Origin of the sequence: Moraxella caviae, from assembly GCF_002014985.1 — a bacterium.
In the GTDB taxonomy this organism is placed as follows: domain Bacteria; phylum Pseudomonadota; class Gammaproteobacteria; order Pseudomonadales; family Moraxellaceae; genus Moraxella; species Moraxella caviae.
The window spans coordinates 1-54,385 of the sequence record NZ_MUXU01000063.1 but is presented as its reverse complement, the minus strand read 5'-3'; the positions used below and the strand labels follow the sequence as shown (position 1 = coordinate 54,385).

54 protein-coding genes, 1 tRNA gene and 1 pseudogene are annotated in these 54,385 nt (G+C 47.4%); 29 read left to right on the top strand and 27 right to left on the bottom strand.

Annotated elements, in window-relative coordinates; genetic code table 11:
• The first annotated feature begins 292 nt into the window (after positions 1 to 292).
• From B0181_RS09870 to fdx, 8 genes are all read left to right on the top strand, one after another.
• Positions 293 to 1,030, top strand: a complete 738-nt coding sequence (locus tag B0181_RS09870; protein ID WP_242620153.1) for a hypothetical protein — start codon at positions 293 to 295, stop codon at positions 1,028 to 1,030.
• A gap of 344 nt (positions 1,031 to 1,374) precedes the next feature.
• Positions 1,375 to 1,911: an Rrf2 family transcriptional regulator gene (locus B0181_RS09865; protein WP_078277333.1), complete on the top strand. Its 537-nt coding sequence runs from the start codon at positions 1,375 to 1,377 to the stop codon at positions 1,909 to 1,911.
• Positions 1,908 to 3,131 carry an IscS subfamily cysteine desulfurase gene (locus B0181_RS09860; protein ID WP_078277332.1) on the top strand — a complete coding sequence of 408 codons (1,224 nt, stop codon included), beginning with the start codon at positions 1,908 to 1,910 and terminating at the stop codon, positions 3,129 to 3,131. The genes B0181_RS09865 and B0181_RS09860 overlap by 4 nt, the downstream gene beginning before the upstream one ends.
• A 184-nt stretch (positions 3,132 to 3,315) precedes the next feature.
• Positions 3,316 to 3,699, top strand: a complete 384-nt coding sequence (iscU, locus tag B0181_RS09855; protein WP_078277331.1) for a Fe-S cluster assembly scaffold IscU — start codon at positions 3,316 to 3,318, stop codon at positions 3,697 to 3,699.
• Positions 3,700 to 3,737: 38 nt separating this feature from the next.
• On the top strand, positions 3,738 to 4,058 hold the full coding sequence (gene iscA / locus B0181_RS09850; RefSeq protein ID WP_078277330.1) for an iron-sulfur cluster assembly protein IscA: 321 nt from the start codon (positions 3,738 to 3,740) through the stop codon (positions 4,056 to 4,058).
• 10 nt (positions 4,059 to 4,068) lie between these two features.
• Entirely contained in the window at positions 4,069 to 4,578 is a 510-nt protein-coding gene (gene hscB, locus B0181_RS09845; protein ID WP_158078965.1) for a Fe-S protein assembly co-chaperone HscB, read from the top strand.
• 255 nt (positions 4,579 to 4,833) lie between these two features.
• Complete coding sequence (hscA, locus tag B0181_RS09840) at positions 4,834 to 6,690, top strand: Fe-S protein assembly chaperone HscA (RefSeq protein WP_078277328.1); 1,857 nt, start codon at positions 4,834 to 4,836, stop codon at positions 6,688 to 6,690.
• A gap of 64 nt (positions 6,691 to 6,754) precedes the next feature.
• A complete protein-coding gene (fdx, locus tag B0181_RS09835) occupies positions 6,755 to 7,093 on the top strand; it encodes an ISC system 2Fe-2S type ferredoxin (protein ID WP_078277327.1) in 339 nt (112 codons plus the stop codon).
• Between the two features lie 178 nt (positions 7,094 to 7,271).
• On the opposite strand, the gene purN is transcribed toward fdx, so the two are convergent.
• On the bottom strand, positions 7,272 to 7,928 hold the full coding sequence (gene purN, locus B0181_RS09830; protein WP_165474554.1) for a phosphoribosylglycinamide formyltransferase: 657 nt from the start codon (positions 7,926 to 7,928) through the stop codon (positions 7,272 to 7,274).
• A 242-nt stretch (positions 7,929 to 8,170) separates the two neighbouring features.
• A complete protein-coding gene (gene purM, locus B0181_RS09825; RefSeq protein ID WP_078277325.1) occupies positions 8,171 to 9,226 on the bottom strand; it encodes a phosphoribosylformylglycinamidine cyclo-ligase in 1,056 nt (351 codons plus the stop codon).
• A gap of 380 nt (positions 9,227 to 9,606) precedes the next feature.
• On the opposite strand from purM, the gene B0181_RS09815 reads away from it, so the two are divergent.
• From B0181_RS09815 to B0181_RS09800, 4 genes are all read left to right on the top strand, one after another.
• Entirely contained in the window at positions 9,607 to 10,707 is a 1,101-nt protein-coding gene (locus tag B0181_RS09815) for an AI-2E family transporter (protein ID WP_078277323.1), read from the top strand.
• A gap of 200 nt (positions 10,708 to 10,907) precedes the next feature.
• Positions 10,908 to 11,657 carry a DnaA ATPase domain-containing protein gene (locus B0181_RS09810; protein ID WP_078277322.1) on the top strand — a complete coding sequence of 250 codons (750 nt, stop codon included), beginning with the start codon at positions 10,908 to 10,910 and terminating at the stop codon, positions 11,655 to 11,657.
• Positions 11,658 to 11,717: 60 nt separating this feature from the next.
• Complete coding sequence (locus tag B0181_RS09805; protein WP_078277321.1) at positions 11,718 to 12,368, top strand: DUF2057 family protein; 651 nt, start codon at positions 11,718 to 11,720, stop codon at positions 12,366 to 12,368.
• A 102-nt stretch (positions 12,369 to 12,470) separates the two neighbouring features.
• The gene (locus B0181_RS09800; RefSeq protein ID WP_078277320.1) at positions 12,471 to 13,058 is read left to right on the top strand and encodes a GNAT family N-acetyltransferase; all 588 of its coding nucleotides are present in this window, start codon (positions 12,471 to 12,473) and stop codon (positions 13,056 to 13,058) included.
• Between the two features lie 173 nt (positions 13,059 to 13,231).
• On the opposite strand, the gene zupT is transcribed toward B0181_RS09800, so the two are convergent.
• From zupT to B0181_RS09765, 7 genes are all read right to left on the bottom strand, one after another.
• Entirely contained in the window at positions 13,232 to 14,038 is an 807-nt protein-coding gene (gene zupT / locus B0181_RS09795; protein WP_078277319.1) for a zinc transporter ZupT, read from the bottom strand.
• 264 nt (positions 14,039 to 14,302) lie between these two features.
• A complete protein-coding gene (gene rpmA, locus B0181_RS09790; protein ID WP_003659274.1) occupies positions 14,303 to 14,560 on the bottom strand; it encodes a 50S ribosomal protein L27 in 258 nt (85 codons plus the stop codon).
• A 49-nt stretch (positions 14,561 to 14,609) separates the two neighbouring features.
• A complete protein-coding gene (gene rplU / locus B0181_RS09785) occupies positions 14,610 to 14,921 on the bottom strand; it encodes a 50S ribosomal protein L21 (RefSeq protein WP_078277318.1) in 312 nt (103 codons plus the stop codon).
• Positions 14,922 to 15,073: 152 nt separating this feature from the next.
• Positions 15,074 to 15,520, bottom strand: coding sequence for a hypothetical protein (locus B0181_RS09780; RefSeq protein ID WP_078277317.1), 447 nt, complete (start codon positions 15,518 to 15,520; stop codon positions 15,074 to 15,076).
• Between the two features lie 42 nt (positions 15,521 to 15,562).
• Positions 15,563 to 16,081, bottom strand: a complete 519-nt coding sequence (locus B0181_RS09775) for a TPM domain-containing protein (protein ID WP_078277316.1) — start codon at positions 16,079 to 16,081, stop codon at positions 15,563 to 15,565.
• Positions 16,082 to 16,324: 243 nt separating this feature from the next.
• Positions 16,325 to 17,518, bottom strand: coding sequence for a TPM domain-containing protein (locus tag B0181_RS09770; RefSeq protein WP_169835765.1), 1,194 nt, complete (start codon positions 17,516 to 17,518; stop codon positions 16,325 to 16,327).
• On the bottom strand, positions 17,518 to 18,135 hold the full coding sequence (locus B0181_RS09765) for a LemA family protein (protein WP_245953272.1): 618 nt from the start codon (positions 18,133 to 18,135) through the stop codon (positions 17,518 to 17,520). Before B0181_RS09765 ends, B0181_RS09770 begins: the two co-directional genes overlap by 1 nt.
• A gap of 654 nt (positions 18,136 to 18,789) precedes the next feature.
• Between B0181_RS09765 and B0181_RS09755 the strand changes: the two genes are divergently transcribed.
• Positions 18,790 to 20,307 (top strand): alanine/glycine:cation symporter family protein, encoded by a 1,518-nt coding sequence (locus B0181_RS09755; RefSeq protein ID WP_078277313.1) that lies wholly within the window; start codon positions 18,790 to 18,792, stop codon positions 20,305 to 20,307.
• Positions 20,308 to 20,663: 356 nt separating this feature from the next.
• Here B0181_RS09755 and dsbD read toward each other — a convergent pair whose 3' ends face one another.
• The 11 genes and pseudogenes from dsbD to B0181_RS09695 form a co-directional block, all read right to left on the bottom strand.
• The gene (gene dsbD / locus B0181_RS09750) at positions 20,664 to 22,865 is read right to left on the bottom strand and encodes a protein-disulfide reductase DsbD (RefSeq protein WP_078277312.1); all 2,202 of its coding nucleotides are present in this window, start codon (positions 22,863 to 22,865) and stop codon (positions 20,664 to 20,666) included.
• Between the two features lie 489 nt (positions 22,866 to 23,354).
• Positions 23,355 to 23,471, bottom strand: a complete 117-nt coding sequence (cydX, locus tag B0181_RS09745; RefSeq protein ID WP_078277311.1) for a cytochrome bd-I oxidase subunit CydX — start codon at positions 23,469 to 23,471, stop codon at positions 23,355 to 23,357.
• A 32-nt stretch (positions 23,472 to 23,503) separates the two neighbouring features.
• Positions 23,504 to 24,643: a cytochrome d ubiquinol oxidase subunit II gene (cydB, locus tag B0181_RS09740; protein ID WP_078277310.1), complete on the bottom strand. Its 1,140-nt coding sequence runs from the start codon at positions 24,641 to 24,643 to the stop codon at positions 23,504 to 23,506.
• A gap of 1 nt (position 24,644) precedes the next feature.
• Positions 24,645 to 26,291, bottom strand: coding sequence for a cytochrome ubiquinol oxidase subunit I (locus B0181_RS09735; RefSeq protein WP_078277309.1), 1,647 nt, complete (start codon positions 26,289 to 26,291; stop codon positions 24,645 to 24,647).
• Between the two features lie 363 nt (positions 26,292 to 26,654).
• On the bottom strand, positions 26,655 to 27,173 hold the full coding sequence (locus B0181_RS09730; protein ID WP_078277308.1) for a hypothetical protein: 519 nt from the start codon (positions 27,171 to 27,173) through the stop codon (positions 26,655 to 26,657).
• 135 nt (positions 27,174 to 27,308) lie between these two features.
• Positions 27,309 to 27,983 carry an HAD family hydrolase gene (locus B0181_RS09725; RefSeq protein WP_078277307.1) on the bottom strand — a complete coding sequence of 225 codons (675 nt, stop codon included), beginning with the start codon at positions 27,981 to 27,983 and terminating at the stop codon, positions 27,309 to 27,311.
• A 347-nt stretch (positions 27,984 to 28,330) separates the two neighbouring features.
• Positions 28,331 to 29,788, bottom strand: a complete 1,458-nt coding sequence (locus B0181_RS09720) for a DASS family sodium-coupled anion symporter (RefSeq protein ID WP_078277306.1) — start codon at positions 29,786 to 29,788, stop codon at positions 28,331 to 28,333.
• A 635-nt stretch (positions 29,789 to 30,423) separates the two neighbouring features.
• A complete protein-coding gene (locus B0181_RS09710) occupies positions 30,424 to 31,176 on the bottom strand; it encodes a YidB family protein (RefSeq protein WP_078277304.1) in 753 nt (250 codons plus the stop codon).
• Between the two features lie 187 nt (positions 31,177 to 31,363).
• The gene (locus tag B0181_RS09705) at positions 31,364 to 31,861 is read right to left on the bottom strand and encodes a hypothetical protein (RefSeq protein WP_078277303.1); all 498 of its coding nucleotides are present in this window, start codon (positions 31,859 to 31,861) and stop codon (positions 31,364 to 31,366) included.
• 55 nt (positions 31,862 to 31,916) lie between these two features.
• Positions 31,917 to 32,183 (bottom strand): FAD assembly factor SdhE, encoded by a 267-nt coding sequence (locus B0181_RS09700; protein ID WP_078277302.1) that lies wholly within the window; start codon positions 32,181 to 32,183, stop codon positions 31,917 to 31,919.
• Positions 32,184 to 32,446: 263 nt separating this feature from the next.
• A pseudogene (locus B0181_RS09695) lies at positions 32,447 to 34,033 on the bottom strand (inorganic phosphate transporter).
• A gap of 297 nt (positions 34,034 to 34,330) precedes the next feature.
• Between B0181_RS09695 and B0181_RS09690 the strand changes: the two are divergent.
• The 10 genes from B0181_RS09690 to B0181_RS09645 all read left to right on the top strand — a co-directional run bounded on the left by B0181_RS09690 (position 34,331) and on the right by B0181_RS09645 (position 44,601).
• Positions 34,331 to 35,056: an FFLEELY motif protein gene (locus tag B0181_RS09690; protein WP_078277301.1), complete on the top strand. Its 726-nt coding sequence runs from the start codon at positions 34,331 to 34,333 to the stop codon at positions 35,054 to 35,056.
• A 338-nt stretch (positions 35,057 to 35,394) separates the two neighbouring features.
• On the top strand, positions 35,395 to 35,883 hold the full coding sequence (accB, locus tag B0181_RS09685) for an acetyl-CoA carboxylase biotin carboxyl carrier protein (RefSeq protein WP_207384339.1): 489 nt from the start codon (positions 35,395 to 35,397) through the stop codon (positions 35,881 to 35,883).
• A 110-nt stretch (positions 35,884 to 35,993) separates the two neighbouring features.
• On the top strand, positions 35,994 to 37,388 hold the full coding sequence (accC, locus tag B0181_RS09680; RefSeq protein ID WP_078277300.1) for an acetyl-CoA carboxylase biotin carboxylase subunit: 1,395 nt from the start codon (positions 35,994 to 35,996) through the stop codon (positions 37,386 to 37,388).
• A 121-nt stretch (positions 37,389 to 37,509) separates the two neighbouring features.
• On the top strand, positions 37,510 to 38,184 hold the full coding sequence (gene pxpB, locus B0181_RS09675; RefSeq protein ID WP_078277299.1) for a 5-oxoprolinase subunit PxpB: 675 nt from the start codon (positions 37,510 to 37,512) through the stop codon (positions 38,182 to 38,184).
• Between the two features lie 38 nt (positions 38,185 to 38,222).
• A complete protein-coding gene (locus tag B0181_RS09670; protein ID WP_078277298.1) occupies positions 38,223 to 39,164 on the top strand; it encodes a 5-oxoprolinase subunit C family protein in 942 nt (313 codons plus the stop codon).
• A 47-nt stretch (positions 39,165 to 39,211) separates the two neighbouring features.
• Positions 39,212 to 39,955: a 5-oxoprolinase subunit PxpA gene (gene pxpA / locus B0181_RS09665; RefSeq protein WP_078277297.1), complete on the top strand. Its 744-nt coding sequence runs from the start codon at positions 39,212 to 39,214 to the stop codon at positions 39,953 to 39,955.
• A gap of 52 nt (positions 39,956 to 40,007) precedes the next feature.
• Entirely contained in the window at positions 40,008 to 41,189 is a 1,182-nt protein-coding gene (locus B0181_RS09660) for an NRAMP family divalent metal transporter (protein ID WP_078277296.1), read from the top strand.
• Positions 41,190 to 41,199: 10 nt separating this feature from the next.
• Positions 41,200 to 41,640, top strand: a complete 441-nt coding sequence (locus B0181_RS09655) for an acetyl-CoA carboxylase biotin carboxyl carrier protein (protein WP_158078964.1) — start codon at positions 41,200 to 41,202, stop codon at positions 41,638 to 41,640.
• A gap of 702 nt (positions 41,641 to 42,342) precedes the next feature.
• Complete coding sequence (gene ccoG, locus B0181_RS09650; protein WP_371829196.1) at positions 42,343 to 43,707, top strand: cytochrome c oxidase accessory protein CcoG; 1,365 nt, start codon at positions 42,343 to 42,345, stop codon at positions 43,705 to 43,707.
• A gap of 282 nt (positions 43,708 to 43,989) precedes the next feature.
• The gene (locus B0181_RS09645) at positions 43,990 to 44,601 is read left to right on the top strand and encodes a FixH family protein (protein ID WP_078277294.1); all 612 of its coding nucleotides are present in this window, start codon (positions 43,990 to 43,992) and stop codon (positions 44,599 to 44,601) included.
• Between the two features lie 88 nt (positions 44,602 to 44,689).
• Here B0181_RS09645 and B0181_RS09640 read toward each other — a convergent pair whose 3' ends face one another.
• The 5 genes from B0181_RS09640 to B0181_RS12145 form a co-directional block, all read right to left on the bottom strand.
• Positions 44,690 to 44,908 carry a BrnA antitoxin family protein gene (locus tag B0181_RS09640; RefSeq protein WP_078277293.1) on the bottom strand — a complete coding sequence of 73 codons (219 nt, stop codon included), beginning with the start codon at positions 44,906 to 44,908 and terminating at the stop codon, positions 44,690 to 44,692.
• A gap of 9 nt (positions 44,909 to 44,917) precedes the next feature.
• Entirely contained in the window at positions 44,918 to 45,193 is a 276-nt protein-coding gene (locus B0181_RS09635) for a BrnT family toxin (RefSeq protein WP_078277292.1), read from the bottom strand.
• A 127-nt stretch (positions 45,194 to 45,320) separates the two neighbouring features.
• The gene (locus B0181_RS09630) at positions 45,321 to 46,286 is read right to left on the bottom strand and encodes a LysR family transcriptional regulator (protein WP_078277291.1); all 966 of its coding nucleotides are present in this window, start codon (positions 46,284 to 46,286) and stop codon (positions 45,321 to 45,323) included.
• Positions 46,287 to 46,399: 113 nt separating this feature from the next.
• Positions 46,400 to 46,966, bottom strand: a complete 567-nt coding sequence (locus tag B0181_RS09625) for a L,D-transpeptidase (protein ID WP_078277290.1) — start codon at positions 46,964 to 46,966, stop codon at positions 46,400 to 46,402.
• Between the two features lie 124 nt (positions 46,967 to 47,090).
• Positions 47,091 to 47,249, bottom strand: a complete 159-nt coding sequence (locus tag B0181_RS12145; protein WP_158078963.1) for a hypothetical protein — start codon at positions 47,247 to 47,249, stop codon at positions 47,091 to 47,093.
• A 204-nt stretch (positions 47,250 to 47,453) separates the two neighbouring features.
• Between B0181_RS12145 and argG the strand changes: the two genes are divergently transcribed.
• The 5 genes from argG to B0181_RS09600 all read left to right on the top strand — a co-directional run bounded on the left by argG (position 47,454) and on the right by B0181_RS09600 (position 51,720).
• A complete protein-coding gene (gene argG, locus B0181_RS09620) occupies positions 47,454 to 48,794 on the top strand; it encodes an argininosuccinate synthase (RefSeq protein ID WP_078277289.1) in 1,341 nt (446 codons plus the stop codon).
• 244 nt (positions 48,795 to 49,038) lie between these two features.
• Positions 49,039 to 50,097, top strand: a complete 1,059-nt coding sequence (gene pyrC / locus B0181_RS09615) for a dihydroorotase (protein WP_078277288.1) — start codon at positions 49,039 to 49,041, stop codon at positions 50,095 to 50,097.
• Position 50,098: 1 nt separating this feature from the next.
• Positions 50,099 to 50,791, top strand: a complete 693-nt coding sequence (gene rnt, locus B0181_RS09610) for a ribonuclease T (RefSeq protein ID WP_078277287.1) — start codon at positions 50,099 to 50,101, stop codon at positions 50,789 to 50,791.
• A 53-nt stretch (positions 50,792 to 50,844) separates the two neighbouring features.
• Entirely contained in the window at positions 50,845 to 51,333 is a 489-nt protein-coding gene (locus B0181_RS09605) for a YajQ family cyclic di-GMP-binding protein (RefSeq protein WP_078277286.1), read from the top strand.
• Between the two features lie 311 nt (positions 51,334 to 51,644).
• A tRNA-Glu gene (locus tag B0181_RS09600) sits at positions 51,645 to 51,720 on the top strand.
• Between the two features lie 332 nt (positions 51,721 to 52,052).
• Here B0181_RS09600 and queF read toward each other — a convergent pair.
• Together queF and B0181_RS09590 are read right to left on the bottom strand one after the other, a co-directional pair.
• A complete protein-coding gene (gene queF, locus B0181_RS09595; RefSeq protein WP_078277285.1) occupies positions 52,053 to 52,895 on the bottom strand; it encodes an NADPH-dependent 7-cyano-7-deazaguanine reductase QueF in 843 nt (280 codons plus the stop codon).
• Between the two features lie 9 nt (positions 52,896 to 52,904).
• Complete coding sequence (locus B0181_RS09590; RefSeq protein ID WP_078277284.1) at positions 52,905 to 53,804, bottom strand: Dyp-type peroxidase; 900 nt, start codon at positions 53,802 to 53,804, stop codon at positions 52,905 to 52,907.
• 186 nt (positions 53,805 to 53,990) lie between these two features.
• Here B0181_RS09590 and B0181_RS09585 point away from each other — a divergent pair.
• A partial coding sequence (locus B0181_RS09585; RefSeq protein WP_143821564.1) for an IS1595 family transposase occupies positions 53,991 to 54,385 on the top strand: 395 nt, incomplete at its 3' end.

The following is a 54,385-nucleotide window of genomic DNA, read 5'->3' as shown; positions in this document are numbered from 1 at the left end:
AATCTAGTACAGCCCCAAACAAAATCCACCAACGCACACAGTCCTTTTATCGTACAAAACACCCAAATACTACAAAAAGCACACAAAAGAATGCTCATTTTCACCGTCTGAAATTTTGTCTTTTTTGTGATTTTAAGCTACAATTTAGGCAAAATTACATAAAAATCTGGCAAATCTTGGATTTGTGCAGATTTTTCTTGGCTTTGCACAAATTATTATGCAGATTTTAAATATCAATTTGCAACGCCAAACCACGCAAACAAAACACAAAACGCTTAGGAATACAGCAGCAATGTCAAACCCAAACCCTTATACGGACACAACCACGACAGCCACAACGCCAAACGACAGCGCTCATTCGTACGACAGCCCAAAACCACAAAGTGGCGGACTGTCGCGCGGGCTTTTAAACGTGCTTTTGGTGTTTGTGGAATCTGCGATTACACTGGTGCTGCGCTTTGACCCTGAGCTGCGCCGCCTTGCCTATCCGCTTGCCGAAAAAAGCAAAGTGGTGTGTATCCGCACTTATCTGCCGCACACGCAGCTTTATGCCACCTTTTCGCATCGTGGCGTGCTTTTGGACAATGAGCTTGCCGCTGGACACAATGCTGACATCACCATCAACGCCTACAGCTTTCAGCTTGTCAATGCCTTGATGGGGCATAATCCAGACCACATTGACGTACTGCAAATGCGTGGCGACACCCAAGACGTGCAGCACTTAAAGGCATTTATGACAAGGCTTGGCGTGGGCGGTGTGATTCAAAATGTGCTTAATAAAGTGCGTGGCAATCCAAAAGATAAGCCAACGCCTGAACAAAAAGCGCAAAAATTGTCTGATTATCGTGAGCAAATCAACGAACAAGCCCAACAAATCAACGCCTTAGATAAAGACAATCGCCGCCTAAAAACTCAGCTTGCCGAGCTTGAAAACAAACAAAAAGCCACGTTTAAAGGCATGGTGATTGCGTGCGTGCTGGCGCTGATTTTTGCCATCGCCACCATCGTGCTGGGTGTGCAGCTTTATTGATTTTAGTGATGTAAACTTGGTTTTAAGTTTAGCAATCAAAGCATAAATTACAATTAAAAAGCGCAAATCTTATCATTTGCGCTTTTTTCATGCCTGTCAAGATTGATTGGCACAAATTTACCGCCATTTGCCGCCATTTGCCGCCATTCACTCAATCAATCGCAACGTTTGAAAAAGACAATCGTTTTATGCCGCTTTTTATGTAAAATAATCTTGACCTATTTACTAGGAATTACTATAATAAGCACAACTTATTTACTGATGAATGGCACAATCTTTGGCTTGGTATTTATAAATACTTGCCAGCAAACGCCGCCATTCTAGGCAATTTTGGAAATTTTACTATGCGCTTAACCACCCGTGGACGCTATGCCGTAACCGCCCTGCTTGATCTTGCGGTGCAAGAGAATCGCCACCAAGGTGCGGTATCGCTCTCCGACATCGCCAAACGCCAGTCCATTTCAATTTCTTATCTTGAGCAACTTTTCTCCAAGCTGCGCAAAAAAGGCTTGGTGAACAGCACACGCGGCGCATCTGGCGGTTATCATCTTGCCAAGCCACTCAATGAAATTGACGTAATGAGCATCATCACTGCCGTTGATGAAAGCGTGAACGCCATGCAATGCGGCGGCAAAGGCGACTGCCACGATGGCGCAATGTGCCTAACGCATGATTTGTGGCATAATCTGTCGGCACACATTGAAGCTTACTTGAAAAATGTAACGCTTGCCCAATTATTAGAATCACGCCACACGCAAAACATCGCCCAAGCCCAAGACAACCGCCTAAGCGAGCGTGCCAGCTACAAAACCAATTACGACAAAAAAGAAACCATCAATACTATCAACACAATCAACCTATTTGGGGTAAATCCAGCATGAGCCAGAATTCTTTAATCTACCTAGACTACGCAGCCACCACACCCATCGCCCAAGAAGTTGCCGATGAAATGGTCAAATACATGACTTTTGACGGCATTTTTGGCAACCCAGCTTCACGCTCACACGGCTTTGGTTGGCAAGCTGAAGAAGCGGTGGAAAATGCACGCATTCAAATCGCTGAAACCGTTGGCGCAGACCCACGCGAAATCGTATTCACCAGCGGCGCAACCGAATCTGACAACCTTGCCCTAAAAGGCGTGGCGCATTTTTACCACACCAAAGGCAAGCACATCATCACCAGCCAAATCGAGCATAAAGCGATTTTGGATACTTGCCGTCAGCTAGAGCAAGAAGGCTTTGAAATCACATATCTTGAGCCAGAACACGGCACAGGTAAAATCACACCAGAACAAGTGGCAAACGCTTTGCGTGATGACACCATTTTGGTAAGCCTAATGGCGGTGAACAACGAACTTGGCACGGTAACAGACATCGCTGCCATCGGTGAAATCACTCGCGAAAAAGGCGTGCTTTTCCATGTGGACGCCGCTCAAGCTGTGGGTAAAATCAAAATCAACCTTGGCGAACTAAAAGTAGACTTGATGAGCTTTAGCGGTCATAAAATCTATGGCCCTAAAGGCATTGGCGCGCTGTATGTGGGTCGTAAGCCACGCGTACGCATTAAAGCTGAGCAGCATGGTGGCGGTCATGAGCGTGGTATGCGTTCTGGCACACTTGCCACGCACCAAATCGTGGGCATGGGCGCAGCGTTTGAGCTGTCTGTGAAACGTTTTGATGAAGATCGCGCACACATCAAAGCCTTGCGTGATAAGCTGTGGAACGGTCTACAAGACATCGAAGAAGTATACCTAAACGGCTCGCTAGAAGACGGCATTCCAAACATCATCAACGTCAGCTTCAACTTCGTAGAAGGCGAAAGCTTGATGATGAGCCTAAAAGATTTGGCAGTATCATCAGGTTCTGCGTGTACTTCTGCGACACTTGAGCCATCATATGTGCTGCGTGCGATTGGCCGTCCTGACGAGCTTGCACATTCATCAATCCGCTTTAGTATCGGTCGCTACACCACCGAAGCGGACATTGACCGCGTACTTGCCCAAATTCATGACGCCGTGAATAAATTGCGTGAACTTTCACCGCTGTGGGATATGTTCAAAGAAGGCATTGATCTCAATAGCGTAGAGTGGCAAGAACACTAATCCAAACGCCAAGCGATGACTGAAATTTATCGCTTGGCAAGCATAAAACCATTTTAAATTTATAACTTGATTTAAAAATCAATTTTAAAAAATCAGCTCAAAATTGGCTTTTAAATTCATAAAATACAATTAGGCAAGGGCTGGATTAACAACAAAATCCGCCCTACCCAAATAGGAAATACTCATGGCATATTCAGATAAAGTTATTGACCATTACGAAAATCCACGCAACGTGGGTAACCTTGACAAAAACGCCAAAAATGTCGGCACTGGCATGGTCGGCGCACCTGCGTGTGGCGATGTGATGCGCCTACAAATCCAAGTGGGCGATGATGGCGTGATTGAAGACGCGAAATTTAAAACCTACGGCTGCGGCTCAGCGATTGCATCAAGCTCGCTGGTTACTGAGTGGCTAAAAGGCAAAACCCTAGATGAAGCAGCCGCCATCAAAAACAAAGACATCGCAGAAGAGCTGGCTTTGCCGCCTGTAAAAGTACACTGCTCAGTACTTGCCGAAGACGCAATCAAAGCCGCCATCAGCGATTATCAAGCCAAAGCAAACGCCTAACTTTGCTTGAAAGAACAACAACGCCAGTAGGAGATGTGATGATTACCCTAACCCAAAGAGCTGCCCAGCACGTCAAAGACTTTCTTGCCAATCGTGGTACAGGTGTCGGCATTCGTGTCGGAGTGCGTACGGCTGGCTGCTCGGGGCTGGCGTATGTGTTGGAATTTGTGGACGAGCCAAATGACGAAGACGAAAAATTCACCAGCGATGGCGTGAACGTATTTGTCGATCCAAAAAGTTTGGTCTACCTAAACGGCTTGCAGATGGATTTTGTAACCGAAGGACTAAATTCTGGCTTTAAATTCACCAACCCAAACCAAACTGGCGAGTGCGGTTGCGGTGAATCTTTCACGGTATAAGGCATAAATGATGAACAACTTTTTTGCCCTATTTGAGCTGCCTGTGGCGTTTGATGTGGATAAAACCGCCCTAAAAAATCGCTATTTGGCACTACAAAAACAGCACCACCCAGACAATCACGGTGGCGATGACAGCCAGTCTACGCTCATCAATCACGCCTTTGAAACCATCAATCGTGATGATAAGCGTGCCTTGTATTTACTGGATTTGCAAGGGCATGACATCAATTTGACCGAATCCATCAGCGACTTAGAATTTTTGGGCGAAATGATGGAAATCCGCATTGATTTAGACGATTGCACCAGTAAAGCAGAACTGGCGCCGCTTGAGCAAAGCGTACAAACGCTCATCAGTGCGCACAGCGATGATTTTCGCCAAGAATTTATTGCGCAAAACTGGACAAATGCCAAACTTGCCGCACAAAAGCTACACTTTTTAGGCAAACTTTATGATGACGTATTGTCAAAGGCGAGCGAATTTGTCAGCCATAATGATGGCGATGACGACTTGTACGTTTAGTCATATTTTGACGGCTGTTACCAAGCAAGCTATTTAAAATCGCAAGATTATCTTTGGTAAAATAAGTCATTGATAATATTGCAAATATTGACAATACACAAACGAATTTATTATAAAATAAGCCAAAAATCCGACAGCGCTGCTGTGTGCGATTTTAGCCAATCAAATGCGCCAAGTTTGCGCAAATGGCGCGCTTAAATTTAAACTTAAAAAACCACAAACACAAACCACACCCAATTTAAAACATCAAACGCCATGTCCCTACTACAAATCAGCGAACCCAATCAATCCAAAAACCCCCATCAGCACCGTTTTGCGCTGGGCATTGACCTTGGCACAACGCACTCTTTGGTGGGCGTGGTGCGCTCTGGGCGTGCCGATGTGCTTGCCTTTGGCGACTCGCCACTCTTGCCATCGGTGGTGTATTATGGCGAACAAGCAGACAAACCCATCGTAGGCAAGGCGGCGCTTGCCTTTGATGACCCTGCCAATACCATCATTTCCACCAAGCGTTTTATGGGGCGTGCCAAAAGCGACATCAAATTTAGCCACCCTTATGCCTTGGCAGGCGATGACGCCACCATGCCAACGTTCGTTACCGCACAGGGTGAAAAATCGCCTGTGGAAACGTCAGCGCACATTTTGGCGCACTTGTACAACCACGCCAAAGCCGCCCTGCCCCAAGACAGCATTGCTGGCGCAGTGATTACCGTGCCTGCGTATTTTGATGATGCGCAGCGCCAAGCCACCAAAGACGCAGCCGCTTCGGTAGGACTGGACGTTTTGCGCCTGCTGAATGAACCGACCGCTGCCGCCATCGCTTATGGTCTTGATAAGGCGGCTGAAGGCGTGTATCTGGTGTACGACTTGGGTGGTGGTACGTTTGATGTGTCTGTACTTAAGCTCAGCGATGGCGTGTTTGAAGTACTGGCAACAGGCGGCAACAGCGCCCTAGGTGGCGATGACATTGACCGCCTACTTGCCAACTGGCTCATCAAAATCGCTGGGCTAAATCCTGCCGACATTGATAGCAGCGAAAAATCACGACTGGCACGACTTGCCAAAAATTACAAACAAACGCTAAGCGGCAGCCCAAGCATCAGCATTTCAGAAACCATTGCAGGCGCACCGCTGCACACCACGCTGGATAATGACGTTTTGCGTGAAATTTGCGAGCCTGTCATTCGCCGCACCTTGCAAACTTGCGAGCAAGTCTTGCTAGACGCACGCTTGACACTAGAAGAGATTCGTGATGTGGTGCTGGTGGGCGGCTCTACCAGAATGCCTGTGATTCAAAAGTCGGTGCAAGAGTTTTTTAATAAAGAACCCCTTTGCAGTCTAAATCCTGACGAAGTGGTGGCACTGGGCGCAGCTCGTGTGGCAGATCAGCTGATCAACAAAAACCAAAACGGTCTACTTCTACTAGACGTTACGCCTTTGTCTTTAGGGCTTGAGACGATGGGCGGACTGGTGGAAGTTATCATTCCTAGAAATACGCCAATTCCCATCACCCGCCGCCAGACTTTCACCACGCACAGCGATGGGCAAACGGGCATGATTATTCATGTGGTGCAAGGCGAGCGTGATACCGTGGCGGACTGCCGCAGCCTTGCCAAATTTACCCTGCACGACATTCCACCAATGAAGGCAGGATTGGCACGCATTGAAGTTACGTTTAGCATTGACGCTAACGGACAGCTGAGCGTGTCTGCCAAAGAAACCACCACAGGCACTCAAAGCCAGATTGACGTCAGCCCAAGCTATGGTCTGAGCGATGAGCAGCAAGAAGCTCTGCTAAAAGCTGGATTTGCGCACGCCAATGAAGACAAGCAAAAACGTATGCTGATTGAAGCGCAAGTAGAAGCTGAGCGTGAGATTTTGGCACTGGATTCGGCTTTGGCAGAATTTGGCACATTGCTGAGCGATGATGACACGCACGCCCTGCAAGCGCACATGGCGCAAGTTAAAACCGCCATCGCCAGCAACGACAAGCCAACGCTTGATTCGGCTGTGGCAAACTTAAAACCGCTGAGCGATCGTTTTGCCGCCATCATCATGAATCAAAACGTCAAGCAAGCACTGGCAGGCACAAAAACGTCCGATTGGTCGTGATTGCGCCGCCCTTGCCATCATTTGATTTTCATCATTCATTTTCATTATAAAAACGGAAAAAATCATGGTAACTGTAACCCTACTTCCCCATCACGAAATCTGCCCAGAAGGCGCTGTTGTTGAGCTAAACGAAGGTGAAAACCTGTGTGAAGGCTTGCTTGAGCGCGGCATTAAAATTGAGCACGCCTGCGATATGTCAAAGGCTTGCACCACTTGCCACGTCATCGTGCGCAAAGGCTTTGACAGCCTAGAAGAGATGGACGACATTGAAGGCGATCTTTTGGATCGTGCGTGGGGGCTTGAGCCTGACTCGCGTCTGTCTTGCCAGTGCATCATCGCCAATGAAGATTTGACCATTGAAATCCCTAAATACACGCTCAACCACGCCAAAGAAAACCATTGATGGGCAAATGCTCTGATTGAATTTGTATTTGGCAAACTAAAAGCCTAACTTATCGATAAGTTAGGCTTTTTTATTGGTTTTAGAATTTGGGCTAATCTTAAGTGATGAGTTTGGCTTGCAAGGCTTGCACGATATAATTTAAAATTCACCAAATTCAAAACAACTTTATATAAAAAAACTAATCCAACCACAAACGGTACGGCAGCGCCACAAAGTTTGCTGATTGCTGCAGGTGATTTAAATCCAGCACGCCCTTGCTCATCAGCTCCAGCGTAAACGGCACAAGCTGATGTTCTAGTTTTTGAACACGCTGCTGCAAACTTTGCGCTGTGTCATGATGGCGCACCGCCAGCACTGCCTGAGTCAGCACTTGCCCTGCGTCCAGCTCTGCCGTTACCACGTGCACGCTACAGCCGTGCTGCGCTTCGCCTGCCGCCAGTACGCGTGCGTGCGTGTCCAAACCTTTATAATTTGGCAATAATGATGGGTGTAGGTTAATCATTGGGCATGGCACTTGGGCGATAAACTCTGCCGACAGCACACGCATAAACCCTGCCAACACCACCACATCAGGCTGCCATTCGCTCAAAAGCTCTAAAGTATGCTTTTCAAAGGTCTTAATACCCATGCGTTTGCCATTTGGCACATGAGACAGCACCACTGTACGCAAACCTGCATTCTTGGCACGCGTAACGGCATAAGCATCAGCGACATTGCTAATCACGCCGATGATGTCAACGTTTAGTTTGCCTGCCTGCATTTGGTCAATCAAAACTTGCAAATTACTGCCACTGCCTGACACCAGCACGGCGATTTTCAACTTTTTACTCATGATTTTCTTGGAATAAATGCGTTGGTTATTGGATGAAATCAAACACGCCACATCATTTTTGCCATGCCATCAAAATGAAGCGCCATCAAAATGAAGCGCCATCAAAATTAAGCCGCCATTGGCAAAATTCATCTTGGCGACACCCACCAAACAAGCCGAGATTTTAATCAAGCTTGCTTGATGGGTTATGCCGATGTGCAGCAAGGCGCATGATTTTTATGGATTTGGCGTGCAAATCTGGCAAATTATTTGGTATAAACCACCGCTTCGCCTGTACGATCCACGATTTCGCCAATTTTCCATGCGCTCTCGCCTTGTGCGCTCAAAAACTCAAGTGCGGTATCCGCTTTATCGGCTGGCAATACAATCACAAAACCCACGCCGCAGTTAAAGGTGCGCACCATTTCGCTTTCTACGATGTTGCCGCCTTGTTGCAGCCATTTGAACACCGCAGGAAATTCCCACGAAGCCAAATCAATCTGCGCTGACAGATGTTCTGGCAATATGCGCGGCAAGTTTTCCGTCAAGCCACCGCCTGTGATGTGCGCCATCGCATGAATGTTGGCATTGCCCAGCTGTTTTTGCAGTGCGTTTACTGATTTCACATAAATGCGAGTCGGCTTCATCAAAGCGTCCGCAAGGCTTTCATCGCCCAGTTTTTCGCTCGCCACGTCTGCGCCAGTAACTTCGATCACCTTGCGCACCAGCGAATAACCGTTTGAATGCACGCCGCTAGAAGCCAGCGCAATCAGCACGTCGCCTTTTTGTACGTTTGCGCCAGTGATGACCTCGCTTTCTTCCACCACGCCCACGCAAAAGCCCGCCAAGTCGTAATCTTCGTCTTGGTACATGCCCGGCATTTCGGCAGTTTCACCGCCAATCAGCGCACAGTTTGCCAATTTACAACCATCGCCAATGCCACGAATGACAGCTTCTGCTGTGTCCACGTCCAGCTTACCTGTGGCGTAATAATCTAGGAAAAACAGCGGCTCAGCACCACACACCAGCAAATCATTCACACACATCGCCACCAAATCTTGACCGATGGTGTCGTGGCGGTTTAAATCCAGTGCCAGCTTCAATTTTGTGCCTACGCCATCTGTGCCAGACACCAAAAGTGGTGATTTGTAGCCTTGCGGAATGCGGCAAAGCGCCCCAAAGCCACCCAAACCGCCCACAACTTCAGGGCGCGTGGTTGCTTTGGCGACTGACTTGATGCGTGATACCAACGCTTCGCCTGCGTCAATGTCCACGCCTGCGTCTTTGTAGCTCAGCGATTGGCTGCTTGATGATTGGCTCATGAGAAATCCTTAAATGCAAACAAATACAAAAATACAAGAAAAACACGAAAAGCGGTCGCACCGCCAGCAAGCCTTTACTTGCCATCTTGCGCCATTATAACAAAAAGCCACACAAAAAGCAGAGCAAATCATCACAAAAGCACGCAAAAATCTTTCAACAATCGCCAAAAACCACTTTTTATCGCAAATCATGCTACAAAAGCTCGCCATTTTCTCGTACAATAGAGCGTATTTATCATAAAGTAAGGCTTTGTCGCTGTAAAAGTGAGTTAAATTTTGGCTGTCTTTTAGCCGCTTAAAATTTAGCTGCTTTTAAATTTAGCCATTTTTCAGCAAACCGCCTTACTAAACAAACCCAAACCACACCAAAAGCCAAATTTATGTTTTCTCGTCTAGATCCGTTTTTTCGCCGCTTATTCATTCTCACCTTTTTGGTGCTGTTTTTGTACGCGCTATATTTGATGAAATCGGTGATTGCGCCCTTTTTTGCGGCGTTTATCTTGGCGTATTTTTTAAATCCGCTTGTCAGCATGGTGGCAAAGTTCATGCCACGCATTTTGGCGATTGCGGTCGTGTACATCAGCGGCTTATTTGTGCTGGGCGGACTTTTGATTTGGCTGATGCCAATGCTGTGGGCGCAGCTACAGCTGGCATGGGAGTCGCTGCCTGCGCTGGTAACGTGGTACAATGATGTGGTGCGTGCTTGGATTGGACAGCATACTAATAGCGAGCTTATGCCGCTTGAGCTGAACGTCATTTCAGACGCTTTGGTGAAATTTTTCCAAAATAATTATCAAGTGGCGGACGCACAATCTTTCATCAGACAAGCGCTCACTTCGGGCGTGAGTGCGGCAAACAGTCTTGGCTTGACGGTGATGGTGCCGATTTTAACTTTTTATTTTTTACTTGGCTGGCATAAACGCTTGGCAAGCTGGCAAGCCGCCATTCCCAAGCCTTATACCAAAAAAGTGCTAGAAATCGCCAAAGACTGCGACCGTGCGCTGATGAATTTTGCCAAAGGGCAGCTTTTGGTTATGCTTTTGCTTGGGGCGATTTATGCCGTTCAATTACACTTAATTGGGCTAAATTTGGGGCTGATTATCGGCATCAGCGCAGGCATTGCCAGCTTTGTGCCGTATTTGGGTTTTGGGTTTGGCATCGTGGCGGCATTGGCGGCTGGCTTGTTTCAATTTGGCTTTGACTGGGTGTATTTGGCACTGATTGTCGGAGCGTTTATGGTTGGGCAAGTGCTAGAAGGCTATGTGCTGCAGCCGCTGCTTTTGGGCGATAAAATTGGACTGTCGCCTTTATGGGTGATTTTCTCGGTGCTGGCTGGCGCTTCTTTACTGGGATTTGTGGGCATGCTAATCGCCCTGCCTGTGTCTGCGGTGCTAAATGTGCTTGTGCATCACGCTTATAAGGCGTATCTGGACAGTGATTGGCACAAAGGCGCGCGCCAGCTGGATATGTGGAAAGACTAACCAAAAACCTATCAAAAGACCAGCCGAACATCCACAAAAACAAACGCAATACAAAATCAGCTTGCACACATTTCCCAAAATGTGCTATATATAGCAAAAATTTGGCGCAGGCTCACAATAACGCTCAAACCTCAGCCAAATTTAATCAATAATTTACGAAAACAACAAATTTATAACGACAACTGGGGCGCGCACCGTTCATGAGTGATTTTGTACAAACCGCTTTTAACTTTGACGTACGACAAGACACCGATCTTAGCGACTTTGAAAGCGCAGGATTTCGTCCGCTGATGAACGCCATTAACGAAATTTTATCAGGCAATTTGCGTGAACTTTTTATCGTGGGCAGACGTGGCTTTGGCAAGACGCACCTAGCCATGGCAATGCACCGCTACTTAAGCGCGCACAAAAAAACCGTCATCAATCTATCGCTGAACGATTTAATCAGCAGCGGTGCAGACGGCTCGGCATTGCTTGGGCTTGAGACTTTTGATGTCATCATCATTGATGATTTTCAAGCCGTTACAAGCAGCCGTGCGTGGCAAGAAAATTTGTTTGATTTGATTAACCGTGTGCGTGATCAGAAAAAACAAATGGTTTATCTTGCCACTGCGCCTGCCAAAGAGCTTGGCATTGGGCTTTTGGATTTGACCACTCGTCTATCGCTTGCGCCGACTTTTCGTCTGCCAAATAACGAAGACATCAAAGACAGACAAGCCATGCTAAACTCTGTGCTGCGCCGTAAAAATTGGCGCTTGCCAGAGCCGATTTATCAGCATTTATTGACGGCAGGCCCGTATCATGCTGGCGGAATGCTGGATATTTTGGATAAAATCTCGCCCATGCTCACAAGTTTGCCGCGTGTACACATTCCTAAAAAAACCATCGATGAAGTTAAGCAACTCATTGAAAAAGAAACGCTTTTACTAGAAATTCATGAAAATGACTGAAGATAAAATCATCATAAACGCATTTTCACATCATTCACAAACCAACCAAAAGGATTATTTATGAAAATCGCCAAAGCCCTACTGATTGCGGCTGCACTAACTGGCACCAGCGCACTTGCCGATGTTACGCTGCTGGTTGATGATAATATCAAAGTAACCGCCATCAACGGACAAGAAATTCGCCACGGCGCACTGCAGCCTTTACAGCAAAAATTCACCTTGACGGCCGGCAATCACGCCATCACCGCACGCTATGATCGCTTGTTTGACTTGACTCGTGGCGATCACGATTACCTAAAATCAGGTAACGTTACCGTAACGGCAACGCTTGCGGACAACCAAACCTACCAGCTTGTCATGCCAAATCAACCAAACACCTACTCAGCCGCCAAAGAATACGCCAAAGCACCAACGCTTGCCATCGCACAAAATGGTCAAATTCTAGCGTCTGAAAGCACGGTAGCGAATAATTCAGGTTTTCTTGGCTCAATCGGTCAAAGCATTGGCGCAATGTTCGGCCGTGATAATGCCGTTCACGCCAACCAAAAAGCCATCGCTGCGCTAAATCAAGCGCCAGCAGCCACCACAACCACTCAAACAGCTGCGCCTGTGCCAGCCGCACAAAAAGACAGCCTAGATGGCTTTATGCAGCTTTGGCTAAACGCCAGCCCAGAAGAGCGTGAAAAAATCCGCCAATGGGTACAAAAATAAGCCGACAAAAAGCCTTGATTATAAGCATATCAAGGCTTTTATTTTGGTGAATTTTTACACGTCTCAAATTTTCATTCACTATGTTAATCAACGCTTACAACAATGAGTACAAATACCCTAAGCTCCACAGCCGACATCACCAAAGACAACGTGCGCCTACGAGTCGCCACGCCAGATGACGCCAAAGAGTTGGTGAAACTTTTGGATTGTTGCTACCGTACGGACGCAGGCTGGACAAACGAAGCGGCATTGATTGGCGGCATTCGCACCACCGAAGATGAAATCATACAAACCATCAACAAAGAAGGCAGCTATCTTTTCGTCTTTGACAATCCCACCAATGATGGCGATTTTAACTTGCTGGCGTGCATTGGCGTGCAATTCACCAATATGCACGGTAAAAACATCGCCTACATCGGTACATTTGCCGTCTCACCCAAACTGCAAGGCAAAGGTATTGGCAACACCCTGCTGTCAGCGGTAGAAACTTTCGCCACGCGCCACGCCGAAAGCCGCGCCCTTGATGGCTTTGCGATGTCTATTTTATCCCATCGCCCAGAGTTGCTTGCGTACTATCAAAGACGCGGCTATCAAATGACCGACCATGCCATGCCATTTCCTGATGACGGCAAAAACGGCAAACCCAAGCGTGATGATTTGACGCTTAATTGGTTGTTTAAGGGGTTGTGATTTTTAAATGATGATTTTTAGGTGGTGAATTAAAAAGTGTCTTTGGGTGGTATTTTGGTTTTTGGGCGTAAATTGAGTGCAATAAGCTAGCTTTGCGTATTTTGGTGAATGGCTAAATCACACAAAACAAATCATATTTTTAAACAAGTTAAGCGCATGAGATCAGGCTTAAATCACCCATGAAACAACACCAAACTCAGCGCCATCACCACCATACCGCCAACCAAACCGTAAACAGTTTCGTGTCCGTCTGAATAACGCTTGGCGGCTGGCAAAAGCTCATCCATCGCCAAAAATACCATCACGCCTGCAATCACGCCAAACACCATGCCGAACACCGCAGGCGATAAAAACGGACTTAATATCAAATATCCCAAAATCGCGCCCAAAGGCTCCGCCAGCCCAGAAATCAAGCAGGCAAATACCGTCAGTTTCTTATCGCGCGTGGCGTAATAAATGGGCGCAGCGATGGAAATCCCTTCTGGAATGTTATGCACAGCAATGGCAAGCGCAAGTGGCGCGCCCAAAGTCGGGCTTTCTAGCGTGGCAAAAAAAGTTGCCAAGCCTTCAGGAAAATTATGCGCCGTGATGGCAAGCGCCGCCAAAATGCCAATGCGCTTGATGTAGGCTTCATTAGAATCTTTGAATTTTGGGTCGTCCGCATCAAGTGTGGCGTGCGGATTGGGAATTAAGCGGTCAATCACCATCACCGCAATCAAACCCGCCAAAAACGAAAACGTGGCATAATTAAAACCTGATGCGCCAAACATCAAGCCAAAACTGCTCACCGATTTGCCAAGAATCTCCGTCAATGACACAAACACCATCGCTCCACCAGCGAATGCCAAGCCAAATGCCAACATTCTAGGGCTTGGCGTTTTTTGGAAAAAGACGAGCGCGCTGCCAAGCACCGTTGCCAAGCCAGCGGCAAAGGTTATCAAAAGTGCTATTAGCACATCGTTTAGCATCAAATCATTCATTATGGCGCTTCGCCCTTTTGTTGGCTTGTGATGGGTGGTTTGGATTGACTGTGCTTTTGTCAATCACCTACTAATAAAATGGTTAAATTGTATGTGAATCTTATGATAATTTCAATAATTGAAAATCAATAGGTTTAATTGATTTTATTAAACCAAACGAAAACCCACCACGACTGTGATGGGTTTGGCGCATGGATTTAGTGGCGTACCACTTTTTAATCAATGCGCTAAATTCTAAACTTAGCTTTAAGTAAATTTTAAAAATTACTTAGCAAGTACAGAAACGTAACGGCGGTTGAATTGACCTTTGGTCTCAAATTTCACCACGCCTTCGGTCAATGCGAACAAAGTATGATCGCGACCCATGCCAACGCCTTCGCCTGCATGGAATTCAGTGCCACGCTGACGAACGATGATATTACCTGCAACAACGTCTTGACCGCCAAATACTTTTACGCCAAGCATTTTTGGGTTAGAATCACGACCGTTACGAGTAGAACCTGCGGCTTTTTTATGTGCCATGAGAATGTCTCCTGTTGTGCCCTAAAGAGCATCAAAATCAAAATGTGAATTAAGCGTTGATTGCGCTGATTTTCAGCTCAGTAAACCATTGACGATGGCCTTGCTCTTTGTGGTAGTGCTTACGGCGACGGTGCTTCACAATGCGCACTTTTTTACCACGGCCGTGGCTTACCACTTCAGCTTGTACATTCGCGCCTGCCACAACTGGCTGACCGATTTTGATGTCAGAACCATTTACTACCATCAAAACGTCTTCGATGGTAAGGGTTTGACCCACTTCGGCTTTTAGTAGCTCAACTTTCAAAGTCTCGCCAACGCTTACACGGTGCTGTTTACCGCCACTTTTGATAACTGCGTACATCTGCGTTCTCCAAACAAACCTGTGTGCCGTGGTTGCCAACTTCAGCAACGCTTGATAACGAACACGACAAGGCAAAATAAAGCGGTATTCTACTAAAATATTTTGATATTTTCAAGTCTTTTTGATGAAATTTTTATCTTTTATTCATGATTTTAAATCAATGCCTGCACACGCCCCGCCAACGCCGCCAATTCATCATCGCTAAGCGCAGGTTGAACCGTAAAAATCTGCACATCACCCATTTTACGCACGCTGATTTCTTGCGTCTTTTCATCAAAAACCACCGTCGCCAAATGCGTATGATTTGTGGCGTTAAACACCAAAACTCGCTCGGCTTTGGCGGTGAGTGTACACATTGGCAAAAGTCTGCTTAGGCGTGCAGCAAATTCGCTGGCAACCTTGCTGGGTTCGTTGCTGGGCTCGCTACGGGGCTGCTTACTGGTTTTGACTGAATGTATACTTAATGAAGGCTTATGAGTGATTTTGTTTGGAAAATCTGACTTGGGCTTTTTGCCTTGCAAACGTGGCAAAAGTACCGCCCACAAAAGCAGCACGCCAATCACCGCAAGCAACACCAAAAGCCACGTCAAACCATTCATAAAGAGCACTTATTTTAAAAACTACTTATTTTAACAAGCCAGTTATTTTAAAAACACCACATCATTAGGCAGCTCGTTGCCCACCCTATCATCGCTTGGATAATGCGCACGCAGCACATCGCCCACTTGCGCAATCAGTGTGGTCAAGCCGTCTTGCATTTTACCTTCACGAAACGCTGTAATCGCCTGCTCGCTAAGCGCCTGCCAAGTATGCGCCATTGCCGCGCGGTCAATGCCACGGTCAGCGATGATTTCCAAATCATGCTCGCACGCATTGACGTAAATCAGCACGCCTGTATTGTCTTCGGTATCCCAAACGTGATGGCTGGCAAACAAAGACAGCGCACGCTCGCGGCAGCCCATACGATACGCATCGCTGATGGGCAGATGATTTTCAATGATGACGTAAATCTCGCCACTATGCCCGATTTCCGCCTGCGTGATGGCGTGGTGCAAAGCGTCTTTAACCTTGGCGGTCAGCCATCGCTGCTGCAAAATGGGAATAAAGCACAGCTGGCGCAGTAGGCGCGATAAACTTTTGCTGGATTCAATGCGTTCCATAAATACAAATTACAATATAAAAGTCAATTTATCAAAGGTTTGGCGGCTGGGTGTAGAATTTACGGTTAAATTGTCAGTTTGGTTGTTAGAATGGGTTGTCAGTTTGGCGTGGTTTTGCCTGTTGTTGGTTTGGTGTGATTTGATAATTTGGTAAGTGATTCAAGATAATAAACCATCTTGACAAGCGTTTTTAATCGTCTAAATTTATCAAACACTTGCCAAAACTCACCTAAAATTTAGCCACTACCACGAACCGCCAGCACCGCCGCCGCCGAAGCCGCCGCCCCCACCGCCGAAGCCGCCAGAACCAAAGCCGCCGCCACCGAAACTGCCACCGCCAAAGCCGCCTGTGCCAAATACCACATGACTGCGTCTGCCGCCAGATGAGCCGCCACCACGTCCACCGCCACGACCATTGCCTTTAAACAATAAAAACAGCCATACCAGCACCGCCACGCCAAGACTTAACGGCAAGCCAATGCCTGTCATCACACCCATACCACCAACGCCCAAGGCAGTTGCGCTGGCGCCAAGCACTCGCCCAAGCAAGCTCGTCAAAAATGCGCCAAACACAATGCCAAAAATCAGCAATGGCAAAGCAGCACCTACAACGTCCGCAGGCTCAGCATTGGCATTTTGGGCGGCTGCGTCTGCTCGTGCTAGGCTTTCAGGGTCGCTGTGCAATCGCTCATTGATACTGGCAATGCCTGCCGACAAGCCTTGAGCGTATTGCCCTGTTTTAAAAGATGGCGTGATGTCGTTACGAATGATGCGCTTGAGTGCTGCGTCAGGCAATACACCTTCAAGTCCATAGCCTGTCAAGATGTACAAATCACGATCGTTAATCGCCACCACGATAAGCAAGCCATCGTCCGTGTCCTTATCGCCCAGCTGCCAACGCTCCGCCACCGCCAGCGCATAATCAAAAATCGGCACGCCATCGGTGCTAGGAATCACCACCAAAGCCGCCTGCGCCAAGCGTTCATCATAAATCGCACGCAGCTGCGCGCTCAAATGCGCTTTTTCGCTGGCACTCAGCACGCCCGCTGCGTCCACCACTGGCTGATTTAAAATCAGCTTATCATGCGTAACAGGTCTTGCGTCTGATGTGATGGGTGTGCTGCTGTTCGCTTGCTGCTCGGTGCTGGCTTGCGGGCGTGCGTCATCGCCAAATTCTGCCGCCACTTCACCAAGCGGTGATAATGGCTCAGATAAGGTATCGGACAGTGGCTTGGATAAGCCCGCACCACTGCCTTGTCTGCCTAAAATCACTGCCGCAGCCGCATCGTCCGCCAACTGCTCATCTGTGGCGGTCGCAGTTGCTGTGGCGTTTTGTGCATGGCTTAGGCTTGGCACGGCAAGCGATACCGCCATCAATGCAGACAACAAAACCGATAAGCGAAATGGCGCGCCATCAGTGCGCTTTGGGGTATTCATTATTGTGCAGTCGCTTCGCCTGTGGCTGGTGCTTGGGCTGCGCCTGACGCACCATTGCCAAAATTCACGCTCGGCGCAGTAGAAATTTCACGCTCATTTTCCACCGTGAAATTCGCCTTTTTCTCCATGCCAAACACCATCGCCGTTAGGTTGGTTGGAAATTGGCGCACGGTGGTGTTGTAGCCTTGCACGTCTTGGATATAACGCTGGCGAGCCACAGTAATGCGATTTTCCGTACCTTCCAGCTGCGCTTGCAAATCTTGGAACAAAGTGTCCGCTTTTAGCTCTGGATAACGCTCAGACACCGCCATCAAACGCGACAATGCACTGGTCATCTGCGCTTGAGCGGCTTGGTATTGCTCCATCGCCTGCGGATTATTCAGCGTCTCTGGCGTCAGCTGAATGCTGCCTGCTGCGGCGCGCGCCTTGGCCACATCGGTAAATACCGCTTGCTCATGCTCAGTATAACGCTGCACCACCGCCACCAAGTTTGGCACAAGATCAGCACGGCGTTGGTATTGGTTCACCACTTCTGACCAAGAAGCATTGACTTGCTCGTCTTGGGCTTGCAGGGCGTTATAGCCGCAGCCTGTCAAAGACAGCGTGCCTGCCATCATCAGCGCAAGGCTGATATTTTTGGCAAATTTTGCTGGGCGGCTCGGTTGATTGGTTGGAATTGTGCTTTTCATGGGTGTCCTATCAAAACTTAACAAAGAGACTTAAATTCAAAATTTAAATCACAAATTTATCAAACGCCTGTTGGCGAACTCACCCTTTATAATGACAACTTTACAAACAAAATACAAGCCGAACCGCCTTGAAACTTACAAAACAACACAATTTATCCACCAAACAGTAAAATCCACCACGCATCAACGCCACGCAAAACCAAATTTCAGCACCAAAACCCACCCAAAATCGCCCTTTTTACGGAAAAATTTGGCAAATTTTGTAAATTTTCGTGTCTTTTTGCAAAAAATACTGGAAATTGTTGCGAAAATGTGGCAAATTGCAAAGGTGATTTATCTGGGGTAAACGGACGTAACTTTTCTCGCCTGTGTTTTTGGATAAATCTGACAACACCAACCTTCTTATAAAACAATCTCAATAACCAAAGCTGCCTAGCACTTGCTTGATATTGGCGTTTGACTTTTGGCTTGACTTTTAAAGTTTTTGTGTCAAGTTTTCAAGGCTTTAGCGCGCTCAATCATCAAATTGACTGGCTTATTTTTGGCTTTGCGTTTTTATTTTCCAATCCTAAGGAATAGCTGATGGAAAATTTTATCGATACATTAAATGGCATTATTTGGAGTCCAGCGCTGATTTATTTGTGCTTGGGCGCAGGTCTGTTTTATTCGCTGATGACACGCTTTGTGCAGCTGCGAATGTTCAAGGAATCGGTTCGTTTGATGTTTGACCGCACCAAAAGTGCGGACGGCATTTCATCATTTCAAGCATTCGTTGTTTCTGTTGCCAACCGTGTTGGTGTGGGTAACATCGCAGGTGTGGCAGCCGCCATCGGCTTTGGTGGCCCATCGGCAGTATTTTGGATGTGGGTTGTGGCGTTCTTGGGCGCATCTACCGCTTATGCCGAATCTACCCTAGCGCAGATTTATAAAGAGCGCGACCCAATCACAGGTCAATACCGTGGCGGCCCTGCTTATTATTTTGAAAAAGGCTTGGGTCAAAAATGGTACGCCATCATCTTTGCCATCGCAGCCATCATTTCGTGCGGTATTTTCTTGCCGGGCGTGCAGGCAAATGGCGTGGTAAGCGCAGTAACTCGTATCACAGGCGATGGCTCGGTGATGAATTTTCTGGGCATGGACGTTGGCACAAACCGTGTTATCGTGATGGGCTTTGTGGTCGCTGCCCTAGCAATCATCATCATCGGCGGCATCAAGCGCATTGCAAACTTTGCTGAGCTTATCGTACCGTTCATGGCGGTGGGTTACATCATTCTTGCCTTACTTATCATGGTGATGAATTTTGAGCAAATCCCTGCGGTATTTAGCCTAATCATGAGCGACATCTTCAACCCAATGGCAGGTCTTGGTGCAGCGATTGGCTGGGGCGTAAAACGTGGCGTATACTCAAACGAAGCAGGTCAAGGTACTGGCCCGCACCACGCAGGCGCAGCAGAAGTTCAGCACCCAGCCCAGCAAGGCTTGGTACAGGCTTTCTCGGTGTATGTGGATACTTTGATTGTCTGCTCGGCAACTGCCTTCATGATTTTGACCATGGGTACTTACAACGTACAAGGCGAACTTGAAGCCGGTCAATTCATCGTTCAAAACGTAGACGCAGCAGTAGAAATCGGCACGCCAGCCTTCACACAGATGGCATTGGCAAGCACCTTTGGCGCATTTGGTGATTATTTCATCGCTGTGGCTGTGTTCTTCTTTGCGTTCACCACCATCATGGCGTACTATCACATCGCTGAAATTAACGTAGTGTATCTGTCTCGCTTCTTTGGCACAGGCGTACAAAAAGTGGGTATGTGGTTTGCCAAAATCGTTATCCTGCTGATGGCAGCTTACGGCTCACTAAACAGCGCAGGCGCTATCTGGGCATTGGGCGATATTGGCGTGGGCATGACTGCTTGGCTAAACATCGTGGGTATCTTGCTGATGTTTGCTTTCCTAACCAAGCCAACCTTGCGTGCGCTCAACGACTATGAAGCACAAAAACGTGCAGGTATCACCAACTTCACCTTTGACCCAGTAAAACTTGGCATTAAAAACGCCACCTTCTGGGAAGAGCGTCTAAAACAGCAAAAACAAGATTGATGGCAAACCCACAATCCACAAACCCTGCCTTGATGGTGGGGTTTGTTTTTTGGTGAGTTGGATTGGGAAGCAATGCGCAGGTTGGGTTAAGCAAGGCAAAAACCGAACGTTTTAGGTGGAACTTACCTTTTTAAAATGGTGATTTTCTTATGGGAATGTTGAGCTGCGCTTTACCAAGCCAACTTGCAGCCCAAGCCAAAAACTTAAGATAAATGCGTAAGTTGGGCTAGGCAAGACGAAAACCCAACGTTTAGAACAGAATTTACCACATAAAATCTTTAGTTGTCCCACCCCCCCACTCAAAACCAAAAAACCACAAGCCTTTCAACTTGTGGTTTTTGTTTTGGAATGGATTATTATACCGCACCCAATGCCGCTTCAAAATCGCCACGTTTGGTTTCGCCAAGCAATGCATTAACAAGCGCGCCATCGCGATACAACAGCAGCGCAGGCGGCCCAAACAGCTGATAGCGTGCCAGCACCGCTTTGCTGTCGTCATTGGTCTCAGTGATGTCAAGTTTCACCACTTGAAAATCTGCCAACGCCGTAGGACGGTTGGTAAACAGCGTGCGCTCCATGATGCGGCACTCAATGCACCACTCTGCCGTGATGTCCACCAGCACTTTATCATGCTCGGCAAGCACCTTGTCAAGCTCGGCAAGCGTGGTGATATGAATGTCGGCTTTGGCTTGGCTGGCTGGCAAGGCGCTTTGGCTAGCCGTGCCCAAATTTGCCAGCGGTCGCCAAGCGTCCTGCTGCCCCATCGCCGCACCAATCATCAAGCACACCGACCACACGCCAGCCAGCAAAGCAATCGCGCGTGCAGGCAATGCCGTCATGCGCCACGCCCACACCGCCACCAAAGCAAACCACGCCGCCCAAATCACCAGCATGACCGATGAGAACAGCAATCTTTCAAGTAAGCTGAGCGACACCGCAAGCAATAGCAAACCACAAAATTCCTTCACGCGGTTCATCCACTCGCCTGCTTTTGGCATGAATTTGCCCTGCGCTGCACCCATCAGCATGAGCGGCACAGACAAGCCAAGCCCCAGCGCAAACAACGCCGCAAAGCCAAGCCACACGCTTTCACTCACCGACACCGCCGCAAGCGCACCTGCCATCGGTGCTGACACACAAGGCGACACCACCAAAGCCGACAACGCACCTGCCGCAAAGCTGCCACCCACACTGCCAAGTTTGCCGTCTGCTGCTTGGGATTGACGCTGCAAACGATTACGAATGGCGCTTGGCAACTGCACACGCAGCACATCAAACATATAAAGCGCCAACAAAGCAAACAGCACCGCAAACACGCCCAGTACCACAGGATTTTGTAGCCAGCCGATGATGTTTAGCGTGCGCCCAAACCACGCAATCAGCGCACCCAGCGCACCGTACGCACTCGCCACGCCCACGCCATACGCCGCCGACAGCGCAAAACCTTTGGTAGTGCTGGTGTCTTTTTGGCGTGCAACGATATTTGCCACAATCGGAATCATCGGATACACACAAGGCGTAAACGACAACAAAAGCCCCGCCAAAAATAGCAGCAGCACCGCCAGCGCAGGCGATTCATTGATACGAAATGGGTCAGATACGGCTGCACCATGCGATAAGCCATCGGCGGTATTATCAAGACTTGCGCCATCGGCAGCACTGATTTGCTCTGCGCCCGCTTGCTCTGATGGCAACGCTTCTGATGATGACTGCTCATCGCTAACATTGGCGTTATCCGCTTCATCGGTGGAAGTTGTATCGCTTGACGCTTGCTTATCATCAGGCGTATCGGCAAGCTGCACGATGTTAGCGCCACTTGGCGGATTGCTGGCAGATTTGGCGTTTGATTCATCATCTTTTACGCTGTCGGCTGATTTGTCTTGGCTTGACTGCGCTTGAGAGTTTGAGTTGTCAATTTTTGCCGTTTCAGCTTTTGAATTGCCAACTTTTGAATTGTCGGTTTTTGCCGTTTCGCTTTTTGATTGCTCGGCTGATTTTGTAGGTTTTTGTTCGGCTTTTTGCGCATCTTTTTGCGTTTGCGCTTGAGCGTCAGCTTTGGCATTTGCTGGCAAATCCAGCATAAAATTGGTCAGCTCTGGCGGATAGCACAGCCCAGCTTTGGCACAGCCCTGCCAGCGCAAAGCCGCCTGCGCACGCACCGCTTCATCGGCGTTTTTTAGCGTTGCCACCGCCGTAAAACTCTGCTCAAACACAGGCACACGCCCAAAAGTCGGGTCGTCAATCATATTTGCCGATTGGTCAAATTGCCAATCGCTTGCCGTGATCCCATCAGGCAAACGCAAAGACAGCTTGTCTTTGTAAATATAATGCTCAGGCGTAACGTTAAAACTTGCCACCACCTGATTGCCTTCGGCACGCACCGACACCTGAAATGCTTTATTGACAGGTAAGAATTTTTGCTTGGCAGACTGCCCAAAAAGCGCCGCCACGCCATTTGCTGGGCTGCTTTGCGCCAAAGACACCGTCGGTGCGGTGATGGTGAGCGCTGCGCCCAGCACGAGCGCACATTTGGCAGAAGGTTTTAAGGATATTTTCATGATGTATGATAACTTTTTAAGATTATTTTAAGTTTTGATTGGTGTTTTAATTTGCGTTTTGGGCGATTTTGAGTGGGTTTTAACTATTACGCTTTTTTAATTCGCACTTTGAATGTGTCATTTACGCTTTTAAATTTGCTTTCGCCAAGCCATTCAATCGCATTTTTACGATAAAGCACATTTTTACGATAAAAAGCAACGCACTTTTTAAAATCACTTTTTCAAAATCACTTATGAAAAATTTTCATAACGAACTATTGTATCATCAAAGTCAGTGTACGAACAGTTTTTTATGGTGAATGTATTTTGCCACAAACTCACAGACAGGCTTATAAATCAGCTTACAGATAAGCCGCTTGCCGAAAAAAATCAAAAAACCAAGCAGCATTCACCGCTTGGTCTTGCTTGGACAGTTTACTAAAACAAATTCTACTAAAAATGTATTTTAAAGTAAACTTTTATTTGACGATTGTCTTGAGTTAAACCAAATCAATCATCGCCATAAAACGCCTTTTGGCGCGTGTCTTCAAATTCCACCCAAACCGCGCTAGTTACTGCCAGCAGTACCGCAAAGCCCAAGCCTAAAATCCATGCAAAATACCACATAATTTACTCCCATTTGTAAAATTAGTATTAAGTCAATATAAAGAATGTTCGTTTTCTTTGATGTAAGCGGTCGTTACCTTGCCACGCATGATGGCATACGCCCAGCTGGTATAAGTTACCACAATCGGCAAAATCAGCACCACCACATACAGCATAATCATCAAGGTCAGATGGCTAGACGTGCTGTCCCATACGGTCAGACTTGCGCGCGGGTCGGTGCTTGACGGCATATAAAACGGAAATAACGCCACGCCTGCAGTCGCCACCACGCCAAGCGTTGCAAGGCTTGACGCAATAAACGCCAAAAGCGTTCTGCCTGCGTACATCAGCCCCACCGCCACAAACGGCAAAGCCAGCCCAAGCGCAGGAAGCGCCCACAAACTTGGCATTTTAGCAAAGTTATCAAGCCATGCACCTTGTGCGGTGATGACGGTTTTTGCCAATGGGTCAATCACGCCGCCTTTGTCAATTTGGCTGGTGATGACAAACCCATCAAGCTGCGCCACCCAAAATCCAGCAGCGGCAAACAGCACCACCATCACGCACGCCGAGAGCATAGTAAACTTTTTGGCACGCGCCTGAATTTCCCCCACCGTGCGATGCGCCAAAAACACACCGCCATGCATGATCATCATTGCCACGCTAATCACGCCGCACAGCAAAGCAAAAGGGGAGAGCAGACCCCTCAGCGTTACCGAATCACTCACGAGCAAATGCTCATCAAAACTAAACGGCACGCCCAAAAATAAATTACCAAACGCCACGCCAAAAATCAGCGCAGGCACAAATGAGCCAACAAACAGCCCCCAATCCCACGCACGCCGCCATGTGTCATTTTTTATCATGCTGCGGTATTTAAAGCCCACAGGGCGAAAAAACAGCGCCCATAAAGCCGCCATCAGCGCCCAATAAAAACTGCTAAACGCTGTGGCGTACACCAGTGGCAATGCCGCAAAAATCGCACCGCCTGCGGTGATGAACCATACTTGATTGCCTTCCCAATGCGCGCCCACGGTGTTAATAATCACGCGGCGTTCTGCGTCCGTCTTGCCCACGATGGGCAACAGCGAACACACGCCCATGTCGTGTCCGTCCATGATGGCAAAGCCGATGAGCAGCACACCAATGAGCAGCCACCAAATCAGCTTTAAGGTTTCATAATCAAATAGCATTTTATTCCCCTTGCTTGTTCGTGCGCGAATTGGTGTTTTGCGCTGTGTTTGCCTGCTTAAATTGACTTGGATCAATCAGCTGGTTTGGTTTTTCACCAAAATATCTGCCCGTGCCAAGACTTGCCGGCCCAAGGCGCACATATTTTTGCATCAAATACACTTCAATGACAAACAGCACGCTATAAAACGCCACAAAACCCGCCAAAGACAGCATCACATCTTTTGGATCAATATTTGACACCGACAAATGCGTTGGCAGCACGCCATAAATCGTCCACGGCTGGCGACCATATTCCGCCACAATCCAGCCTGCTTCAATGGCAATCCAAGGCGCAGGCAGCATGACGAAGGCAAATTTTAGCAGCCATCTTTTTTGCATGAACGTCCCACGCAGCGTAAACAGCAAGCACAAAGAAAACAGCAGCAGCATCAAAAATCCTGCACCCACCATCACACGAAACGACCAAAACATCGGCGCAACTTTCGGCACGCTGTCGTGCATGGCATTCGTAATCATCTGCGGCGTGGCATTTGCCACATCGTCCGTGTATTTTTTGAGCAACAAGCCAAAGCCCAAATGCTCTTTATGCGCTTCAAACTGCGCCAATACATCAGGCGCACTTTCACGCCCTGCCGCCTTATCCGCACGCATGACATCCAGCGCTGCCACCGCCTGCTTGCCAAGCTCAATGCGCTCACGATTTTCCGCCTTAATCTCAGCAATGCCGGGAATTGGCGTATCCAGCGAACGCGTGCCAATAATACCCATCACATACGGAATTTCCACCGCCCAATTATTGCGCTGATTTTGCTCGTCAATGCCAGCAATCAGATTAAAACTCGCTGGTGGCGGCTCGGTATGCCACATCGCTTCAATCGCTGCCATCTTGGTTTGCTGCGCCTTGCCGATGGAATAGCCAGACTCATCGCCCAGCACAATCACACTACAAATCGCCGCAAATCCAAACGCCGCCGCCACATGAAAACTGCGCTTAGCAAATTCCACATCACGCTTATTGAGCAAATACCACGCCGAAATGGACAGCACAAACATCGCGCCCATCACATAGCCTGCCGACACCGTATGCACAAATTTATTTTGCGCTTCAGGATTTAATAAAATCTGCGAAAAACTCAGCATTTCCATGCGCATGGTTTCATAATTGAACGCTGCGCCCACAGGGTTTTGCATCCAGCCATTCGCCACCAAAATCCACAGCGCAGATAAGCTCGTCCCCAGCGCCATCAAAAGCGTGGCAAACCAATGCTGCACTCTGGACATTCGCTGCCAGCCAAAAAAGAACAAACCCACCATCGTGGATTCCAAGAAAAACGCCATCAAGCCTTCAATGGCAAGTGGCGCACCAAAAACATCGCCCACATAATGCGAATAGTACGACCAATTCGTGCCAAATTGAAACTCCATCGTAATGCCTGTAGTAACACCCAGCACAAAATTGATGCCAAACAATTTGCCCCAAAATTGGGTCATGTCTTTCCAAATTTGCTTGCCTGTGATGACGTAAACCGTCTCCATAATCACCAGCATCCACGTCATGCCAAGCGTCAATGGAACAAATAAAAAGTGGAACAGCGCAGTAACGGCAAATTGCAGCCGTGATATGTCCACCAGATGCTCGGTAATCATACCAAACCCCTTGATTTTGTTGTGTTTTTTATTTAATAAATGGGTTGAAAAAATTAAAATGCTTATGATTATCAAAACCCATCACAAATTTACATTTCGCCCATTATAAAGCAAGCGACTTACTGCTTTTGATGAGTTTTGTAACGCAATGATACAGCTTTGGTCGTATTTGGGTTTGGTGGGCGGAAATTAGGGAAAATGGGTTTCTAGGTTGAGTGAAAACTTAAGGTTTTAAACGGTAGTTTGGCAAGAACCCGTAAGTTGAGTTAGCGCAGCATAACCCAGCATTTTTTAAGGCAATTTTTTGAGTTTGTTGGGTTTTTGCTTTTCTCGACCTACGCATTGGTTTGACTTACAGATTATTCATTGATTTTGAAAATACGCCAAACGACATTCGCCAGTTTTCCACCAACTAATATACACAGACGTGTATTCGCCAGAATCTTTTTTAAGAATTTGAAAATCAAAAACTTCAACATCTATGATAAGTTCAAATTGATTAAAGCAATATTCATCACTGTGTCCATATTTGTTCTCCTTGTGCCTTTGAAAAACCCATTTAGACTGCACTTGTACATTTTGTGCAAGTTGGGATTTTTGAGTATTGGTTAAGTTCAAATATTTGTAATTAACAGATACAACACCCGTTTTATTTGTCTCGTTCACATCAGTTGGTGTGGGCAAGCCATGCGTAATTTCATTCAAAAGAACGGTAAGTTGTTCGATAGAGGGTCTGTCTTCTTGTTTGTCATAATTTCTAGCATCATAGCTAAATCTGTCAAAATATCCAGATGAATACAACCGCCAACCAAAAACCATCAACAACACAAAAGTAATGGTAGTAATAGCGGTATTGATTTGCTCTTTGGTCGGTAGTTTCATGGTTTGATGTTTATCGTATAAGTTTAGTTAGCGGCAATATGCCAACCCGCACACAACCCCAATCAAAAAAGACCTTTCGCCCACATTTATCAAGCAAAAAGTCTTTTGTGTGCTATTTTACGCTGTCCGTGCGCTTCACATCGCCCAATCTTCAATACGCCAGCCTTGCTCGGCAGCGTGCGCACGCAGCACATCATCAGGCGTAACGCACACCGCTTCATCAGCAAAACCAAGCAGTGGCAAATCATTTTTTGAATCCGAATACGCAATCAATCGCTCAAATTCTGCGCCCTTTTGGCGTGCTTCGTCCATGAATTTTTGCAAATGGTACAGCTTGCCATCTTTAAAATTTGGTCGCCCTGCCACCTTGCCTGTGTAGCGATTATCCACAAATTCTAGGCGCGTGGCAAGCGTGTGCGCACTGTCCACGCCAAACAGTGCTGCAATCGGCACCACCACAAAATCATTGGTCGCACTAATCACCACCACCGTATCGCCTGCCGCACGATGACGTGTGATGGCTTCAATGGCTTTTGGACGCATGGCAGGCTTAATCCAAGTATTCAGATAATTTTCACGGTACGCTGCCAGCTCATCAAAAGACTTGCTCGCCAAAAAACTCGCCACAAATTCGTTATACTCCACGGCGTCCAGCGTGCCTGCGATGTAATCTTGGTAAAACTGATCGTTCGCCTTTTCGTACACCGCCTTGTCAATCAAGCCTGCCTGCACGATGTACTGTCCCCAGCTGTGATCGCTGTCCACGTTAATCAGCGTCATATCCAAATCAAACAGCGCCAAATTTGCCATATTCACCCCTTGAATTTTTCGTAAAATAAACTTATACAAATTAACTATTTATAAAACTTAAAATATTGCCATTTAATTTCACCGCAAATCCTACCCATCATATCGCCAAGCCGTACTTTTTGCAAGACTTTCCGTATTTTTATCTGACGGCTAAAAATTGGATAAAAAACTTGGTAAAAACTTGATGAAAACTTGATGAAAACTTGATGAAAACTTGATGAAAACTTTAAAATTGGCAAACAAAAACCGCACTGCCGAAGCGGTACGGTTTTGTTTTTAGATTTGACTTTTTGGGTTTTAAAAATTACATTCGGTGATAAATTTAGGCAAATTTAGTAACTGTGCTTTTAATAATAGCCCAAAATTTTCCACCAAACCAAACCCACACCAACCCACACGACGATGTTCACCACGCTCATCACAAAGCCCGTGCGCCACCATTCACCAAGCCCCACATAGCCCGAACCAAAAATCACAGGCGCAGTGCCAGTCGCATAATGTGTAAGCGTCATCATCAGACTGCTTGCCGCCGCCAAAATCAGCGCAAACAGCATCGGCGGCGCACCCAGCGCAATCCCTACGGTGTAAAATGCCGCAAACATTGCCGTGATGTGCGCTGTGGTACTGGCAAAAAAGTAATGCGCGTACAAATACACCAAAGTCAAAATCGCCATCGCACCCACAGCACTCACGCCTGCACCTGCCACAAGCGACTGAATCTCGCCAGAAAACCACGAAATCAAGCCAAGTTTACTTAGGAAAGTCGCCATCATAATCAGCGCGGCAAACCACACAATCGTATCCCATGCTGATTTTTCTTTTAGCACATCTTCCCACGTCAAAACGCCGGTCAAAATCAGTGCCGACAAGCCCAAAAACGCCACCGCTGTCGCATCAAACGACCACGCACTACCAAAAATCATCGCTGGTACGTCCGCCCACAAAAGCAGCATACCGCCAAACACCGCCAGCATGATTTTTTCTTGGGTGGTTAGTTTGCCAAGTTTGGCAAGATTTTCTTTGGCGAACTTGCGCGCATGGGGCGTTTCTTTAAGTTCAGGCTTGGCAAGCGCATAAATCACAATCGGCATGAGTAAAATACACGCAAGTCCCGGCAAAAACATCGCCACTGCCCACGTCGTCCAGCTGAGCGAAATTTTCGCGCCTGTTACATCAGCAATCAAATCCACCACCAAAGGGTTTGGTGCGGTGGCGGTGATGAACATCGCTGATGTGATGGGGTTTGAGTGATAATTAACCAGCGCCAGATATTTACCAATGCGATTTTGCGTACCGTCTTCCACTTTAGAATCAAAGCTGTCGGCAATCGAGCGCATAATCGGGTGGATAATCGCCCCGCCGCGCGCGGTATTTGATGGCGTGATGGGCGCAATCAAAAGCTCAGCGAGTGCCAGCGAATAGCCAATGCCCAGCGTGCGCTTGCCAAAAATAGAAATAAACCAATAAGCAATGCGTGAGCCAAGCCCTGTTTTGATAAGACCACGAGAAATCATGATGGCAATACCAATCAGCCAAATCAGCGAACTTGACAGGCTGGACAATGCGTCCTTCATCGCCTGTTTTGGTGTGTCTGCTGTTACGCCTGTGAGCGCCACCGCTGTCATGGCAATGATGGCAATCGCCCCAATCGGCAATGCCTTGCCAATGATGGCAGCAATCGTCCCCACAAACAGTGCCAGCAAATGCCAAGCGTCAGGCGTAACGCCCGTTGGCACAGGCACAAAAAACCAAATCACAAGCGTGATAATCACCGCAATGGCGGCAGGAATGGGCTTAAAAGGCATGATTTACCCCACAAATAATGAATAAAAAGTCGTGGCAAATGCTTGGCAGTTTGTATGATGAATTTTTAATCAAGCTATTTTTACCATCATACAATCTGCTTGTGCGACTTAATTTGTACGGCTTGTTACAAACCAGCTTTTTTACAAAACCAGCTTTGCAGCAAATCGCATTTTATAAAGCCAGCTTTATTCAAGGTTATTTTTATCAAAGCCAACTTTAAAAAAACCGTCTTTTATCAAGACTTTAGTTAGCAAGTTTTATCGTAAAACGCCTTTGTGTCTGCTGCCAGTCTAAGATTAACAAAGCGATGGAAATCCTAACAACAAAAACAAAAACGCCCAACGCACACAAACGCAAAAGACACGAACCAAAAACAAAAGGCATAAACAACAAAACCCAAACACTCATCAGCAAACCGCCTTCCTTTGGGAAATCGTTGCCAATCAGTATTTGGGTAATGGCTTCATTATAGCAGACAAAAGCGGTATTTGATAGGCATTTTTAAGATTTGCCATCTTTTGCCGTGCTTTTATTTGGTGTTTTTGACCATCGTTTTCATTTGCTCTTTTAAAGCAAAAACCTGCCGACATCACATCAGCAGGTTTGGTTTTATACAAACTTTACTACAAAGCGATTACAGCTTGCCGTTGATTTGTGATAGGATTTGCGCCACTTCAGCGTTTGCTTCTTGTTCGTTTTGCAAGCCGCCCTGCGGTGTCAGCTCGTTCATCACTTCAGGCAAAAGCTCGGCAATGCCTTGGCATACTTCGTCTTGACTTGCGCCAGTGGATTGGCACACTTCGTTGATTTTGTCATCGCCAAACAGACGCGCCACATCGCCTGCGTCAATGCCGTCATTATCGGTGTCAATGTTTACCCAAGATTGCGCTTTGTTGCCAAGGCCGCTGTTGTTAAATTTTGACAGCACGCCAGACAAGCCGCCATTTTGCTGGATAAAACTTAGCACCACAGGCAATAGCGCAAGCAGTAGCGCACTTTTATTGCCACCAAGCGCACCGCCTAGACCGCCAGCTGCTGAGCGATTGCCAACGCCACCCAAAAGTCCGCCAAGCAAACCGCCCAAGTCTGCGGCACTGGCATTGTTTTGCGCTTGGGCTTTGCCGCCCAAAAGTCCGCCAAGCACCGACTCAAGTCCGCCACTTTGCGAGCCGCCTTGTGAATCTAGCACACTGCCCAACAGACCGCCTAAGCCACCTGCTTGATTGTTCGCATTGGCGTTTTGCGCTTGAGCGCCGCCCAATACACTGCCTAGCAAACCACCCAAACCGCCTGCTGGCGCTTGGTTTGCGCTGTCAATTTTTGGATTGGCGTTGTTGGCGATGGCATTTTGCACCACTTGGGTAACGATGTTTTGCAATAGACTCATGATTTTTTCCTATGTATTTGATAAAAACACCAAAACGGCGTGCAAACGTCACCATCTTAGCAAATTTTCACCACATGACAAGACGCATTATGTAACAGCGCACAGTGATATGTAACAGCGCACGGCGTTGTGTAACGATACGTTACTTTCATGCCATTTTCGCACCGCCTATACTTTTAAGTATGTTTTAGGCGTGGTAGCCGCCCATCAGCGCAAGCCTTGCCAGCGCACGAAAATCATCATCAGACACGCTGTTTTGTGCCACCAGCACGGACACGCGCGATGACAGCGCACCGATGGGCTTTGGGGTGTAAAATTTCAGCCACACCGCCTGCCTGCCGCCATCACCAAAAATGCTTGCACCAAAAATCCCCACATCCAGCAGGCGCGCGTCTAACAAATAGCCATCACACAGCAAAACCTTGCCCTGCTTAGCAATGCCCAGCTGCCATGCGCCATCCAGCGTGTCGGTGCTGAGTTGGCTGATGGCAGGTTTGGTAATTTGCCGCAATAAAAGCAGCGCCGCGACCACACAAAACACCAGCCACTGCCACAGCGCAAGATTCATCAGCACGCCAAACCCCGCCATCAGAGCAATCACCGCACACAAACCCACCACAGGCAAGCGATTTGGGCGGATGCACAGATGAATTTGGGCAAGGTTTTTAGAATAGCGACTGGACATGGGCGCAAGTTTTGCTCTTTTTGGGTAATGAACGCTTGGCGTTGGTCAAATCCCATCACGCATTGGCGAATTTTAAGCGTTTCATTTTTTCAATCAGCGCAAACACCGCTTCATCGTCTGGCTTGGCTTGACCCAAGAAAAACAGCAACAAATCTGGGTCTTCATAAGCCAGCAAGCGCACAAATGCCGCTTGCTCGTTTGCATCGGCAGTCAAATAATGCGCCTTGACGTACGGATCGATGTAATAATCCAGCTCTTTTAGTCCACGTCTGGCTTGGTAAATCACACGGCGCTGCTCAAGGGTTGGCTCGGTGGTGGTCATGGCGTTCTCCAGTTGGTTATTTTATGGCTTGTAGACTTAATTTTATAAATTTAATTTTTGCAAATTTGGCTCTATAAACCCAATTTTACAAACTTGATTTTATAAACCTAAACCTGCAAACTTATTAAAAAGATTGCTTAATTATAGCACGTTCGCAGGTGTTGTGCTGATTTTGGCAAGCCGAATTAAGCAAGTCAAATTTGATAAAATGCACGCACAAAAAAAACGACCCAAAATGAGCCGTTTTTTTATAAAACCATCAATCACATGACGTTAGTCAGCAATAGGAACATCAGCGCACTGATGATGGCTGACACAGGCAAGGTAATCACCCACGCCAAACCGATTGGCTTCATCAAGCCCCAGTTGGTGTTACGATTCACAAGACCGATACCAATCACCGCACCCACCAAAATATGCGTACTTGACACTGGAATACCAAGACTTGATGCGCCCATCACCACTGCAGCTGCCGCAAGCTCCGCTGAAAAGCCAGACGCTGGGTGCATTTGGGTCAAGTTTGTACCAACGGTCTGAATCACTTCTTTACCGATGAACCACAGGCCGACAATCAGCGCCACACCAAAAGTTACCATCACAGGTGCAGGTACAGTGGCTTGCGCTGCCAAAGCATTGGTGCGAATCACGTCAATGATTGCCACAAATGGACCTACCGCATTGGCGATGTCGTTTGAGCCGTGCGAGAATGCAAACGCACACGCAGTGAACACCTGCATCCAGCTAAACATGATGAAAGTCGCTTTGCCAAGGTTTTCTTTGTGCTTGCCACGAATGGTTTTGGTATAAATGAATGCCGTCAGCCACACCATCGCACCAATCATGCCCATCACCAGCACCGAGTGCAAAGTGGTCAAATCAAGCCCAGTATTTTTTAGACCCTTGAACACCACCATCGCCGTCATAATCATCGCACCAAGCGCCGCCACCAAAGGCACCCAAGTTTTTAGGGCTTTTAGTGTGTCCAGATTATCACGCTCATTTTCAAGGTCGTGCAGCTCTTTATAGTACTCAGTTTCCAGTTCTTCTTTTGCCACGCCATCTTTAAAGGCTTCTTGGTCGCGCAAAAGTGCGGTGGTGTAAGGCAGCTTGTCTACTTCTTGCAGGCTTTCAAAATATTCTTTTTGATTGCGCTTAAGCTGCTTTTTACGAGCTTTTAGCAGTTTTACACGCTCTTCGGCACGGTCGTTATACGCCAAAATATTGCGCTTAATCAAGCCATACAGGATATAAGAAAGCGTTGCGCCAAGCACAGGTGATACCACCCACGAAATCGCAATTTCGCCAATTTTTGACCATTTTACGGTAGAAAACGCCAAATCCGTACCACCAATACTGATGCCTAGCACAATGGACGAACCCACGATACCACCAATGATGGCGTGCGTGGTAGATACTGGCAAGCCCTTTTTGGTGGCAAAAAGCAGCTAAAACGCCGCTGCCGCCAAGCCTGACAACATCAAATAAATGAACTGATTTGGTGTAACGCCCAAATCGCCAATATCCACGATACCGCTGCGAATGGTATCTGTTACCGCTGCGCCTGCCAGCACCGCACCAGACACCTCAAAGATGGCAGCAACCGCGAGTGCCTGCGTTACCGTCAGTGTGCCTGCACCCACCGAAGTACCGAATGAGTTGGCAACGTCATTACCACCGATGTTAAACGCCATAAAAATGCCGAAAAATGTCGCCACCATAAATAGCAACACTTGCTGATGTAAGGTGTACTCAAGACCCCACATCACAAAATAGACACTCATACCTGCCAAAAGCAAGCCGAATAGCAGGTTTGCCGCCATTGGCGTGCTTTGTTTTGCTGAATTTCCCATAAATCCGCCAAAAATTGAGCGTGTCATGCGCTAAAAAATGACAAACACACGACACATAAAAACAGCCGCTGTGGCGCAATTTCCCCAGCGACAATCAAAGAAAGATAACTATATTTTATCCTATTTTGCAGTATTATAGAAAGCAAATATGACAATTTGATGACAATTTTGTTGTTTTGTTACACATATTGCATTTTTATGCCTGCAAACTTACCATTTTAGCCTTTAATTTTTTGCCCAAAACCACTAAAATTCATTCAATTTACACAATTTTTACCTCATTTTTAAGAGTTTAATATGTCGCACGTTCGTACTTTGGTAGACACGCTCACCCAATATCAAGCCTTGGCGCATCACACAGACGCTGATTTGCGCGCCCTTTTGCGTGATGTGCAAGCGTGGCAAAAATCACGCATTCATCGTAATCACGCCGCTTTATTCACCCAGCCGAACACCGCACCGCTGGCGCATTATTTGATTGACCGCATTTATAGCGATAAAGATTTTGATGTGCTTGCCGAGCAGCTGCTCACCGCTGGGCATAACGCTTTGGCGGGTTCTGGCAGATTAGAAAAGCTGATTCCTAGCCGTGCGCTTGCCACAGGCGTGCTGGGCGTACAAGCTGCCGTCAATGCCATTGATTTAGATTTACAGCTTGCCAGCCACATTAAAAATGATGCTGCGCTGTTTGCCGACTACCAAGCGTGCGGCATCACGGACAGCCTTGCCATCAGCGCCTATCAAGCCGCCAATGACAAATCGGCACGCCTTGCCCAGATTCATGACATCTGCACCGTCTGTGCGCAGTGCGCCAAAGAATTTAATTCGTTTTTGCTGTTTAAAGCCTTTGGGCTTGCCAAATCCACCGCTTATAAGCACGGCTATCAGCCGCTGTATGATTTCATTCACGAAGGCTTTGCTGCCATTCAAGCCATTGATAAGATTGATAATTTTACCAAACCTTTTAAACAAACCGAACTTGACACGGTGGAAAATATTTATCGTAGCACGCTAAATGATTAAGCCGATTATGATAAAACCGCTCATCAATTTGGCTCTTTAATAACCTTTTAAAATCAAAAGACAAATCAATAGATAAATCAAAACATCGCTGGGTTGGGCTGTACCAATACCAGCCCAACTTTCCTTTTTTCAGCAACTTCCTGCCCACAAATCATCTTGTCAAATTTATTTACCGAACAGCATAATAAAAGACACAATGGTTGAAAAGTCTATATAAATTGGGTATCATAACGCACGAAAAAATAACAAATCGTACATTTTAGTAAGTTTTAAGTTTAAGTATTTTTAAGGTAAGTTTGCTACGCCAAGCCCTTAAACTTACCACAAGGAGTAAACACATGAACATCAATTTTGACGATTTGGCTCGCCTAATCACCCTTGCCGAAAACGCTCACATTCACGCCTTAGAGATTACCGATGGCGAGCAGGCAATCAAAATCACCACGCAAGCACCGCACGCACAAGTCTGCGCTTCACCAGCCGCTGTGCCTGCCGCTGCAAATACCGCAAGCACCCAAATCACGCCTGCCACTGCCGACACTCAAAACGCTCAAAACGCTCAAAACATTGCAAATACTCAAAACAACCAAGCAGCACACATCATCAGCGCACCGATGGTTGGGACGTTTTATCGCAAATCAGCACCTGATACGCCAAATTTCGTTGAAGTGGGCGATGAAGTCAAAGCAGGCGACACCTTGTGCATTTTAGAAGCCATGAAAATCATGCACGAAGTCAAGGCGGACAAAGCAGGCAAAATCCACGCCATCATTGCCAGCGATGGTGAAATGGTGGAATTTGACGAGCCGTTGTTTGAAATTGTGTAATCAAAGCATTTAAGGTGTCTGGCGGACGCAAAAACCACCAAGCACATTTTCACGCCGTCTTTCACGCCTTTGATTTTCCGCATTGACAAATTACAAAACAAGGATTGACCATGAACCCTTCTATCGCAAAACGCCCTTTTAAAAAAATTCTCATCGCCAACCGTGGCGAGATTGCCCTGCGCATCATTCGTGCGTGCCGTGAGCTTGGCATTGGCTCAGTTTTGGTGCATTCAACTGCCGACAAAGACAGCTTGCCGTGCCGTTTGGCAGATGAGACGGTGTGTATCGGCGGCAATGCACCAAAAGACAGCTATCTAAACCAACGTGCCATCTTGGCAGCCGCTGAAATGACGGGCGTGGACGCCATTCACCCCGGCTATGGATTTTTGTCCGAAAATGCCGATTTTGCCGAATTTGTAAGCGAGCAAGGCTTTGTGTTCATCGGCCCGACCGCCCAAAATATCCGCAACATGGGCGATAAGGTTGCCGCCAAAGCCACGATGATTGCTTCTGGCGTGCCGTGCGTGCCGGGTTCTGATGGTGCTTTGCCTGATGATAATGACGAGATTATCAAGATTGCTAAGAAAGTTGGCTTGCCTGTCATCATCAAGGCATCTGGCGGCGGCGGTGGACGTGGTATGCGTGTGGTAGAGACGATGGACGAGCTGCTTTCTGCCGTCGCCATGACCAAAAAAGAAGCGATGAGCGCCTTTGGCAATCCTGTGGTGTACATGGAGCGTTATCTGAAAAATCCACGCCACATTGAAATTCAAGTCATCAGCGACAAGCACGGCAACGCCATTCATCTGGGCGAGCGTGATTGCTCCATGCAGCGTCGCCACCAAAAAATCATTGAAGAAGCGCCTGCGCCTTTTATCAGCGAAGAAGCACGCCAAAAAATCGGTATGGCGTGTGTCAAGGCTTGTAAAGATATGGGCTATGAAGGCGTGGGGACGTTTGAATTTTTGTACGAAAACGGCGAGTTTTTCTTTATTGAAATGAACACACGCATTCAAGTGGAGCACCCTGTTACCGAGCTGGTAACGGGCGTAAACTTAATCAGCGAGCAAATCCGTGTGGCGGAAGGTTTGCCGCTGCAATTCACCCAAGACGACATCAAGCTGACCGGTCATGCTTTTGAATGCCGCATCAATGCCGAGCATCCATTTACGCTCATGCCAAGCGCAGGCGTGATTAACTACTGCCATCTGCCCGCAGGCTACGGTATGCGTGTGGACAGCCATATTTATACTGGCTATCGCATTCCTGCTTATTATGACAGCTTGATTGGTAAAATTTGCGTACACGCACCTACGCGTAAGCTTGCCATGCAAAAAATGAAATCCGCTCTAACTGAGCTTAGCGTAGATGGCGTACAGACCAACAAAGCCTTGCACGAAGCGATGTTTGACGATGAAGCCTTTGGCAAAGGCGGCGTGAGTATTCATTATTTGACGCATTGGCTGGATAATTATCAAAACAACCAACTCATCAAAACCAAATAACGCTAATTTGACAAGCCAGCTTGGCAAGCAAGTTTGATAAATGAACCTGATAAACGAACTTGGCAAGCTGGCTAATTGGGCAAATTTGACAACAAAACCTAACACGGATTTGGGATAACTTATGCAACCAAACACCCAATGGCAAATCTCATCACAGCAAAGCCTGACGCTGTTTTTGGGCGGAGAGATTAGCCTTGATAAACAAAAAATCTGCTGGGCGCTTGCCAAAAAACTAAACGCCTTTACTCATGTGCGTGAAGTGGTGATCGGCATGAACACACTGACAGCCTACGCTGACACCACCTGCGCGACAGAGTTTTTGACGCTGCACGAACGCTTGAATGAATTTAGTGCCAAATTTGTACAAACGGACGAAAGCCGCGCTGAGATTTTTGGCAAGCACGTTGATATTCCTGTGCGTTATGGCGGTGAATTTGGCGAAGATTTGGCAAGCGCCGCCGAAATGCTGGGCATGAGCGTCAATGAGCTGGTGGAAGCGCACACCGCACCGACTTATACCGTGTATTTTATCGGTTTTCAAGCAGGTTTTCCGTATTTGGGCGGCTTGCCAAAAGAGTTGCATTTACCACGCCACGCCAAGCCACGCCTATCAGTGCCAGCAGGTTCGGTGGGCATTGGTGGTGCGCAGACGGGCATTTATCCGTTTAGCTCGCCGGGCGGCTGGCAGCTTTTAGGGCAGACGGATTTGGCGCTGTTTGACAAGCTCAAAAACCCACCCACCACGCTACAAGCAGGCGATACGCTGCGCTTTGTGGCAACTCAAATCATCGCATAATGCGTGGCAATTTTAACAAGCCTTAGGGAAAAACAGTCATGCTAAAAATCATCAGTATCAATGCCACAGCCAGCGTGCAAGACACAGGGCGTGTGGGATTTTTGGGTCTAGGATTAGGCACGGCAGGCGCGATGGACGCAAGCTCACTGCAGCTTGGCAATGCTTTGCTTGGCAATGAATTAAACGCCGCCGCCCTTGAAATCACGCTGGGTTCGCTGGTGGCAACTTTCACCAAAGACACCACGTTTTGCTTGACGGGTGCGGTATTTGAAGGCGATTTGGACGGTCAAAAACTCATCAACGCCCAGCGCACTTTTGCCAAACAAGGACAAACACTCACCCTAAAACGTGCCACGCTTGGTATGCACGGTTATTTGTGCGTGGTGGGCGGTTTTGATGTGCCTACTACGCTTGGCTCTGCCAGCGATGACGTGAAAACAGGCATTGGCGCATTTGGGCGCACGCTCACAGCAGGCGATGAACTGCCCTATCAGCAAAGCCATGCTTTGGCTACCGTTGGCGTGGCAAATTGGCGAGATTTGGACAGCTTGCTCACGACAGACAAAAAACCCACGCACGCCATCGCCCTACTAAAAAGCAGTGAATTTGACGCCTTTGCTGGCGACATCACCGCCCAAGAATACACGCTATCCACCAGCAGCAACCGCATGGGCTATCGCCTAGATGGCGAACCCATCGCCCTGCATAAGCCCACCGAAATGCTCTCGCACGGCGTGGCGGCAGGCATGATTCAAGTGCCGCCAGATGGCAAGCCCATCGTGCTGATGGCAGACGCACAGACCACAGGCGGCTATCCGAAAATTGCGTCTGTGATACAGGCGGATTTGGGCAGACTTGCGCAAGTGCGTTTTGGCGAAAAAGTGCGTTTTTATTGGACGGATATTGAAACGGCATACGCCAAGACTGCCGCCATGAACGCACGCTTAGAGCGCATACAAAAACTCGCCAAACGCTTATGAATTACGCCCAAATGACAAACAACCAAACCACACAACAAGGATAAAATATGAAAACCAGCATTGATTTAAACGCAGACGTCGCCGAAGGTTTTGCCTTTGATGAAGCCTTGATGGGCATCATCAGCTCAGCAAACATCTCAGCAGGCTTACACGCAGGCGGCGCAGCCACAATGGCACAGACGCTACAATTTGCCAAAGCGCATGGCGTACGCATTGGCGCACACCCAAGCTATGACGACCGCGCCAACTTTGGGCGCACCAATTGCAACTTATCTGCCGATGAAGTGCGCGCGCTGCTGTTTTATCAGCTGGGCGCTGTCAAGGCGGTGTGTCAATCCATGGGGCTGACCGTCAGCTACGTCAAGCCGCACGGTGCTTTGTACAATCAAGCCAGCAGCGACCGCACCCTTGCTGATACCATCGCAAACACCATCAAAGAATTTGACCCAACGCTTGCGCTGATGGGCTTGTCTGGCGGTGAGCTGATTAAGGCAGGCAAAGCGGCAGGACTTACCACCATTTCAGAAGTATTTGCCGACCGCCGCTATGAGCCAGACGGCACGCTGGTGTCTCGCACCAAGCCAAACGCCTTGATTGACAATGACGATGAAGCCATCAACCAAGTGCTGATGATGGTACAAAAAGGACAAGTCATCGCCACCGATGGCAGCGTGGTAAATCTTGACGTGGACAGCATTTGCCTGCATGGCGATGGCGAACACGCCTTGGTATTCGCCCAAAAAATCAAACAAACGCTACAAGCGCACGGCATTGATATTAAGGCAAGCTAATCGCTAATTTATGACAACTTAACAAGACGGACAACACCGTCAAGGACGTAAAATGAAAACCACAACAAAAAACTCCGCCATTTTGGGCGCAGCATTTTTGATGGCAACCAGTGCTGTCGGCCCCGGATTTTTAACACAAACCGCCACGTTCACCGAACGCTTGGGCGCAAGTTTTGGCTTTGTGATTTTGGTGTCAATCCTAATGGACATCGGCGTGCAGCTCAATGTCTGGCGTGTGATTGCCGTCTCTAAACTAAAAGCCCAAGAAATCGCAAACCTTGTCATGCCGGGCATGGGCTATGTGCTGGCAGCGCTTATTTTGATGGGCGGACTTGCCTTTAACATCGGTAACATCGGCGGTGCTGGACTTGGTGTACAGTCGGTCTTTGGCACAGAACCTGTGGCGGGCGCACTCATCAGCGGTGTGATTGCGGTGGCGATTTTCCTAAGTAAAGAAGCAGGCTCGCTGGTGGACAGATTCGCGCAGCTGATGGGTTTTGTGCTGATTGCGCTCATTATTTATGTGGTGTTTAGCACCAACCCACCTTTTGCCGAAGCAGCCGTGCGCACCATCGCACCAGAAAAAATTGACGCAATGGCGATTGTTACTTTGGTGGGCGGCACCGTTGGCGGCTACATCACTTTTTCAGGCGCGCACCGCTTGCTGGACGCTGGCATTACAGGACAAGAAAACTTGCCAGCCGTTACCAAAAGCTCGGTTCAAGGGATTTTGGCAGCGTCTGTGATTCGTGTGTTTTTGTTCTTGGCGTGCTTGGGCGTGGCAACTCAAGGTGTGGCAATGCTTGCTGACAACCCTGCCCTAACCCCATTTGTGCATGGCTTGGGCGACACAGGACGCATCATTTTTGGCGTGGTGATTTGGGCGGCTTCCATTACATCGGTGATTGGCTGCGCTTATACTTCAGTAACCTTTTTGACCAACTTCCACCCATTCATCGCCAAACACAGCCGCTATTTCATCATCGGTTTTATCGCCATTTCTACGCTGGTTTTTGCCACCATCGGCAGACCTGCGCAAGTTTTGGTGTTGGTCGGTACGCTAAACGGCTTGGTATTGCCAATCGCACTGACCATTATTTTGATTGCCGCTTATCGTAAAAACATCATCGGCGAATACAAGCATCCTGTGTGGATGGCGGTGTTCGGCTGGTTTGTAACCATTGCGATGGCGATTTTAAGCGTGGTTACAATTTACAAATATTTGGTCGGTTAAGGGGTGTATGATGAATATTGATTTTGCACAAGTAGAAAAGTTCGTTCAGTTGGTGTCATCAAGCGGCGTGCATGAAGTGAGCGTCATAGATGGCAAGCGCTCGCTTACGGTAACAAATACCACCAAAGCGCAAACGGCGCAAATGCCAACGCAAACTCAAGCCACACCACAAAACGCAGACTTTACCGCACCGCAAACGCCAAATGCGCAATCGCCAGACCAAGCTAAGTGCATTACCAGCGGCGATGTCGGTATTTTAAGCCTAACTAAAGATGGCAAGCCTTATGTGCAAGTAGGCGATGCCGTGCAGGCAGGCGATACTGTCGCAAGCGTAGCACAGCTTGGCGTACTGATGCCTATCATTGCCGATAAAGCAGGCACGGTGGCGGCAGTGCTGATGAGCGATGGCGAGCGTGTGGAGTACGGGCAAGCGGTGATTGAGCTGGCTTGATTTGCTATAAATTCACGCATTTATTAAAAGCGCAAGTCTGATGGGCTTGCGCTTTTTTGTGAGCATGGAGTGAAATTTTTACAAATTGGATAAAAATTGCAGGCTGGATTGTGGTAAATTGTAAGTTGGGCTAGCGAAAGCGCAACCTAACGTTTTCAAAAGACACTCACCAAATTTGCTGGGTTTTCACCCCGCTCAACCCAACTTACAAACCGTTCTTTAACCCAGCCCAAAAAAGCCAATTTTCATAAACCAGCACATACTTATTCCAAAATTTCATTTGCGATTTTAAAATTTAATTGAGAAAAATTCGCCATAGTTACAAATTTTTTGTACGTTTTGTGGCTTTTTGGCAAATTCTTAGCCCAAATCCCTAATAAAAATGGTAGAATAACCGATAATTTACCGCTTTTGCAGAAAAATAACAAAGACGACTGCCTGCTTTGTTGCAAGTACAAATCGGCCGTCTTCTTCAAGCATATCTGGCAATGCCAACCGTCCTGCAAACAGTTGGCACAAGCTAAGGTGATTTTTATGTCCGAACAAGACAAACAAACGCCCAGCCAGCCTACCACTGGCGAAAATGCGGGCGCAAATAATCCCACAAATGACAAAACGAGCGCGCCATCTGACATCGTAAAAACCGAAAAACCGAAAAAAGCGCGCCCTGCCCCTGAAAAAATCATTCCGCACGTCCCAGAAATGGACGCCACCAAAAAACGCGTACACCCAAGATTTGTAACAGGCAAATACCAAAATATCCGCCTGATTAGTATGTATGCGATTTTAATCGGCTTTTTGATTTTGCCGTGGCTGCGCTGGAATGATCGTCAGGCGATTTTGTTTGATGTCATTGAGCCAAAATTCTACATTTTTGGGGCGACTTTCATGCCCCAAGACTTCTATTTCTTTGCGTTTGTGTTTATCATCGCCGCCATGCTGCTATTTATGGTAACGGTGTACGCAGGCCGTGTTTGGTGCGGCTATGCCTGTCCGCAAACCATCTATGTGCATTTATATCAGCACGTTGAAAAATGGATCATCGGTGATCGTAACAAGCGCATGAAATTTGACAAAGCGCCTTGGACGGCTGGCAAAATCATCAAATTTATTGCCATTCACAGCATTTGGGGTGTGTTTTCTGCGATTACCGCCTTGACGTTCATTGCTTTGGTGGTTGGTACAGATTATCTGTTTTTTAATGGCGCGACTCCGTTTTTCATGGGTTGGGGCAAGATGACGTGGATTTTCTTCCTGCTCATCACTTTTGTTACCCAAACCAATGGCGGCTATATGCGTGAACATATGTGCGTGCATATTTGCCCGTACGGCCGCTTCCAAAGCGTGATGTTTGACAAAGACACGCTGATTGTCTCTTATGACTACGAACGTGGCGAACCACGAGGCGCGCGCAAGAAAAATGCCCCAGCCGACACCATGGGTGATTGCGTGGATTGCAGTATGTGCGTGCAAGTCTGCCCAACTGGCATTGACATTCGTGATGGCTTGCAGGTGGAGTGTATCCAGTGTGCGGCGTGTATTGATGCGTGTAATGACATCATGGATAAAGTTGGCTATCCGCGCGGTCTGATTCGCTACACCACCGAACGCCAGCTGGTAGAAAAGCAAAAAACCAAGATTTTAAGTCCGCGTATTTTTGCTTATATTTTTGTCTTGGGTGCGTGTATTGTTGCAGCGACACTCGTTGCCACGGGACGTGCGCCACTTGAAATGGAAATCCGCCACGACCGCAAGCAGCTTAGCACGGTGGGACGTGATGGCTTGGTGGAAAACAGCTATGTACTAAAAATCGTCAATAAAACGGACGAACGCCAAGTGTATAAAGTGCGCCTAGAGCCTGTGGAAGGCTTAAGCCTGCGCTCACGCTTTGAAAAGCTGCCACTACAAGCCAACGAGCCGTACGATTTGCCTGTCAGCGTCTTTGGCGACCCTGCCAAAATCCAGCCGGGGCATACGCCAATCACCATCACGGTTTACACCGAAAACGGTGAATACAGCGCCAGTGCGGACGACATCTTTATTTTTGATAAAAAAGACAAAAAATAAAGAAGGTTTCGTTGCAAAAAACCAGCTAAAAAGCCAAGTTATCATGCTTGGCTTTTTATTTGCTTGTGATTTTTATACCAGACAGCCGCCTTGACACGCTACTCTAGCCAGCTTGTACAACTTATGCTACAATGCTTACCCTTTAAGGCGTTAAAATCAAAATAATTGCCGAAATCGGTAAAGCCCTGATGGCAAACCTGAGCAATTAAATTGCCCACATTTGGGAATTTGTCAAAACGCCACCACCCAATTTTCAACACTCACACAAGCAAACGAGCCATTATGACCACTTCGCAAAAAGAACCTTGGTATAAAAACCCTTTTATGACCATTTTTGTGGTCGGATTGCCGCTGCTTGTGGTGGTGGTGTGCATTTTTTTCATCATTTATTCCATCAAAATCCAAGACAGCACCGTGCGTGATGATTGGTACATGGACGGCAAAACGCTGTATCAAGACGCTTCGCGCGACCAGCTGGCGCACGATTTGGGCATTTCTGGCGTCATGCGCCTAAATGGCAATGCAGTGGAATTTGAATTGCGCTACCCTGAAGACACGCTCACCAGCGGCAAGCTGCGTGATGGCACACCTTTAGAATATCCAGAGCTGCTGTCGGCACGTTTCTCGCACGCAACCGATGACAATAAAGACCAAGACATCACTCTGCGCCACACTGCGGATAACCGCTATTCTGGCAAAGTGCAATTAGACAGCACGCCTGCCAAATATTATCTGCACGTTGCCAATGAAGGCGTACATAATTGGCGCTTGATTCAGTCGCAAAAACTGCCTGCACAAAACGTCGTTTTTATGCCGCTGTCGTCCTTTGATGAGACCGACCAGCCCTTGCCAGACCAGCGAGACAAACGCCCATCGCAAGCGGTTTCTCAATAAACCATCATCACAAAACACAAAAACCACCAAAAAATTGGTGGTTTTTTCATGTGAAAATTATACACAAACAACTGAAATTTAAACCAGCTTATACCCATGCTAATTTACGCTGCTGTTTTACACAGTCTTGTAAGTACAGGTCAATCATACTTTGGTAAGACATGCCGTTTTCCAAGCCGATTTTTTTAAAATACTCAATCACTTCTGCACTCAAACGAATGGTGATTGGCTGCTCGGCTGCTTTTAGTTGTGCAGCATAAGGGTTTGGTCGCGATTTCATGGTTGAAAAATCATATTCTTGTTTCATAACACCCCCTCAATATCTCTGATAATACTTGCTTTCATTTTTAGTTGCTTTGCGTGCGGAAATAATACGGATTACGTCCTTTCTTTCACAATGGCATACCACAACCAGTCTTGCCTGACCACTCATTCCAAGCATAATAAAGCGGTCTTCATTTTGTGAATGCGCTTCATCATAAAATTGCACAGCGTTCTCATCATAAAAAACGCTCATCGCTTCATCAAAACTCACGCCATGTTTAGCAAGGTTTTTTGCAGCTTTGTCAGGGTCGTATTCAAAACTTATCATGTATTACATTGTACATAAAACCATAAGAATTATGCAAGCCACCTCTCAATAAACCACCATCACAAAACACAAAAACCACCGAAAAATGGTGGTTTTTTCATAAATGTGCGCTTACGTTTATTTGCCGTCATTTCTCCGCCGCTTCTTCTTCGGCAATCACTTGCCTTGCAACGTGCAAAATCAACTGACGCAGCCAACGATGCGCAGGCTGGTGCTGCAAAAGTGGCGACCACGCCATCGTCAGCTCAAATTCTGGAATAAAAAATGGCGGCTCTTTCACCACAATGCGCGGATTATTATACGCTTGCAATTTCGCCACACGCGTCGGCAACGTAGCAATCAAATCCTTATTTGCTGTCAGCATGGCTGGCATTTGATAATGGCGTGTAAAAACGCTGATTTGGCGTTTTTGCCCCAAGCGCTGCAAGGCTTGATCAATCGAACCAAGCCCACCTGATTTTTCAGGATTGACGCCAAAACCCACGCCCATACCCGTTTTTGACACCCAAACGTGCTGCGCTTTTAGGTAGTTTTTTAGATTAAAACGCCCCACATACGGACTTTCCGCCGACAAAAGACAGCTGAACGTATCACGCCACACCAGCACCTGATGAAAACTTTGCGGAATTTCGTTAAAGCGGTTAATCGCCAAATCCACACGCCCCTGCTCCATATCACGATACGATACGTCAGATGGCGTCAAAAAATCCAAAATCACGTTCGGTGCTTCAGAACGCAGCGCCTTCACCAAGCGTGGCACCAGCGTGGCTTCGGCATAATCGCTCGTCATGATGCGAAACACGCGCGATGTGCTATAAGGACGAAATTCGGTGCGCGGCTCAAGCAGTGTCGCCACGTCTGATAAAATCTCACGAATGCGTGGCTGCAACTCAAACGCGCGCTCAGTCGGCGTCATGCCTTCAGATGAGCGCACCAAAAGCGGATCATTGAACAAAGAACGCAAGCGCCGCAAAATGTTACTCATCGCAGGCTGAGTAATACCGAGCTGTTCGGCGGCTCGTGTTACGTTTTTTTCGCGCAACAGCACGTCTAAATACACAAGCAAATTTAAATCCACTTTTTGCAAATTCATCGTTTCACTTCGCTGCTTAATTTGGGTTTGTTGGGTTTGGTTTATTAAACTGGGTTTGAGTTTGTAAAGCTGGGTTTATAAAATTGCAATTTAGTTCATCAGACAAGGCAAAATCACACAATCCGCACAGGCGTACCAACCGCCACTTGCTCATACAGCCACACCAGCTCATCATTGCGCATGCGCACGCAGCCGTGAGATTTTGGCTCGCCCATCGGCTCAGTGTCTGGCGTGCCGTGAATATAAATGTAGCGTGCAAAGGTGTCGCAGCACGCGCCATCGGCAGTTTGCCCCAGATTTTTGCCCGCTTCCACGCCTTTTAGCCACAAAATACGGCTTAAAATCCAATCACGCTCGGCAAATTGCGCCGCAAGCTCATCATCATACACTTCGCCCGTAAACTGCCGAGCCACAAAAACCGCGCCCACCGGCATATCATCACCGATTTTTTGGGCGATGACGTGCTTGCCAAGTGGCGTACAGCCTGTATTTTCCAGCTGCCCTGTGCCATTTTTGGCGGTAGACACCAAAAACACCGCAGGCGTACCGTCTGGGCGCACGGCAAGTTTGCCAGCTTTTTCGTCTTGATAAAGGCTGAGCGTCTGCGTTTTGGTGTCCACCACGACAGACACGCCTTGTGCTGGTGCGTCTGTCAGCGTCTTGGTTTGTGAAATTACCATAAAAACTGCTGTCATCGTGCGGTTTTACTTGACTGCTGTTAAGTCAAGCTAAAAATAAAAAATGTTCGGTATTTTTTCGCTTGATAGTTTAGCAAGTTTTAGCGGTTTTGTGTGTAAAATTTTCTCAATTTTCATCATTTTTCATAAAATTTTGCCCAATTTTTTGATAAATTTCACCCACGCACGGTAAATTTTGCCAAAATTTCACAAAACTCAAGCCGCACGCCAAGCACAAATCACACACAAACGCACACAAATCCAGCAAAAGTTTACCCAAGTTCATAAAATCCGCCCACATTGTTCAAGAAAAATGCTATAATCAGCAAATTTAGCAAAGTGTGCATAAATCGCACGCCAAGCCTGCCAGCAACAGATATTTTTAGGTGATTTTATTTGGCACGGCTTGGTGTCATTCGCCATTTAACTTATTGTTTTTATTTAGTATTTTTACTTGTAGTTTTTTAAAACCGTTATCTAAGGATTGTCTATGAGCAACGCCACCATCTTACAAACCCTGCCAGTCGGCAAAAAAGTCGGTATCGCTTTTTCTGGCGGTCTTGACACGTCTGCTGCATTGCTGTGGATGAAGCAAAAAGGCGCTGAGCCGTACGCTTACACCGCAAACCTAGGTCAGCCAGACGAAGACGACTACAACGCCATTCCTGCCAAAGCCGAACAATACGGCGCAGTCAAGGCACGCTTGGTAGACTGCCGTCTACAGCTTGCGCTTGAAGGCATTGCCGCCATTCAGTGCGGTGCGTTTCACGTTACCACAGGCGGTATGCCATATTTCAACACCACACCGCTTGGACGTGCAGTAACTGGCACTATGCTGGTATCAGCCATGAAAGAAGATGGCGTGAACATTTGGGGTGATGGCTCAACCTATAAAGGCAACGACATCGAGCGTTTTTATCGCTACGGTTTGCTTGCCAATCCAGAGCTAAAAATTTACAAACCATGGCTAGACCAAACGTTCATTGACGAGCTGGGCGGCCGTGCTGAAATGTCTCAATTTTTGATTGACAATGGCTTTGACTACAAAATGAGCAAAGAAAAAGCCTACTCAACCGACTCAAATATGCTGGGTGCAACGCACGAAGCCAAAGATTTGGAATTTTTGAACGCCAGCCATAAAATCGTTGAGCCAATCATGGGCGTGGCATATTGGGACGAAAACGTCAAAATCGCTGCCGAAACCGTAAGCGTGAGCTTCGAAGAAGGCGTGCCGACTGCACTCAATGGCGAGCGTTTTGACAGCCCAGTGGATTTGATTCTAAAGGCCAATGAAATCGGCGGTCGGCACGGTCTTGGCATGACTGACCAAATTGAAAACCGCATCATTGAAGCCAAATCGCGCGGCATTTATGAAGCTCCCGGCATGGCGCTGCTGCACATCGCTTATGAGCGCTTGGTGACGGGCATTCACAACGAAGACACCATCGAGCAGTACCGCATCAATGGCTTGCGCCTAGGTCGCCTACTGTATCAAGGTCGCTGGTTTGACAGCCAAGCGCTGATGCTGCGCGAGACATCACAACGCTGGGTTGCCAAAGCCATCACAGGCACGGTAACGCTTGAGCTGCGCCGTGGTAATGACTACAGTATTCTAAACACCGAATCGCCAAACCTAACCTACGAGCCAGAGCGTCTGTCTATGGAAAAAGTGGAAGACGCAGCGTTCACGCCGCTGGATCGTATCGGTCAGCTGACCATGCGCAATCTGGACATTGCCGACACTCGCCACAAACTGGGCATTTACCTAGAAACTGGCCTCATGGGCTTGGGCGGTGGCAGCACCATTCCACAGCTTGAGCAAAAGAAATAATCTTTGCCTCCACAAACAAAACACGCTCAAATTTGGGCGTGTTTTTGCTTTAAAATTTCGCCCAAAAAGGCAAATTCACCGCTTGTAAACTTGACAAAACCGCCAATCCTTACAATAATAAGCCTTGATGTTTTAAGCGGTTTGCCAGCGGCATAAAGCTTGTTGGCAAGTTGTTTTCTTTTCGCAATTTTCACTTTTGTGTTTTCACTTTTTAATACATTTTATCCGTATAAATAAGCCGACCATGACAACCACACTCACTCTCATTCAGCCAGACGATTGGCACATTCACCTGCGCGATGGTGCAGCACTTAGCACCACCGTACCGCACGCTGCCGCAAGTTTTAACCGCGTCATTTGTATGCCAAACCTTGTGCCGCCTGTCAAAACCACCGCCGAAGCCATCGCTTATCGTGAGCGCATTTTGGCAGCCTTGTCAAACAGCGACATCACAAACGAACGCAAAGCTGGCTTTGATCCACGCATGGTGCTGTATCTGACCGACCACACCAGCGCGGACGACATCAAAATGGCGGTAGAATCTGGCGTGGTGTCTGCCGTCAAGCTCTATCCAGCAGGCGCAACCACCAACTCTGCCGATGGCGTAACCGACATTTTAGGGCGCGCACCTGTATTTGAAGCCATGCAAAAATACGGCTTGCCTTTGCTGGTGCATGGCGAAGTAACGCACAATAATGTGGATATTTTTGACCGTGAAAAACGTTTCTTGGACGATGTGCTGAGTAAAATCATCGCCAATTTCCCTGCGCTAAAAATCGTGATGGAGCATATCACCACCGCAGACGCAGCCGATTTTTGCCTAGCGCAAGGCGACAACATTGCCGCCACCATCACGCCGCAGCACCTATTATTCAACCGCAATCACCTGTTGGTCGGCGGCGTGAAGCCACATTATTACTGCTTGCCAATTTTAAAACGTGCCAACCATCAGCAGCGCCTGCTGGAAGTGGCAACAAGCGGCAATCCAAAATTTTTCATCGGCACAGACTCAGCGCCGCACGCCACGCACACCAAAGAATCTGCCTGTGGCTGCGCTGGCTGCTATTCTGCCGTCCACGCCCTGCCGCTGTACGCTGCCGCCTTTGAAAGTATGAATGCGCTTGACAAGCTGGAAAATTTCACCAGTGTATTTGGCGCACGTTTTTATGGCTTGCCTGTCAATACCAGCAGTATCACGCTCATCAAAAAAGAGCAAACCATTCCAGAAAGCTATCCGTATTTGGACGGCAAATCGCTCACGCCACTTTTGGCAGGGCAAACGCTGGCATGGCAACAGGTGTGATATGAAAGACACCGACAGCCAAACACCGCCAGATACCGCCACCACACCCAGCATTGCCGAGCGTTTTCGCGGGTTTTTGCCGGTGGTGGTGGACGTAGAAACCGCTGGATTTAATGCACAAACGGACGCGCTTTTAGAGATTGCCTGCATACCCATTTTGATGGACGAGCAAGGCAAGCTGTACCAAGGCAAAGCGTTGGGTGCGCACATTGAGCCATTTGCAGGGGCGAATCTTGAAGCGTCTGCGCTTAAATTTACAGGCATCAACCCAAACAGCCCCATGCGCAAAGCCATCAGCGAAGACGAAAAAACCGCCCTGCGCCGCATTTTTAAGGCATTAAAAGCCATCAAAAAAGAACACGGCTGCCGTCAGTGCATTTTGGTGGGTCATAATGCGCATTTTGATTTGGGATTTTTGAACGCAGCAATCGCTCGCACCAACAGCAAAAACCATTCGCCCTTTCACGCCTTTAGCGTGCTGGACACCGCAACCCTTGCTGCGCTTAGCTTTGGGCATACGGTATTGGCACGCACTTGCGTGATGGCTGGCATTGAATTTAACAACGACAACGCCCATTCTGCGCTGTACGACACCCAAAAAACTGCCGAATTGTTCTGCAAAATCTGCAACGAAACGCCCATGCTGAATAAATCTGCGCAAACGGACGATTTATCAAAAAATAACGAAGATTAACCAAATCATTGCTTGAAATTTATCCCTATTTTATTGATTTAAAAGGAAAAATTATGCCATCATTTGACGTAGTATCCGAATTACAAACCCAAGAAGTGAAAAACGCCATCGGCAATGCCGAAAAAGAAATCGCCACTCGTTTTGATTTTAAGGGCAGCCACATCACCATCGAGATGAACGACAAGGCAAAAACCGTAACCATCACTTGCGAAAACGATTTGCAAGCCGACAACGTCTACGCCATCTTTGAAAAACAGCTCATCAAGCGTGGCGTGGACTTGCAAAGCCTTGACCCACAAGACAAAGCACAATCTGGCAAATACGTCAAGCAGCTCATCAACCTAAAAGACGGATTGGATAGCGACACCGCCAAGAAAATCAGCAAAGCCATCAAAGAAAGCGATTTGAAAGTCTCGGCAAGCATTCAAGGCGACAAAATCCGCATCAGCGACAAGAAAAAAGACAATCTGCAAGCCTGCATGGCATTCTTAAAAGAAAAATCTTTTGGCGTGCCACTGCAATTTAATAACTTTAAAGATTGATTGTCCGCACTGATTTTGAGCGTAATTTTTAGCATTGTTTAACGATAAATTGGCGGCGATTTGGCGTGATTTACACATTTGCTTGTGCTGTTTTTGAATAAATACGCCCAAAAAGTCGCCATTTTGCCTTATGATTTCGTCAATTTTAGCGAAAAACTGGCAAAATTATAAAAAAATGCAAAAAATCGCAAAAAATTTTAAAAAAGTGCTTGACCTTATCAAAATATTTGCTATAATAAGCGCACTTTCGGAACAACGGTGAAAGCGCCGAAAGTTGGTAAAACGATGAATTCATCAGTTTTACGTCCTGCGCTCCATTCGTCTAGAGGCCTAGGACACCGCCCTTTCACGGCGGTAACAGGGGTTCGAATCCCCTATGGAGTGCCAATATTCTAAAACACGCTAAGCGTTGCTTGGCGTGTTTTTTCTTTTGGGTTGAAAATTGGTATTGAGATTGAGTTAGCGCAAGCGCAACCCAGCGTATTTTAGATGGCTTTTATAAATTTGTTGGGTTGTCGCTTTGCTCAGTCCAACCTACAAATCCATTCAAAAACCATTCGTGGCAAGCTTGTCAAACCATGACGGTTTTAAGTTCAGCCCTTCATCACATTCACCCTTTGACAAACTCAGGACGAACGGAAAAAACCACATCAAACCCAATAAAAAACAGCGACCATCAGCCGCTGTTCTTACGCACTTTAAAACAAATTTTAACGCAATCACTGACGCACAAAACGTCCCACCTTGCCAATTTCAGCATTAAAAACACGCACAGGATTGATGTCAATGCCGCCACGTCTGGTGTAATTGGCTTGCACTTTTAGGCTTGTGGGCGCAAAATTTTGCATAAAATCTGCGAAAATTTGCTCCACACACTGCTCATGAAAGCCATTATGCTGACGATAAGACAAAACATAGCGCAAAATCGCCGCATGATTCAATTCGTAATTGGTAGTGATGCTAATTTGCACCGTCCCCCAGTCTGGCTGATTGGTTACAGGGCAATTTGAGCGCAGCAAATCCGAATACAGCGCATAGCTTTTTGGCGCGGCAAGTTTGCGAAACCCTTGCAAAAACGTGCTGTCAATATCATCACTCAGCGCAACTTTTTGTGTGTTATCCGTTTGCAACGCTTGATCAATGCACTCGCCCAGCGGACGCTGCACGGTAAAATCATCGCCATCTAAGCTGTGCAATGCCACCGCCACATTAGCACCTACGCACGCTGACAAATCCTTGGTGATGGTGTCTTGCACTGCTTTGGCATTGGCAAATTCGGTGAAATTTAGGCTGTTAAGGTAGAGCTTGAGCGACTTGGATTCCACGATGTTTGGCGATGACGCAGGAATCTCAAAACGTGCTGTCGCCACTTGCGATACGCCTTGCAAATCCAGCCACGACACTTCAAACGCCTGCCACACGTCCACACCTTGATAATCGCCAGCAAAGCCTGTCTTGGCAATCTCATCTCGCCCAAGGCTGCGTGCAATCGGATACAGCACGTCTGGCGCATAGCTTTTTGGGTAGCTTGTGCTTTCGCCCAGCACACCGTGAATGCTCATCTTATCCCCTTATTTGACCGCCAAACTCTGCAAATCTTCCACGCTTGGCGCATAATAATAACCGCCTGACAGAGCCTTGCTCAGTCTTGTCAAAAGTAAATCCGTCAAGCCATCTTCAGTATCGCCAAACATATGCTGCAGCTGCGCTTCAATGTTATGCAAACGCGCGCAATACGCCATAAACGCCAAGCCATGCTCGCCAGACGCTGCACCATAAGGCAAACTGCGGCGCACGATTTCCAGCTTCACGCCATCTTCACGCAGATTGGTTCTGGCGATGTGCGAACACGGATGGCGGTCGGCTTTGGCAAATTCTTCGTTACTCGCCTTACATCTTGCCACCGCTTCTTCTTGCTCGGCAAGACTGCACGCCTGCCATTTGTTCAAATCGTGGCGATAACGCTGCAGCAGCACATAACTGCCGCCATGCTCATCAATCGCCACCGCACTGATGTCATCGCCCTGCGGATTTTCCGTACCGTCAACAAAATCGTCCAAGCCACGGTCTTCATAACGGCGAAAACCATGCGTCTCTTGCTGCACGCTGATGCTCTCGCCAAAGGCTTGCAACACCGCCAACGCCAAAGAAAAATTCAAATCATGCTCATAAGACTGGATATAAATCAGCAAATCATGCTGCGTGGCTGGCGCACGAATCTCGCCACGCCCATAACCCGGAAAATCTTTAAGCTCGGCTGCTTCATGCGTGCCAAGCACTTCCCATGCACGCTTACCAAAACCAATGCTCAGCCCCAGCGCCTTATCAGTAAAACGCTGCTGCCAAGACGCGAGCACATCAAGGCTTTGCTTGCAGGCATCGGCAATTTTATCATAGTCTTGAATGTCTGCTTCAATCCAAATTGCCGCACGGCAGTGGTCTGGAATGATGGCAGTTTGTGCAGTTGGCATAATCTCTCCTGTTAGTTTTCTTGATTTTTTCTTGATTTTGCTCTTTAAAGGTGGTTTTGATCAATGAAATTGGCAGTTTTTTGACGGTTTTTGGTTTGGTTTAAGCGGTTTTTTGAGCGATTTTAGGCAGTTTTTCCAAATAAATTTTGGGGCTGTAGTAGATAACAAATATGTTATACTACAAAAATGAAGATAACTCGTTGTAAATTATCAAGAAAAACTCAATTAAGACTACTTGAGTTTTTCATTGCAGAAGTTACCGCTAGAACAGCGGCTGATTTGTTAAACATTCAACACAATTCAGCAGTCCTTTTCTACCACAAAATCCGCCTTGTGATAGAATATCACTTAGCTCTTGAAGCCAACACTGTTTTTGACGGTGAAGTAGAGCTTGATGAAAGTTACTTCGGCGGTATTCGTAAAGGCAAACGTGGTCGTGGTGCAGCTGGCAAGACTGCTGTATTTGGTTTATTAAAACGCAATGATAAAGTTTACACTGTTGTTGTTAAAGATACTAAGACAAATACACTAATGCCAATTATCACAAGTAAAATCAAGCCTGATAGCATTGTCTACACAGA

Coding starts and splice junctions, on each gene's coding strand:
- B0181_RS09645 (WP_078277294.1), top strand. CDS start 43,990: ATGACCACTTCGCAAAAAGAACCTTGGTATAAAAACCCTTTTATGACC.
- B0181_RS09770 (WP_169835765.1), bottom strand. CDS start 17,518: ATGAATACCCCAAAGCGCACTGATGGCGCGCCATTTCGCTTATCGGTT.
- pxpB (WP_078277299.1), top strand. CDS start 37,510: ATGCAACCAAACACCCAATGGCAAATCTCATCACAGCAAAGCCTGACG.
- pyrC (WP_078277288.1), top strand. CDS start 49,039: ATGACAACCACACTCACTCTCATTCAGCCAGACGATTGGCACATTCAC.
- B0181_RS09800 (WP_078277320.1), top strand. CDS start 12,471: ATGAGTACAAATACCCTAAGCTCCACAGCCGACATCACCAAAGACAAC.
- B0181_RS09690 (WP_078277301.1), top strand. CDS start 34,331: ATGTCGCACGTTCGTACTTTGGTAGACACGCTCACCCAATATCAAGCC.
- iscA (WP_078277330.1), top strand. CDS start 3,738: ATGATTACCCTAACCCAAAGAGCTGCCCAGCACGTCAAAGACTTTCTT.
- argG (WP_078277289.1), top strand. CDS start 47,454: ATGAGCAACGCCACCATCTTACAAACCCTGCCAGTCGGCAAAAAAGTC.
- B0181_RS09755 (WP_078277313.1), top strand. CDS start 18,790: ATGGAAAATTTTATCGATACATTAAATGGCATTATTTGGAGTCCAGCG.
- B0181_RS09635 (WP_078277292.1), bottom strand. CDS start 45,193: ATGATAAGTTTTGAATACGACCCTGACAAAGCTGCAAAAAACCTTGCT.
- ccoG (WP_371829196.1), top strand. CDS start 42,343: ATGGACGCCACCAAAAAACGCGTACACCCAAGATTTGTAACAGGCAAA.
- rpmA (WP_003659274.1), bottom strand. CDS start 14,560: ATGGCACATAAAAAAGCCGCAGGTTCTACTCGTAACGGTCGTGATTCT.
- pxpA (WP_078277297.1), top strand. CDS start 39,212: ATGAAAACCAGCATTGATTTAAACGCAGACGTCGCCGAAGGTTTTGCC.
- iscU (WP_078277331.1), top strand. CDS start 3,316: ATGGCATATTCAGATAAAGTTATTGACCATTACGAAAATCCACGCAAC.
- B0181_RS09780 (WP_078277317.1), bottom strand. CDS start 15,520: ATGAATGGTTTGACGTGGCTTTTGGTGTTGCTTGCGGTGATTGGCGTG.
- B0181_RS09805 (WP_078277321.1), top strand. CDS start 11,718: ATGAAAATCGCCAAAGCCCTACTGATTGCGGCTGCACTAACTGGCACC.
- B0181_RS09625 (WP_078277290.1), bottom strand. CDS start 46,966: ATGGTAATTTCACAAACCAAGACGCTGACAGACGCACCAGCACAAGGC.
- B0181_RS09605 (WP_078277286.1), top strand. CDS start 50,845: ATGCCATCATTTGACGTAGTATCCGAATTACAAACCCAAGAAGTGAAA.
- accB (WP_207384339.1), top strand. CDS start 35,395: ATGAACATCAATTTTGACGATTTGGCTCGCCTAATCACCCTTGCCGAA.
- B0181_RS09655 (WP_158078964.1), top strand. CDS start 41,200: ATGAATATTGATTTTGCACAAGTAGAAAAGTTCGTTCAGTTGGTGTCA.
- B0181_RS12145 (WP_158078963.1), bottom strand. CDS start 47,249: ATGAACTTGGGTAAACTTTTGCTGGATTTGTGTGCGTTTGTGTGTGAT.
- B0181_RS09660 (WP_078277296.1), top strand. CDS start 40,008: ATGAAAACCACAACAAAAAACTCCGCCATTTTGGGCGCAGCATTTTTG.
- fdx (WP_078277327.1), top strand. CDS start 6,755: ATGGTAACTGTAACCCTACTTCCCCATCACGAAATCTGCCCAGAAGGC.
- B0181_RS09810 (WP_078277322.1), top strand. CDS start 10,908: ATGAGTGATTTTGTACAAACCGCTTTTAACTTTGACGTACGACAAGAC.
- dsbD (WP_078277312.1), bottom strand. CDS start 22,865: ATGAAAATATCCTTAAAACCTTCTGCCAAATGTGCGCTCGTGCTGGGC.
- purM (WP_078277325.1), bottom strand. CDS start 9,226: ATGAGCCAATCATCAAGCAGCCAATCGCTGAGCTACAAAGACGCAGGC.
- B0181_RS09700 (WP_078277302.1), bottom strand. CDS start 32,183: ATGACCACCACCGAGCCAACCCTTGAGCAGCGCCGTGTGATTTACCAA.
- queF (WP_078277285.1), bottom strand. CDS start 52,895: ATGAGCATTCACGGTGTGCTGGGCGAAAGCACAAGCTACCCAAAAAGC.
- hscB (WP_158078965.1), top strand. CDS start 4,069: ATGAACAACTTTTTTGCCCTATTTGAGCTGCCTGTGGCGTTTGATGTG.
- rnt (WP_078277287.1), top strand. CDS start 50,099: ATGAAAGACACCGACAGCCAAACACCGCCAGATACCGCCACCACACCC.
- B0181_RS09710 (WP_078277304.1), bottom strand. CDS start 31,176: ATGAGTCTATTGCAAAACATCGTTACCCAAGTGGTGCAAAATGCCATC.
- B0181_RS09865 (WP_078277333.1), top strand. CDS start 1,375: ATGCGCTTAACCACCCGTGGACGCTATGCCGTAACCGCCCTGCTTGAT.
- zupT (WP_078277319.1), bottom strand. CDS start 14,038: ATGAATGATTTGATGCTAAACGATGTGCTAATAGCACTTTTGATAACC.
- B0181_RS09705 (WP_078277303.1), bottom strand. CDS start 31,861: ATGTCCAGTCGCTATTCTAAAAACCTTGCCCAAATTCATCTGTGCATC.
- B0181_RS09590 (WP_078277284.1), bottom strand. CDS start 53,804: ATGCCAACTGCACAAACTGCCATCATTCCAGACCACTGCCGTGCGGCA.
- B0181_RS09670 (WP_078277298.1), top strand. CDS start 38,223: ATGCTAAAAATCATCAGTATCAATGCCACAGCCAGCGTGCAAGACACA.
- B0181_RS09815 (WP_078277323.1), top strand. CDS start 9,607: ATGTTTTCTCGTCTAGATCCGTTTTTTCGCCGCTTATTCATTCTCACC.
- accC (WP_078277300.1), top strand. CDS start 35,994: ATGAACCCTTCTATCGCAAAACGCCCTTTTAAAAAAATTCTCATCGCC.
- hscA (WP_078277328.1), top strand. CDS start 4,834: ATGTCCCTACTACAAATCAGCGAACCCAATCAATCCAAAAACCCCCAT.
- B0181_RS09870 (WP_242620153.1), top strand. CDS start 293: ATGTCAAACCCAAACCCTTATACGGACACAACCACGACAGCCACAACG.
- B0181_RS09720 (WP_078277306.1), bottom strand. CDS start 29,788: ATGCCTTTTAAGCCCATTCCTGCCGCCATTGCGGTGATTATCACGCTT.
- B0181_RS09630 (WP_078277291.1), bottom strand. CDS start 46,286: ATGAATTTGCAAAAAGTGGATTTAAATTTGCTTGTGTATTTAGACGTG.
- cydX (WP_078277311.1), bottom strand. CDS start 23,471: ATGTGGTATTTTGCATGGATTTTAGGCTTGGGCTTTGCGGTACTGCTG.
- B0181_RS09860 (WP_078277332.1), top strand. CDS start 1,908: ATGAGCCAGAATTCTTTAATCTACCTAGACTACGCAGCCACCACACCC.
- B0181_RS09765 (WP_245953272.1), bottom strand. CDS start 18,135: ATGATGGCAGGCACGCTGTCTTTGACAGGCTGCGGCTATAACGCCCTG.
- B0181_RS09735 (WP_078277309.1), bottom strand. CDS start 26,291: ATGATTACCGAGCATCTGGTGGACATATCACGGCTGCAATTTGCCGTT.
- B0181_RS09640 (WP_078277293.1), bottom strand. CDS start 44,908: ATGAAACAAGAATATGATTTTTCAACCATGAAATCGCGACCAAACCCT.
- rplU (WP_078277318.1), bottom strand. CDS start 14,921: ATGTACGCAGTTATCAAAAGTGGCGGTAAACAGCACCGTGTAAGCGTT.
- B0181_RS09730 (WP_078277308.1), bottom strand. CDS start 27,173: ATGAAACTACCGACCAAAGAGCAAATCAATACCGCTATTACTACCATT.
- cydB (WP_078277310.1), bottom strand. CDS start 24,643: ATGCTATTTGATTATGAAACCTTAAAGCTGATTTGGTGGCTGCTCATT.
- B0181_RS09725 (WP_078277307.1), bottom strand. CDS start 27,983: ATGGCAAATTTGGCGCTGTTTGATTTGGATATGACGCTGATTAACGTG.
- B0181_RS09775 (WP_078277316.1), bottom strand. CDS start 16,081: ATGGAACGCATTGAATCCAGCAAAAGTTTATCGCGCCTACTGCGCCAG.